We start from the raw sequence: 46,552 nt of genomic DNA, 5'->3' as shown, positions 1-46,552 counted from the left end.
CGATGGCGACCGTCGCCTCGCGTGCCTTCTGCTGTTCCGGCCACTTGCTGAAACCGTTCACCAGATTGGCCACGTCCTGCGGATCAAAATCGGAAAGCCGGTGTTCTCGCCTTACGCGGTGCGTGACCTCAGTGCCGACTGCAGCGACGGCGCGGCGACACTCAGCCTGCTCCGGCCACTTGCTGAAGCCATTCACCAGATTGGCCAGGCCTTGATGCGTAAATCTGTTGAGCTCGCCGGCGCGGGCAACGACGTCGCCGGCGATGGCGACCGTCGCCTCGCGTGCCTTCTGCTGTTCCGGCCACTTGCTGAAACCGTTCACCAGATTGGCCACGTCCTGCGGATCAAAATCGGAAAGCCGGTGGTCTCGCCTTACGCGGTGCGTGACCTCAGTGCCGACTGCAGCGACGGCGCGGCGACACTCAGCCTGCTCCGGCCACTTGCTGAAGCCGTTCACCAGGATCGCCAAGTGTTGATTCGTAAATCTGTTGAGCTTGCTGGCGCGGGCAACGATCTCGCCGGCGATGGCAACCGTCGCCTCGCGCGTCTTCTGCTGCTCCGGCCACTTGCTGAAGCCGTTCACCAGGTTGTTCAAGTCCTGCTGATTGAATTCGAAAAGCCCGTCCATGTCGGCGCGGCGAAGAACTTCACTGGCAACTGCGAACGTGCCCTGGCCACACCCTGGCAGGTTAGGCCACTTGCTAAAGCCGTTCACCAGCAGCGAGACGTTCCGAGAGTCGAGCTCCTGAAGCAGTGCGGGATTGTCGCTGCATAATTCGGCGATCCTGCCCGCGCCTTCCCAGCATTCCCGCTGTCCCGGATATCGACTGAATGACAAGGCAAAAAGCGGCAGCGCTGGGGGATCTACCTCGTTCAGACCCCCGGCAGACTCCGATAGCTTGGCGGCCATGGCCCTGCAGGCCTCCATGCCCACCTGTCTCGCAGGCCCGCGGCTGACGGCGTTGCATACGTGCGCGTATCCAAACGATTGTCCAATATCCTGCTCCCAGTTTGGCAGAAATCGCTGGGTGAATTGGCCAGCGGCTTTGTGAAGGAATTCCGCCTGCCCTTCCTGGTCCTGCAGCCTGCGGCGATGGCGCACCACGGCACAGGAGAATTCAGCGATGTTGGGAGCACGATCAATCTCATCGAGAGCATCGCTGAACAAACCGCCCGAGAAGGGGCCCCCATTGTTACTACCTGATTGCGGCTCCGACCCTTGAGACCGTTGAGAACCGGTGGGGCGGCTATCGCGCGCGCCTACATCGTCGCTGCGTGGTGGCCTGGCGTCCATGCCGGACGTGATTTGCCCAGGCAACGGCGCGGAGGTGTGAGAGCTTTCGGGGGCGCGATCTCTGCGCCACGCTTCACCATCGGAACGTGAAGGGCCCGCTTGCCGCCCTGGCTCATGAGGCCGCTGTCCGTTTGTACGAGGGATGTTGGTTGCCAGGCCATCGTCAGCACGCCATCCTCCTGACCCTGCATCCATGCCCATTCCGCGTAATGCGGCAGTGAGAAAGCGTCCCCGACTAATTGGGGGGCGCGAGGACGGGGCCTCCGGGGTATCATCGGCGTGGCCTGCGAAGCGGCTGGAGGAAGCTTCGCCAGCCTGCGGCTCGCGGTGCATCCGTTCGACAATCGAATTGAACGGCTGGCCGCCTGTTGCCGAGGCGTGACCTGATGCGGCGGGGGAACTGCTGTCCGGAGCGCCATCGGCTGTGGTATCGCCGATACGCGATCCTGCCGGTCGGCGGATGTTCCTCATATTTTGTCTCCCATCCAGGCAAAACGCATTGCCTAAAGTGCGTTAACAAGAGGGCATCGCGTTGCTTCCCACAACACAATGGTCAGGTGATCAGATGGCCCAACCACGCGCCATCGTGCTTGTGCGATCCAATCCCCCAGCGGCGGTGCGGGCACCATGCCTAAATTCGAAGACCTTACCGCTGTCGGTCTGCTCAAATACTGCGGATTGAGCCCTATCGCTCTGTCCTCGTGGTTTACGCCTGACATAAGAGCCGGCTGGGGATTCCCTTTTGTGAGTGCGCATGCGAGTCTGGCGCATGCGCGCAGGAATATTACTCACCGGTTCTTCGATTGACCGTCAGCGTCTGGGCGCGCTGATCAGAGATCGCAATGCGCCGCAGAAGCACGTTTGGCGCGCCGAGATCATTCTGTTGAGCAGCGACGGCGTGGGCACCGTCGAAATCATGCGGCAAACTGGTAAGTCCAAGACCTGCGTGTGGCGCTGGCAGGAGCGCTTCGCCGCGGAAGGCTTCGAGGGACTGTTGCGCGACAAGACGCGCCCCTCGCGCATTGCCCCACTCGGACCTGAAGTCGCCGAGCGCGTGGTGGCACTGACGTTGCAGGACCCGCCTGGCGAGACGACGCACTGGACCGCCGACATGATGGCGGCCGCGGCCGGCATCAGCGCCAGCGCGGTGCGCCGCATCTGGAAGGCGCACGGGCTGCAGCCCAACCGCTGGCGCCAGTTCAAGCTCTCCAACGATCCGCAGGTCGTCGACAAACTGCGCAACGTCGTCGGCCTCTATGTTGATCCGCCGGCTCACGCCATCGTGCTGTCGGTCGACGAGAAGAGCCAGATCCAGGCGCTCGACCGCACTCAGCCCGGCCTGCCCATGAAGAAGGGTAGGCTCGGCACCATGACCCATATGTGGACGGCCACCTCCTCGCAAGGTGTTGAGCGGCGTTTTGATCGGATCGCTTGCGATCATATGTCCGGCCTCTGTTTTGTGCGGTCGCACATGACCGCGGGCCAAGATGGTTTCCGCAACGCGAGTTCCTAACACGACTGCGACCTACAACGGCCAGTGAGTCATCCGGAGTATCTTGCGTCGTGGATCGATCGATCACACCACCTGCTCATTCTCTTGCAAGTTCCGACATCAACAAACACGGTCGCATTTTCGTCTGCTCCCCGTGTTTGGCTGATCTTCTAAGCCCCGCACGCCATACTAGGCGGCACAGCATTGGTTCGATACGCTTCGCCGGTCACCATCATCTTCCAGGCGATGCGCGCGATTTTGTTCGCCAACGCCACGGCGACGAGCTTCGGCGGCTTGCGCTTGAGGAGATCGAGGAGCCAGGGCGAGGAATTCCTGCCCCGTCCGTCGCGGACTCGTCGCAGGAGAGCGGTGGCGCCGACCACCAGCGTACTTCTCAAGGCTTCGTCGCCGGCGCGTGTAATCACGCCGAGCCGGACCTTGCCGGCTGTGGAGTGATCTTTCGGGGTCAGGCCGATCCAGGCGGCAAAGTGCCGGCCTGATCGGAAGCCCTCGGGCGTTGGCGTCTTCATCATCAGAAGCGATGCGCCGATCGGACCGACGCCGGGGATTTGCGCCAGACGGCGGCTGCATTCATCGGCCCGATGCCAGGCCATCAGCTTGGTGTCGACCTCTCCCAGCCGCACTTTCAACTGCGCATATTCCGCGCCGTGCAGCGCGAACAGCTCCCGCGCCAGCTCCGGCAGCCTCTCATCGGCCGCGATGCGCTCGAGCAGCGGCTCGATCTTGCATATTCCCTTCGCGGCAGTCAGCCCGAACTCGGCCGCATAACCGCGGATCGAATTGGCGAGTTGCGTGCGATTACGGATCAGTCGGTCGCGCATGCCGGTCAGCATCAGCGCCGTCTGGCGGTCGGCTGGCTTCACCGGCACGAAGCGCATCGTCGGCCGGCTCATCGCCTCGCACAGCGCTTCGGCATCAGCCGCATCGTTCTTGCCTCGCTTGACGTATGGCTTGACGAACTGCGGCGGAATCAGCTTCACCTCGTGGCCGAACGACTGCAGTAGTCGGGCCCAATGGTGCGATCCGCCGCACGCCTCGATCGCAATCACCGTCGGCGGCGCTTTCTCGAAGAACGCCACCATCTCCTTACGCCGAAGCTTCTTGCGCAGAACCGGGTCTTCAGCCGCGTTCACACCATGGAGCTGGAACACGTGCTTTGACGTATCCATGCCAATTCGAATAATCTGTTCCACGGACGGTCTCCTTTGCTTGAGATCTTCAACGACCTCATTCTGGCACATCGATGCCGTGCTGGGGGCCGTCCACACCAACACGACTACAAGCGCAACGGCACGACCACCCTGTTTGCCGCCCTCAACGTGCTCGAGGCACCGTCATCGGCAGGAACATGCAGCGCCATCGTCACCAGGAGTTCATCCGCTTCCTCAACGCCATCGATGCCGAGGTGCCGGCCAGCAAGGCCATCCACGTCGTCCTCGACAACTACGCCGCTCACAAGCACCCCAAGGTGCGTGCCTGGCTCGGCCGCCATCAGCGCTTCACCTTCCACTTCACACCGACCTCATGCTCGTGGCTCAACGCGGTCGAGGGCTTCTTCGCAAAACTGTCGAAGCGTCGTCTCAGACGCGGCGTCTTCCACTCCGTCGTCGACCTTCAGGCGGCGATCAACCCCTTCGTTGCAGAGCACAACCAGCAACCTAAACCCTTCACTTGGACCGCCGATCCAGACAAGATCATCGCTGCCGTCAAACGCGGGCACCAAGTGTTAGATTGCATCCACTAGCATCAGGACGGCCGCCGTCGAGACTGCGACCGTCTTCGCCAACGTATTTTTATTGGTTAGATGATTTTCCTTATAATAATGGACCCGATGCCTTCTTAAAGAAACGCACGGATCATTTCTAAGCATGTGACTGCACAATATAAGATCTCTATTTCCGTAAAGCACTTTTCACAAGTCCAGGTTTTTGGCATTCATTGCTGCAGCTGTCCAAACAAAAAACGTTTCGCCCGTAGCATTACCCCATTAATCCATTAGACCGTTGACGAAGGAGGAGCACGAAAGGCAGCCAACGCCTGTTTTTGGTTTGTTAGAGGTGTTTTGCCCGCTGCAGCGTGTTTTTCGGGACGCATGATGGCACCGCTTCTAGGTTGTGGTCGAAGGGCGATTTGGCCGCAATACGGTCGTGGGGTGTCGGCCGGCGCTCGTGGCCTGCTCCCTGAATGCGGCGTCATGACCAGCGTCGGGTCGGCCTGAGGCGGGCGAAGAGGGCGAGATTGTAGGGGACCACCGAGGACCAGACGTAGGTCTCGAAGTGGTCGAGCCCGCGCCAGGTGCAGCGGGCCAGGCCGTAGGTCCGCTTCAGGCAGGAGATGCCGGCTTCGATGCCGGCCCTGAAGCTTCTGAGCTTGCGATACACCCAGCGGCTCCTGACCATATCTTCGATCCGGAGGCCGCTCTTCTTATGGAAGGCCATGTCGCGCACACCCCAGGCCTTGGCCTGGCGCAGGTTTTCACGGCTCGCATAGCCGCCGTCGGCGGCCGCCTGCCGCGGCGCCTCGCCATAGAAGGCGATGTGGCGCTCGACGTTATGACCGTGGTCTGAGGAGCGGCCCGTCCTTCCTTTGCTTTGGGGATAGGCTCGGCAACCCGAGCAACCCCCGTTTGCTTAACAGCTGCAAAGTCTAAGGGCGGGCCGCTCCTCAGACCACGGTCATAACGTCTAGTAAGGGCAAAAGCCGCTCGCTGTCGGCCGGATTGCCGGCTTCGAGATCGAGAATCAGTCCGCTCCTGCCGGTGGTCAGATTGATCTTTGTGTCCGTAATCGACGTCGCGGCTGCCCTTGACGATGATGTCGGCATGCGGCTCGAAGAGGCTTACAAGCTTCTCGCCGGCCGGCACCGCTTCGCCGGCCAGCACCCGCCGCTCGGTCTGGGCGATGATCTGCGCGATCAGCGGCTGATAGTGGCGAACCTGGGCCTTCCAGAGCTCGCCGCCGGACCCGCCGCCAGCGGCAACTGTGCCGCCGCCTGCTGCAGAAAACCCAAGGTGTTCCGGGCGATCCTAAGCAGCGCGCGGTAGTGCTGAACCCGTTTGGGGCGACCGCGGGTATACTCGATCGCCCGAGCCCGCTTCTTCGCGCGCGGCAGTGATCGTGCCAGGGAAGGTGCTGCCAAGCGAATCCGCCTGCTGCAGAAGACGAACCATCACCCGCACGCCGTCCCACAAAAGGCTGCTGTCGCTTGGTTCATGGATCAGCGCCGCCGTGACGGTGCTGTCCACACGCACGCTTGCCGCTTTCCAACCACTCTTGTCGGGCGCTGGCCAGCAGCAATTTGTTGACCGCTTCCCAGGTGTCCGCCCGGATCGCGCTGATCGTCTTGTGCAAGACAGACTTTTTCGGGCTCCACCCCCATGGCAGCCGGGCAAAGGCCCGGAACGAGGCGGAAGGAGTTGTCACATAAACCGACTGTCAGTGAGTGGTGCGTGGAGATAGTGGGATGACGAATTCAGCCATCAGCTACAAACGTCACCGCTTCCCGCAACAGATCATCACCCATGCGGTCTGGCTGTACTTTCGGTTCCCGCTGAGCCCACGCCTTGTCGAGGAAATGCTGCTGGAGCGCAGCATCGTCGTTTCATACGATCCGCCGATGGGGTCGGAAATTCGGACCGGCCTACGCGAAGCAAATCCGTCGTCGGCGGCCGTCGCACCGGGACGTCTGGCATCTGGACGAGGTGGTGGTCTCCATCGCTGACCGCAAGCACTGGCTTTGGCGTGTGACCAGGACGGCTATGTTCTCGACTAGATCCGATGCGATACCAAGGCTGCCAAGCGATTGCTGATCAGGCTGCTGAGGAAAGCGAGGCATGGTGCCCAAGCGGATCATCGCCGACAAACTCCGATCATATGGCGCCGCCAAGCGTGACGTTATGGCGACTGTCGAGCACTGGTCCCACAGGAGCCTCAACAATCGAGCGGAAAATTCTCATCTGCCGCTGCGAAAACGAGAACGGACGATGCAGGGCTTCAGATCAGCCGGCAGCCTGCAGCGGTTTATCTCGATCTTCTCGGCAATCTCTTCGTCACCCCGCATCAAAAACGATCCGCCCTGGCCACTCACATTCACAGCATCCGCGCAATAGCAGCGCATTGGAAAGCCGTGACGGGCGCGGTTGCCTGATCTCGCAAAGCCGCGGGGGCAGTTCGATCACCGCTCGATAACGTGACAACCCTCGGCATAAACCCACAACAACAGCCGATTTGGACGCGCCCAGATCCCGTTAGGCAAATCGGTCAAGCCTGAGCGCCTGCAGTCTGCCCCGGTCACAACAAATATGCTTCAACCTGCTGTTAACCTTAATCCACTGGACGCCGGGCGAAGAATCGTGGCCTAGCTAGTTCTGGGTTAAGGACCGATATGTCGCATGTAGACCGACAAGGAGGACAAATCGACAATGGCTGTGCTTGCCGCAACCAGAGTGCAGAACGCGGATCCGGCCGACAAGATCGTTCGGCATGCTGGCATTCTCTTCGAATATCTGCAGGCGCGCCGCCAACAGATGTATCCGCTGAACGCACGGAGAAGCCTTCGGAACTTTATGATTCACGAGGTTTCACGACTGGCCTCCACTCCTGAATCGACACTATATCCAACGATGGGAAGGGCCCGGTCCCTGTCCGCCTTGAAACCAACCCATTGAGCGGGTGAAGAAGCCGCCGCCGCCGTGCCGCAGCGAGAAGGAGATTAAGGGTCCAGCCGAGAAAGTAGTCGGCAAGGCGACATTCTCCAGCGGCGACATCCAGCTCTCTATTGTGACAGGATATGCGCCGGCGTTTGGCGATTCCGTCGAGGAAGAGCTGCAAATGCTAATAGACAGGTTTTCCGCCCGCCAGGGCGAGGGGATAATTTCAGCGCTGGAGGGCGGCTCGGCCGAAAACCATAGGATAGCGCAACAAACATAGAGGTAGCATGCGATAAAAAAAGGCCCTGAGACAACTTCTCAGAAGCCTCTCGCGTTCGCTTGGGTGACATTGAGAATCTCACTTCCGCGATTTCACAGTCAACTTCCGCGATTCAAGTCAGTCAAGACTCTCCATGAGGAGATCTGACACCATTTTGGTGAGCGCTTTCGCTTTGCCAAAAGCTAGAGGGCAGAACCATGACGGGACATATAGTGACGACGCCCTTTGGGCGGCGAACGATGACGCTTGGCCAAATTGCGAGCCAGATGAAGGCAAGAGCGGCACCGAAGGATGCCGCCGTTAACAAGTGGCAGACTTTTCAGCACATCAGAGAGGCCCGAGATCTCCTCGGCGCCACGGACCGCGCTCTGGCGATTCTGAACGCGTTGCTGTCCTTCCACCAGGAGACGGTTCTCACGGGTGATGGCGATCTTATTGTCTGGCCGTCGAACGACCAGTTGATGGCGCGCGCCAATGGCATGCCACCTACAACGCTTCGCCGGCATCTCGTCGTTCTAGTCGAATGCGGTCTGATCATTCGCAGGGACAGTCCTAATGGAAAGCGATATGCAAGGAAAGGTCGGGGAGGCAAGATCGAGCGGGCCTTCGGCTTCGATCTGTCGCCGATCGTGGCGCGGGCAGCCGAGTTCAAGGACATGGCGGATGCCGCCCAGGCCGAGAAGCGCGCATTCCGTCGCGCAAGGGAACGACTGACGCTCTTGCGACGGGATATTGTCAAGCTGATCGATACCTGCACCGAGGAAGGCGTGCCAGGCAATTGGGACCGGGTGCAGCAGAACTACCAGGCCACCATCAGCCGTCTGCCGCGCTCTGCTCCACGTCAACTCGTCGAAAGCATCTGTGAAGAGCTCGAGGTGCTATGGCGTGAGATCCTTGACGTGTTGGAATCGTTTGCGGATTCATGGAATACGGACGCCAATGAGTCCCATTTCGGTCGCCACATACAGAATTCAAACCCAGACTCCAATTCTGAATCTGAAAGCGGCACAGGAGAAAGAGAGGAAGCGGGCTGCAGCGCCGAAGGTACTCACAATCTGCGGAGCCAGCCAAAGCGGGATTTGCCATTGGAGATCGTGCTGTCCGCCTGCCCGAACATGCGGGAACTCGCCCAGAGCGGCGAGCTTGGCCACTGGCGGGATTTCCTGGCCGCGGCCGAGCTCGTCCGGTCCATGTTGGGGATCAGCCCGAGCGCCTGGCGGGAGGCCTGCGAGGTTCTGGGCGAACGGCAGGCGGCGATCACGTTGGCCGCGATTTATCAGCGCGCTGATCAGATCAACAGCGCCGGCGGTTATTTGCGTAGCCTGACGGACCGCGCTCGGGACGGGAAATTTTCGACTAGGCCGATGGTCATGGCGCTCTTGCGCGCCAAACCAGATGCCGAAAAGACGCTCTCGAAAACCTATGGCAGGCCGCCTGACGATGGCGTTCGGAATGAAGGAAACGCTTCTGATAGCCTGCGCAGACCGAAATCATGATGCTGCATTTTTTTGAGCCCGCGTACCGGCCGCCGTTTCCATTGATCCAGCCAGGTGCCCGGGTCCGGCCGGGGGCTTATTCGACGCCGCAAGACCGTTTAACGCCTCAAGCAGCGCATGAATGATCGCCTGCCCGAGCCCCTGTAGTGTCTCACCGATTTGGGCTTCGTTTGCGTTGCGCGCGGCGGTGGCGAGATCCGAATCCTGGTTCGTCAGAATCGCACTGGCCCGATCGATCGCCCACTAGGCAAATCGTTCCGGCTGTCGATGATCCTGCTTTCAGTCAATGCGCGCTCCCGCGTTTACCATTCGTTTGCCGAATTCGGGCCAGGGGGCGCGAGACGGGTACGGCGTTCGCGCCATAACACGTTTCGATCTTCGCCGGTGCGGAAGACCAACAAGACCCATTGTCTGACCGACGGCTTGTGGCGGCCCACCGCCTCTATGCCATATAGTTGGATTGAATCGGCCGGCGACATGATCTTCGTGCGCTACGCGGACGACATCCGTGGTTGGCTTTCAATACGAAGCTGATGCCCGGCGCTTTGGCGCATGATGTGAACGGTTGCAGGAGTTTGCGTTGCAGCTCTATCCGGACAAGGTCGGCGGGCCGGAGGCGGTGCTGGTTGTCGACGACACGGCGTTGCCGGCGTGGCGCCGCTATCGCGCCTGGAAAAACCGCTAACTGCCAATCGCGGGTTCGGTGACGCTGGCCTCGCGCGAAGTGCCGCTGATAGTCGGTCTAAAATTGTTTTCTGCCCTAGTGGAAGTGGCGCCGTGCCGTCGTGCGTTATGGTTCCCTAGCTTTATAGGCAGGCCAGGCTGGGTCCGGTCCAGCGCCTGGATCTGCGATTTTCATCAACCGACAGCACGATGGCCTGGGCCGACGTCGCGCAGTTTGTCGACTAATCTCGGCTCGTTTGAGAGCTTGAACTGCCCCAGCGGTGGGGCTGAAGCCCGTGCGCCTTCCAGATGCGCCGGACAGCGCTGGCGCTGACTGATGACGGCTACGTTTGCCGTCATGTCGGCCGTCCAGTGCGTCGTCTCGGCGGCGGGTCTTCGAGTGTGAGCGCCACCAAGCGTGCGGCGACATCGGGGCCGGCGGAATGCGTGAGGGCCGCGTCTTGTCGCGCAGCAGCCCTTCAAAGCCTCCCTCAGCGAAGCGCTCCTGCCAGCGCCAGACGCAGGTCTTGGACTTGCCGGTCCGCCGCATGATTTTCGACAGTGCCAACGTTATCGGCGCTCAACAGCACGATCTCGGCGCCCAGACATGCTATTGCGGACTGTTGCGGTCGCTGACCAAGGCAGCGAGCTGCCGATGATCAGAAGGCGAGACGGTGAGAGACATTCCTGTGCGCATGCGCCAGATTCCCACCCAGGAATCTTATGTCAGGCGGAAACCACTAGTGGCTCTGCACAGGGATTATGACTCTTTGGCGGTTGGTTTTGGATAGGCTTTTGCCAATTTGAGGCGGGCCTGTTCGGTTGAGAACAGCCAGTTGATGCGGTCGCCGCTGTTATTTCGCTGGTTTTCCCAAGCGGCGGCCTCGCTAACGAGGCGGTCGCGGCTTTCGATGCGGCGGTCGAGGCACTAACTGCGCAGGACACTGATCTCGGTCTCGACCATGGTGAGATCCTATGAGGAGGATGCGTCGGGCTTCTGAGGGCGGCAGGGCCTGGTAGAGGGCGGCCGGCGTATGGGTGGACAGATTGTCCAGCACCACGCGGATGCCGGCGGCCTCGGGATAATGGACATCGGCGAGATCGCGCATGCAGTGGGCATCGGCGGCGGCGCGCCGCTCGGTGACTTTCACCTTGCGCCAGGGTCGGTGAGCGTCGAGGAAGACGAACAGATTGGCGGTGCCGTTGCGCCTGTACTCGTAGTCGTAGCGCTCCAGCCTTCCCGGTGCGGCCGGGATCGGCTGGCGCACATCGCCGACAAGCTGGGTCGGGCTTTCGTCGAAGCACACGACCGGCCGCTTCGAATCGGGCGTCTCGGCATAGAGGTCGAGCACATCCTCCATGCGCGCGACATACTCCGCATCGACCTTGGGGATGCACCACATGTCCTTGCGCCAGGGCTTGAGGTCGTTCTCGGCCAGGCGCCGGCGCACCGTCTCACGCGACAGCTGTTCGTGCTCGGTCAGCTTGACGAACGCGTCGGCCAGCAGCTCCAGTGTCCAACGGGCTCGGCCCGGCGGCGGGCTGGAGCAGGCGGTGGCCACCAGCAAGGCTTCCTCCTTGCCCGTCAGCTTGCGGTCGGCGCCGGGGCGCGGCTCTTCGCCGAGCGCGGCCTCCAGGCCCATCTCGACGAAGCGGCGCTTGGTGCGGTAGACCGTGGAGCCGCCGACCACCACCGTCGTGGCAATGGTCTCGTCGCCTTGGCCGGCATCGGCGGCGAGCAGGATCTGGACCGCTTGAGCTTGCGCGCCGGATGCTTGCCGCTGCGCAGCATCGCTGTGAGTTGGTAACGCTCGGGTTGGTCGAGATCAACGCGATAGCGTACATTCATCCGGATGACCTCCTTCGGTTGTGGAGGTTCTGGAAGAAACGGAAAATGAATCAATTCCTTGACGGCTAGCCGCCAGCCCAACCCCGCTTCACCGAAAACCAGGGCCAGTATCTCGCCTTCATCTGGACCTACGCCCTGCTCAACGGTCGCTGGCGGGCCGAGCGCGACAGGCAGAGCTTCTTCGGCGTCACCGCGCCTTCCGTCCATCAGATGGTGCTCACCCTCGAGCGTGCGGGATTGATCCGCAGGCAACCGGCCCTTGCGCGCACCATTGAACTGCTCATTGAACCCGACAGCCTGCCCAGGTTGCAACCCATCGGACCCGTGAAATCCTCTGTGCAGAGGTACTAGAAGTGGACGAGCGCCTCCCAACCGATGGCGAAGGTCGTGTTCCGAAGGAGCGGCAGCGCGACGGAAACCGCGATAGAAGAGATCGAGCGGCTGATGAGCGCAGGCGTGCAGTTCGGGATGGTGCTCGCCGATTCCTGACACGGGTCGAGCGCGTCTTTCGTCAGGCCTTGAGCGAACGAGGCTTGCGCTGAGCGGTCAGCCTGTCACGACGGCCAGAACGTCTATCCCCGATGTCGTGTTGATGTTCCCTGTCACGAAACAGGAAGGCGCCACAAGTATTACATTCCCTAAACGCCGCCGCTCGCCGCCGATGCGATGTTCGATTCCTTTGAAATCATACTTCCCCTTCTAACTACGAGATAAAACACAAAGCTACAATCGGAACCTGTTTTCCTTAGACGCCTAAGTCGAGCAATGGCATAACTATCGCTGTAGGGCGCGCGCTCGGGGCAGGTGTTTTATTAAGAGCATAAACAGTCGTTATGTATAAAATGTCAGCTCGTGAATTAAGAATGTATTATAGAAGCAATTCCGGTCGAAATGGCCCCATGTCTCAAGCAAACAATCTAGCGGGTAGAAGTACGCTTGTTAAGACAATCGCGGTCTCAACCCCGACCGTCTTCATGATCGGACAGGGCGACCCAGCCGAGGCAGCGGTATTTGAGCAAACCGACAACGGAAAGGTCATCGAAGTGAGGGGTGGCGCCCGCTCCGGCGCTGCGCCGGAGGCAGGGCCGCAGTCGGCACTGTTCAATTTCGGTGCTGAGGCCGAAGCTGTCCCGCCGCCGCGGGCCCAGCATCGGTCCCCATGGCGGGCGAACGCCCGAACCTGAAGCAGAACGGGCCGCTGGTAACGGCTACGGCAACCGTAGATACGACGAATTTTGTAACGGAATTCACAAACGCGCCGGCCGATGACGCAGTCGAGATGGGCTCCCGACGTCCCCCTCATGCCCCCCACGTCATCGGCCGGTGCGACCAAAGCGGCGCAGGAGTTTCTGTTGTGCGTCTTCACTCGCTCTCGCTTCCCAAGGCCGCGCCACATGTCGAAAATTTTAACTAGTGATCAGCAGGATACGTACTGGCTCGCCGCCGATTTTGGACGGCGATTTGCCTCGACGCCAAGCGGACGCAAATCGAGCCTAGGCGAAGCAACGTTTGTCGATGTCTTCACCGCGATGATTCAGCGGGAGAGCAATTTCAAGCCGCGCACGGGTTCCTCGACCGGTGCGATAAGCCTCGGTCAGCTGATGCCTGGCACCGCGCGGGATCTTGGTGTCAACAAACCGTTCTCGGCTCGGCAAAACCTAAAAGGCGCGGCTACATACCTGACCGAAATGCTCAATGAGTTTGGCTCCGTAGAACTCGCCCTTGCTGCCTACAACGCTGGGCCCGGAGCTGTACGCAAATATGGCGGCATTCCGCCCTATCGAGAAACTCGACAGTATGTCTCGGATGTCCTCCACTCAGTCAGTGTCAACCCGCACAATATCTCTTCAAATTGCGAGCGCGGGCGACGATATGCCACCCCACGTGGTGCCGATGACGCCTCCGACGACAATACCGCGCTGGAAGGTATTTTTCGGACTGTCTTGCGGCCATCTGCGCTTGCCGAAGGGACGACGAGGCTTACTAGTCCGGTAAGCGGAAAGAAGGATCTCAAGAAAGAACGCGCGCTCCAAGCAAGAGCACGCTTGGAAAAACCTCCGGCGCAGCCGGGACGCTTCATTAAACCTCTCAGGATCGCGAAAAATAACAGGAATCAACGAACAGCATCTACAGGCGCACGCTAACTTAGTTTCAAGGAAGGCGACAATTAAACCATTGAGAGGTAAATATGAAACAGATCTTTTCTAACATTAATTGGACAAAATTTTTGTCGATTGCCGGTACTGCGGCTTTCCTGGCCCTTATTTTCGCTAGTCCGAGCGCCGCTCAGGATTTCAGCGGCGTGCACACATTCCTTGACGCGATCGTGAAGGGGATCACCGGCCCGATCGGTGTTGCAATCTCGGCTTTGGCTGTCATTGCTGTCGGCTTTTCGTTCATGACCGGTCGGATGGACTGGACCTTCGCAGTCTCCATCATCTTAGGCATTGCGATCGTCTTTGGTGGCGCTACCTTCGTCAAGGGCTTGGCCGCCCACTGAGGGAGCGGACCGCCTCGCAGCTCTATCTAAGGAGTATAGGCTATTCAACGCACAGTGCTCTTCATAGGCTTGACCCGAGAAGTCTCCTTTGCCGGTTTGCCGATCATGTATCTGGTGGTCCTCATATCTGTCGTGATGATTGGCTTCATCATCACTGGGTCGTTCGTTTATCTGGTAATCATGGGGGGTATCGGCTACGGCGCGTTGCGTGCTTTAGCCGCCTATGATCCAAAAATCATCAATGTCTTCATCGCAACCGCGCGAAGCACGCGAATGAGCCCAGCACTGTTGAAGGGCGAAGGACTGGTGTACCATGCTTGATTTTCCTCCCAAAACCGAACAACTCGCCAGCGAGCTGCCGTATCTCAGCATCGTGGACGATGCCACACTGATGTTGCGGGATGGCGATCTAATGGCCTCTTTTGTCGTCGAAGGGGTCAATGCTGACACGATCGACGATCGACAGACGATGGAGCTGAGTAACGCGTTTTCGCGCTTTATTGCGCAGCAGCGCGGTGACGTTGGGTATTACGTTCACCGAATATCAGTTGAAACCCGGCCGACTTTGCGGCCTGTCGAGGGGGATGCGTTCAACGAGGAGATTGACCGGCGCTGGCGCAATTACCTTGAGACCATTGGACTGCGCGACCGCGTTACGATGGTCACCATTTTGATCCGGCCACCGAAAAAGCTGGCCAAACTTATCGATATGTTTGGTAACAAGGATATCCACAGTCGCGAAGAGGTTGCCGCGCGCGCGGTCCGCCTCGATCAGATGATCGACGCCTGCTTGGTCAGCACAAGTGAGGCAAAACCTCGTCGGCTAACCGTCTCGAATGGTGAATGGCTCAGCTTTTTACGTACGCTGATCGACGGATCAAGTGGGCGGCTCATCGCTGGTAAGAAGTTCATCCCTGTCGCCGACCTTCTAGCAAATTCGATGATCACGTTCCGCGGCAAGATCTTCGAATGCGATAATCCGAACCCAGGCCTCAAACGCTACGGCACCATCATAACGGTAAAGGACTATCCGGCCGCAACCTATCCCGGCATCCTCGACAGCCTCAACCTACCGTATGATACCGTGGTCTCGCAGAGCTTTACACCGATCGATAACATCACCGCCCAAGGTAAGATCGCACGTGTGCGGAAGCAGATGAAGGCGGCGGAGGATGCGGCCATCTCTCTGATGGCACAGCTCGAAGAGGCCGAGGACGATGTGGCATCGGGCCGCATCGTCTTTGGCGACCATCACTGCAGCATCGCTCTGTTCTGCGAAACTCGAGAAGAGCTTGAGGGAGCGATGGCCTATGTCACGCGCGCCGTGCAGGACGCTGGTGCTTCAATCGTGCGCGAGAACTTCTCCGCTCGCGCCGTCTATTTCGCTCAGCATCCGGGGAATTACAGATATCGCACACGAGCGGCAATGATCTCTTCTCAGAACTTCGCAGAACTTTGCGCAATGCACGGCCTGCCGAAAGGCAACCCACCGGAGCAATGTCCTTGGGGCGACTGCGTGACAATCTTCCCGACAGCGCGCGGCGAGACTTTCCGCTTCAGCTTCCACTTGCCGGGAAAGCCAGATCAGCGCACGGTCGGCCATACGCTCGTGCTTGGCCAAACCGGGTCGGGCAAGACACTTGGTACCGCGTTTCTGCTTAGCCAGGCCCAACGGCTTGGCACTCGAATTATCATCTTTGACAAGGATAATGGTTTCGAGATGGCGATCCGCGCCATGGGCGGAACATATTCCTCGGTGCGTATGGGGCAGGAAACGGGCTTCAATCCTATGCTTGCAGAGGCAGATAATCGCGGCGTAGCGTGGCTATCCGACTGGCTTGCTGCATTGGCTTGCAATGAGGGCGGACCATTAAATCCGCTGCAGCTTCAGGCACTCCACGATGCCGTTCAGGCCAATGCAACGGCTGACCCTCGCCTACAGAATTTCGCACAATTCCGCAGCCAGTTGCGTGCGACTGACGATGATGGCGACCTTTACAACCGACTTGGCCGGTGGGACGAGACTGGCCAGTTCGGTTGGCTGTTTGGCGGCAAGGGGGTCGATTCGCTTGCTTTCGACAGTCGGATCACGGCTTTTGACCTCACAGAAATTTTCGATAACGACTCCATCCGCACAGCGTGGCTCAGCTATGTCTTTCGACGCGTGGAACGGCTCGTCGAAGACGAGATGCCAACTCTGCTGGTTCTTGATGAAGGCTGGAAGCTGCTTGACGATTCGTACTTCGAACGGCGCCTCAAAGACTGGATGCTAACGATGCGCAAGAAAAACGTTGCGGTCGTTCTCCTGACCCAGCGTGTGTCGCACATCGCCAACAGCGCCGCCGGCGCTGGCATACTGGAGAGCGCCGTTACGCGTCTAGTCTACCCAAGTTCCTACAACACCGAAACCGAACTCGCGCCGCTCAACCTCACGCCCACCGAAAGCGCGTTCCTGCAGACAACTAACGTGGACAACCATCTCGTGCTGTTAAAATCGGGCGGTGACAGCGTCGTTCTTGATTTCGCGCTTGGGGCGATCGGCAAGGGCATCGACATTTTGGGAGGCGGCCGTGGGGAAAAAGCGCCCGCAGGATGGCGTGACAGGCTAAACTTTCAAATGGACATGCTTCAATGAAACGTACCCTGATTTTTCTCGCATTAACACTCGTCCCCCTTCCGGCCTGCCAATCCGTTCCCGCGGTGCGGGAGAACAATTGCGCCTGCACCTGGGAACCCGTTGACTATCAAACCGAAGGAGCCGTCACATGAAAGTCGTTGTCCAGTCTGTCGTTGTGTCCGGCCTTTTGCTTGCGGCCACGGGTCCGCTGGTTTACGCCCGAGAGCCCCAGATCACGCCTTTACCCCTGCCTCCTATTGGAGCGCTCCCCCCGGCGCCGGATGGCGCGCAGGCGACCTCCGACGAGAATGCTCTCGAGGTGCTGACGTCTATGGTTGAAATGTCCCGGTTGATAGGCGGTGGGATCGCACAACTCTTTGCGTCCGCACTCACAGCTGAAAACCTGATGACTCGGATCAACGATGCGGCTCAAGCGCAGCGTGCTGCCATCTCAGGCCCAAAGCCGTTCCCGGTCAACAATGGCGGGGCAGAGGTCGCGGCCCGTGAAGGAGGGCCAGGTTTGTCGGAGATGGCCAACGCTGCGTTGGGCGGCGAGATGGTTGGGCCTCAAGGCGTTCAGGCAGCGCTTACCGGATTTCGCAACCGTTACCACTTGGACGACGCATTTGCGCATGGAAACGACAACGCCAACGCTATTATCGCCCATGTATCAGCACAAGGGGCGGTTACCGCCTCTACCGCAGAGGATTCCTACAAGCGCGCCAATGCTAGCATGGGCAGGATCAACGGCTATATCACTGCACTAGAATCTAGTAACGACTTGAAAACCAGCGTCGACATCAACACACGTGTGATGATCGAAACCGCGCAGCAGCTCAACGAAACACTGCGCACCCAGGCCGCGATCGCATCGCTGGCAGGCTCGTACTTCATGGCATTAGGAGCGGAGTCCGCCGAGCCGGAGAGCATCCGTGGGCTTGAAGACTTCAACAGGTAATAATTATGCGCGTGATCGCAACGAGTGCTCATATTATCGATACCACGCTTGTCGATTATGTTCAGAAAGTTTTTGAATCAACCGCCGGACCAATCAGAACGCTACTTATCGCGATTGCGTTGGTGGCTTTATTATTTATCGCGCTGAATGCTATAATTCAATTCCAGGCTGTTAATTACTCGATATACCTACAATGGGGGCTGCGCTATATACTTGTTTATTCCTTCGCCACTATGTGGGTCAATTTCCAGGGCATTTATACAATGCTCACAGAGGTTCCTGGTGACTACGTGGCGCTTATGGTGAAGAGCGTTGCATTAACGATAGAGGCTAGGAATCCCCGTATTCTCGATCCAGCACTGATAAAGGACGTTTATTCGGCAATGGACGAGTTCTCCCATGCCACGGTTCAAATTGGCTTGGATCATCTCACGCCGAACGTTTCAATTTGGAAGCCCGCAAAGTTACTACGTGAATTTTTTTTTGGTGCGCTCTTCCTGGTTATTGGTCTTTTTTTTACCGCCGGATCAGCTATTGTTGTGCTAGTCGGGAAAATAGGCCTCGCAGTATCGATCAGCCTGGCGCCTTTGGCCATTATCATGCTGATGATGCCTCAAACGAAGCAGCATTTTGAGAGTTGGACGCGTTTCACGGTCGGCTTCGCAGTTATCCCGTTATTAACGGGCGCATTGATGACTGTTGTGCTGTATGTCGCCGGTGAGATCTATGCCGCATCGACGAAATATAACCTCGAGTTCGCTTTGATCATGATCGCGGCTACCGTTCTTCTGTACATGATCCCGACCATGGCGAGCACGCTAGCCTCTGCATCGGTTGCCGCTGTCGGGCCCGGTGCCGCAGCTTCCATAGCGTCCATGGCCATAGCTGCAGGAAAGAAAAGTTACTCCGGCGCTCAACGATTGGAAGACGGCGCGCGTGTAGCAAACGCCGCACGTGCCGCTGGCGCTTCGCCGGGCAAGGCAGCACGGTCGGCGATCAACGCGATGCGCCAAAGCACCCAAATGCGGAAACAGCGTCGGGATGAGCGTCTTGCTCGCGGCATGGTCGGACAGTCATCGCAGAGATCGGAGGGTAACGGAGCTGCTGCTCACCCTTCCGGAAGCTCTTCTCCCTCAAGGAACCAAGCCTCGTCTCCCGAACAGACCAATCTCTACCGCTGATCCGCAATCCATCGAGGCGCAACACAATAGGAGAGACGCGTGGCTGAACAAACATTACAACACGCATTCGAAGACGAAGTCTTTTTCAGCCTTCGCCAGCAGCGCAACAACTGGGCGAAAATCGCGGTTGGCGCCGCCGCCGCGAGCCTTTTGTCGTTGATAGCCCTGATAGTCGTGCTGCCGCTCAAAGAAATCAAGCCCTATGTGGTGCTGGTCGACAAGACCACTGGCGAGGCCGAAAAGATCGTCCAGGTGCCGCCTGCTTCGCTCAAACAGCAGGACGCCGTACGTGAGGCGGAACTCGTTTCGTACGTTGTCGACCGGGAAACCTACGATCCAGCCGATAACAGCACCCGCATTCCTGAGGTCATGGACCGCTCATCCGACAACGCCGCGGAAACTCTCGGTCAAACCTGGCGCTCGAATTCGGCACAGTATCCACCCACAGAATACGGCAACGACGTTCGAGTGCGAGTTGTGGTCAAATCTGTCTCGCTGAATCCCTCGAACCATCCCAATACAGCTGATCTCGCACGTGTGCGCATCACCAAGTATCGTGAAGAAAATGGACGCGACACTGTCCAGCGCAGTTACATCGTGACGGTCGGCTACCAGTTCAAACCACAACGAAACGCCATTTTGGAGTCGGTTTGGAAAAATCCGTTTGGCTTCAATGTCTCGTCATACCGGATCGATGCGGAAACGGCCAACTAAGGTGCTGATGAAACAATGGTAAATGCAGTGTTCCGTATTCTATTACCTTCAGTAATCACTGTCGTAGCACTGATAAATCCAGTGATGGCAGAGCAATCCCCGGTGGGGTTTGCATCAGACGCGCGCATTAAACACTATGTGTACGATGAGAACAACGTCTACAAACTTCACCTCTACCTGAAATCGGTCACAGCCGTCCAGTTCGCCGAAGGGGAGAATGTCGAATCAATTCTCATCGGCGATAGCGCATCTTGGGAAGTGGTCAAGCTCAAAATGGGCAATGTGGTCAGCTTGAAGCCTGTTATCGACCAAGCGCAGACGAATATGACAATCTACACCGACCAGCGCGTTTATACGTTCGAGTTACGGTCAGTGGGCGAGGTAAAGGCAGGGACGAAGACAAGAGCCGACCAAGCCTTCCGGACAGTCTTTACCTATCCTGATAGGTTCAAGACGTTGGACAAGAGCCGCGCCCAAGGCGGTCCCATAAGGCACGACTACATGGTCTCGGGTTATGCGCAGTTCCGTCCGCTCGCGGTGAGAGACAATACGTTGCAGACGACTTTCGTCCTGCCCAAGGGCGCGCCACGGCCGGCAATTTTTAGGGTCGGTCATGACCGGGAGGAGAAACTGACCAATTCGCGCACAGACGGCAACCATATCATCGTCGACGGCACCAGCGACTATTGGGTGATGCGAATCGGCGATGACACTGTCTGCGTGGGCAAGGCAAGCGCCGTGCACACGGCAAAACCAGTGAGGAAAGGATTGAGGCGTGCCGGATAAATCGGGCGAAATTGACCATCGACCCGACCACAATGCCGAACAAAAATCGGTGGAACGGGAAAAACTGATCGAGGAACGCCGCGCCCGGCAGATGGGTAAATTAAAGCGCGGAACTAACCGCAGGGTGGTTGTTGCTGCCATAATGCTGGCCGGTGTCGTCGTCGCGGTCGTGGTGACTTTCGGGCCGACACAAGCTCTGAAAATGCTCGGCTTGGGAGGTGACGATGAGGAAAAAACTTCGCAGATTGACCTGAATGTCGGAAGCGCGCCCACGAACCCTCAGCATCTGGACTTTTTAGTTCCCGAGCCGCCTGCAGTCGCCGAGACTGAGGCCGATCGCAACGCTGGGATAAACAAGCGACTTGATGAACTACGCAAGGAGATCGATGCACTGGGCCGCCGGTCCAACGTGGGCTCGGACTTTTCACTCGCTGACGTCAACAAACTGCTGGAGCGCCACAACAAAGAAATGGCGCAGAAGTTTCACGATGAGCGCGAGAAGGCAAAGGCCGAAGAGGCGCGTCTGGGTGCCAAGGCCGCGCGAATAGAAGTCGAGCGCAAACGCGGTGAGGATGCGGCCAAGCTCGGCGCCGAGAAGCGGCGCCAACAGGAAGAAATCAATACTAAGCAAAGGGAGTCGAAAGGCGTAGTCGTAGATGAATCGGGGGCACATCACGCGGTAGTGGGTGGTATCCCACAAGTTCGGCAACATCTGAGCGTGAACGATCGTTTTCTTGCCTCGGAAGCCGGCTCGGAAACAAAAACCTCAGTATCTCGTGCTCTCCCTAATCCATCGCTTACCGTCGTGCAGGGCACGATAATCTCGGCAGTGCTTGAAACGGCCATTGATACAGAAATGCCGGGAAATATCCGCGCCCTGATCATCGAACCAGTATTCTCCTTCGACGGTTCTCGCATTCTGCTGCCCCCAGGGACAAACCTGATCGGCGCCTTCAACAACGAAACGGATATCGAGCAAAAACGCGTGCTGATTGCATGGAACCGGGCCATCACTCCCGAGGGCAAATCTATCGCGCTGGGCTCCACAGGTACGGATCTCCTTGGTCGCGCCGGTACCGCAGGCAATGTGGACAACCGTTATGCAAAAAAGGTGGGTGCAGCTGTTCTCATCAGCGCCATCACCGCTTTGCCCTCGGCCATTCCTGCCCCGACCGGCAGCAGCAGGTCCTCCAGAGAAGGAGGCGCGACGGTCAATCTTGGAGGTGCGGGAACACGCAACAACAATGCGGATGGCCAAGCGGCATCAGATATCACCGGGGCGCTTAGCGATCAAGGTAAGGGTATACTGGACAAATACCTTTCCCTGCCTCCCGTCCTTCGTGTACCGCAAGGTGAGGAAATCCGAGTGTTCGTCAATCAAGACCTCGTTATTAGATGAATGCTCCTCGGCCCAGTCGCGACATTTCATATGTGGAGCAGTACTTGAGTCCGCTCAAGGAATATCTCGTAAATGACAATATCAATGAGTTGGCGATCAACCCCGACGGGTCCATCTTCGTCGAGGAATCCGGATCGGTACACATGCATCAGATCGATGTGGCCTTGCCGGCACATGCAATCAAGCGGCTTGGAGCGCAGCTGGCCGGAGACACGCGAAACACGTTGGGAGCGTTTCATCCGATCGTCTCAGGCCGCGTCATGGTTTGGGGCAGTCCGCAGCGCGTGCAGGTGGTGGTCGAGCCTGCTATCGAGGAAGGCGTGTCCCTGTCAATCCGCAAACATTTGACGCGAACTTTGGAAAGTGCCGATATTGACTTCGTCGACGGCGGGCAGATCACCGTGGACACCAACCGTCGCGAGCGCCACCGGACAGTTGCCAGGATGGCTAAGGCCGGCAGCCTGCAAGGTCTGTTCCGACAGGCGATTGACGAGAAGTTTAACATTCTGATTTCAGGCGGCACGTCGTCTGGCAAAACCACGGTCGCGCGCGCTTTGCTGGCAATGTCAGATCCCGCTGAGCGGATTATCACCATAGAGGATGCGCAGGAGCTTTGCCCACCCCACAAGAACCAGGTGGGGCTAATCGCTGACCGTAAGGGGAAATCTGCTCGTAGCCCGTCGAAGCTTTTGGAAAGCTGTCTGCGAATGCGCCCCGACAGGATCATTCTCGGCGAAATTCGTGGCATCGAGGCTTTTGATTTTCTTGAGGCGATCAATACCGGCCATCCTGGCGCGATAACAACCGTCCATGCAGACAGTCCTGAACTTGCATTCGACAGGCTGGCACTCATGGTGATGCGCTCTGGTGTGCAGATGTCGCATGGCGATATTGTCGATTATGCGAAAAGGACGATTGACCTGGTTGTTCAGGTCGGCCGGCGCAATGGCAGGCGTGGTGTCCTGGAAGTGTATTTGCCCTCGTAGCCCGGGCAGGACCGCAACGGCGTGCGTAGCGGGCGCGCCTGAAGAGGGCGGAAGGCTTTGTGGGATACTCGGCCTCGCAGCGTGGCGAGCCGCGACGAGCCGTTTTCGTTCCGAGGTCCGCGATGCGTGGCGGTGGAACTGCAGGGCGTGGCGGCTGCTCCTGTCGAAGACTACAGTCAGCGAGACGAGATCGCCAACCTATGCAAGCGCCTCGTCGGCCGTTGAAGGAGCGAAGGCGGGGAGGATCTATGATCTCGCGAGCCGCAGATTTGTCGCGCTTGGCCTTGGGGATCGACGCTGCTCATCGCGGTGGCCATAGGTTGCGCCATGCCTGCGCCTCTCGGCTGTTGCCGAAGGCCTGTCGATGAAGGAGATCAGGACCATTCGGAACACCGCAGCGAAGCAGCGTAAGACGGTATGTCCGCCTCTTTCGGTGAGGTGGCTCGCCCTACACTGCGCGTCCGAGGGCTGCTCGGGCGGTTCGAGCCGGTCCTCATCACAGGAGGACGAGCCGTGTCAGATGTAACCATCCGGTCTGGCTCCGATTACCCACGTCGTCGGCGGGCCTATTGCCCCGTATGAATCTGCCGTTCTGCCCGTGACGCCGAAGCACGGAGGCGTCACGGATGCGAAATAAGACCGGCAACAGCGAAGCCGCTTGGCAGGAGGAGGCTCAGCGGCGCTCGAACCACAAGGCTCATGAACAGGACGGGCTACGAACAATCGAGTATTGCTGGATCGAGTTCCCTCGGTTACTGCTGCAAGCCCCCGGCTGTGCAAACTCTAGGCAGCTTCTGTACTCAACGCGCTCAGGCAGCGAGCTATCGTTGAAAAAAGGAGTTACGATCAGACCAGGAGCGACAAGGTGGGGTTGCGCGTCATGAGCAAGGCCGGCAAGATCAGAAGCGTCCTTATAGTCGACGATGACCCCGCGCTTATTCAAACCATGGAAGAACACCTGCGGGCCAGCAATTTGTCGACCACTGTGGCGGATAAGCACACGGAAGCGTTAGCGATCTACGAGAAGCTGAAGCCGGACGCTATCGTCGTCAATTTGGATTTTGGCCAGGACAATGGCCCCCAAATATTGCGTAATCTCCGCAACCGTGGAAACGTCCCCATCATCTTGATTGGCAACCGCCGGGGCGATAACGATATAGTGGTTCGGCCCCAAGAAAACCATCGAAAAACACAATCGGGAAGATGGCTTTTCGGGGGATGGTCGCTATGCCTGAAGACTCGCCAGCTCCGTGAGCCTTCAGGCGCGATGGTGGCTCTGACAAAAGGAGAATATGCGCTCCTAGTTGCTTTCGTCGAAGCGGCCCAACGGCCGCTGTCGCGAGAATACCTGCAACGGGCCACCCGGATCCACGAGAATATTTTTGATCGCAGCATCGATGTTCAGATCCTCCGCTTGCGCCGGAAGCTCGAAGTAAATGCGCGCGCGTCGCAATTGATAAGAACGGTGCGTGGCGTTGGTTATGAATTCAGTATTCCGGCTGAGCGGGCTTAAGCGCCGGGTTATCGATGCCAGTGATGCTGCCGGTATGACGGTGCTGGCCGTCAAGCCTGCGGCAGGCTGCCTGTGGCTGATCGCGTGTGCGTACTCCTCGACATGACTCCTCTCGGCGAAGCTGTTGAGGCGGCCAACGAGGGCAGCCGCGAGCGCATCAGGATTGCCGATCACCGGCTCGATCGCGCGCTGGCTCAGCTGAAATGATGTGCCCAAACCTACGTCGGCTACATAGTCGAGGTTGCTGGTTGTGCTCTGCAGCGAAGCGGTTGATCGCCGCCTGAAGGTCGACGACGGAGTGGAAGACGCCGCGTCTGAGACGACGCTTCGACAGTGTTGCGAAGAAGCCCTCGACTGCGTTGAGCCACGAGCATGAGGTCGGTGTGAAGTGGAAGGTGAAGCGCTGATGGCGGCCGAGCCAGGCACGCACCTTGGGGTGCTTGTGAGCGGCGTAGTTTTCGTGGACGACGTGGATGGCCTTGCTGGCCGGCACCTCGGCATCGATGGCGTTGAGGAAGCGGATGAACTCCTGGTGACGATGGCGCTGCATGTTCCTGCCGATGACGGTGCCGTCGAGCACGTTGAGGGCGGCAAACAGGGTGGTCGTGCCGTTGCGCTTGTAGTCGTGGTTCATGGTGCCGAGCCTACCCTTCTTCATGGGCAGGCCGGGCTGAGTGCGGTCGAGCGCCTGGATCTGGCTCTTCTCGTCGACCGACAGCACGATAGCGTGAGCCGGCGGATCAACAGTAAGCGCTCATTTCCCCGCACGTCGACGGCCCTTGCAACAGTTGATCGCTTTCAGACGGACGCGTCGGGTCAGGCTGCGGCGGCTTTGAGGAAGTTGAAGGGCAGGAGATCCTCGATAGCCACGTTCTCGGGGCGCTGAGGCAGTTCAGTGAGGACGTGGCGCAACCACGCTAACGGCTCGACGCCACAGGCGCGGCAGGTCAACATCAGGCTGTAGATGACGGCGCTGGCCTTGGCTCCGTCGACAGTATCGCTGAACAACCAACTCTTCCTGCCAGTTGCAAAAATCCTGATGTCGCGCTCGAGAAGATTGTTGTCGATCGGCATGCTGCCGTCCTCGGTGTAACGCGTCAGATATCCCCATTGGTTCAGGGTGTAGGACACGGCGTCGCCGAGCTTGCTGTCCGGCAAGACTTTTGGGGCGATGTCGTCGAGCCATGCCTTAAGAGCATTGAGGATGGGGACACTATGTTGCTGGCGGAAGCGGCGAATGCAGTGATCTCGCGTTTCGCCCTTGTCCGGTTTTTCGTTCCGCGCCTGCCTTTCAACCCGATAGAGCTGTTCGAAGAAGCGGAGCGCCTGTTCCGGCGGGTCGCCGCCTTTCTTCCTCGCCTTTAGGGCATCGACGAAGCGCCGCCTCGAATGGGCCATGCATCCAATATGCGTTGCCCCCTCCAGCGTGCGCCAGGCGGAATAGCCATCGCTCATCACTATGCCGTGGTAATGGCCGAGGAAGGCCTGCGGGTGTATCTGGCCGCGACCCGGTTGATAATCGAGCAGCACGATCGGCTCGTCACTGTCGTGGCCGCTCCGGTAAGCCCACATGTACGAGGTGCTGGCGGCCTCTCTGTCCATTTCCTTCAGCACCTGGACCGTGGTCTCGTCACCATGGATGAGGGGCTGCGATCTGAGCCGCAGCTTCAGGGCTTCATAGATGCGGGCGAGATGCTTTTCGCTCGAGCCGATCACCCAGTGGCCCAGAGCGCCACGGCTGACAGGAACGCCCGCGCGCTCGAAGGCCTGCGCCAGGCGGTAGAGCGGTGTGCCGTCGACGTATTTGTGAACGAGCGCGAAGGCCAGCGTCGAAGCCGTGGCGATGCTGCCCGGCAAGGGTTGCGCGGGCATCGGCGCGGTCACGACCGGCGTGTTGATGCCGGTACGCTCACAATGGCGGCAGATCCCATGGGGAGTGGATCGTGGCCCGCACTCTGGCAGAGTGGGGCCATCGCAACTCGCTCTTTGGAGGCCCTTCATGCATCTTTCGACCGCCGATCAATCCGAGCTACAAGCCGCTGTCCGCGTGGATCTTGGCGCAATCTTCGTCTCGCTGGAGCTGTCCAGATCGACCTGGCTAGTCACCTCGATTGTCCCGGGCAGCGAGAAGATGTCGCGCCACATGGTCGCCGGCGGTGACAGTGCCGGGCTGCTCGTTTGCCTCACCGGGCTGCGCAGCAAGGCCGAGGCGCGCACCGGCACGCTTTATCCGTTGGTGGTGATCCAGGAGGCGGGGCTGGACGGCTTCTGGATCGACCGGGTGCTGAACCGCGAGGACTGGATCGAAAGTCACATCGTCGATGCGGCATCGATCGCGGTGTCGCGCCGCCACCGTCGCGCCAAGACGGATCGGCTCGATGGCGAGGCGCTGATCCGCGCCCTGCTGGCCGTCAAGCGGGGTGAGCCGCGCGTCTGCTCGATGGTCGGGGTGCCGACGCCCGAGAATGAGGATCGCCGCCGGACCAACCGCGAGCGCAAGGTGCTGGTCGCCGAACGGGTGGAGCACGTCAACCGCATCAAAGGCCTGCTCTTCAGCCAGGGCATCCGCGACTACGAGCCTTTGCGCCGCGACCGGCGTGATCGCCTGGAAGAACTGCGGACCGGCGATGGCCGCGCCCTGCCGGCCCGCATGAAGGCCCAGATCGGCCGCGAGCTTGACCGTCTCGAATTGCTGCTCGGCCAGATCAAGGCGGTGGAGGCCGAGCGCGACGCGCTGCTCGCTGCCACGGCGGTGGACGCCTCGACGCCGGCGGCGATGTTGCTCAAGCTGAAGGGTATCGGGCCGGAATTCGCGACGATCCTCCATGCCGAAGGGCTGTTCCGGCATTTCAACAACCGCAGGCAGGTGGCCGCCTACGCGGGACTGGCACCTTCCCCATGGAAGAGCGGCACGATCGATCACGAACAAGGCGTGTCGAAGGCAGGCAATCCGCGGCTGCGAACGACGATGGTCGAGCTTGCCTGGCTGTGGCTGCGCCACCAGTCGGCCTCGGGCCTAGCCCGCTGGTTCAGCGAACGGGTGGCGCGCAACGGCGGCCGCCTCAAGAAGGCGATGATCGTCGCACTCGCCCGTAAGCTGCTGGTGGCTGTGGAAATACGCGACCGCCGGCGTCATCATCGAGGGAGCGCTCATGAAAACCGCATGACCGCTTCCACCACCCTTTTCCTCCATTCCGCAAAGGCCTGATCAGCCTTTCGGATCCAGGTGGGCGAACCGAAAATATGCATGGCCTCAACAGCCGATCGGCAGAATGGTTTCGTCTTCCTGAGCCTGCGCCCGCCGCAAGCGGGATATTGGTGCTGCCGCCCAGAGCGGCGACCGCATGTGAGGTGGATGAGGCCCGGCGACCGGGCCGCGTCACGTGATCGGGCTCAGACCTTGGACCGAAACTGCGAAGGAGGAAAATCACACTTGACCATGTAGTCCCCATGTGAAGCATATTTGAACCGCACATTCTGCAGAACCTTCGCCTTCACCTCGATATAAAGTTGCTCGGTAACGGCCTCGCCCATGCGATGCATCTGGTGACGGCAGCAAGGACAAGCCTTCTGGTCGTCGGGAAGGTCATACTCGACACGCTCGCGCGGCAGGTTTTCTGGCAAGGCCTTGCGGCCGCGCTTCTTTCCGGTCTTGCTTTCGACCACTGGCAATCCAGTATCCGGAAGGTCGGCGACATCGCCATCTTCGCTGTCGGCGGCGTCCTCATCCGCGGCCTGTTCGGCTTCATTGAAGAGGCTTCAATGTGCTTTTCGCTCTTCGGCGCAAAACGATGCAGTCGTGCAAGCGCCAACTCTTCCTCGAGTTTGACGACGCGTTCGGTGAGTTGACGGTTCTGCGCCTGCAGCGCAGCAATACGCGCCATCAACGCTTCAACAGTCGGTTCGCCGGGTCGATTCATCAGATTCTTGAATCGAAAGCATGCTGCCGCGTCAATCGCTCAATTCGAGAGCCCTCAACCCGCAACCTGATATTGCCGCACCGGATGGCGGACCATCGCATCGATGTCGATGCCATCGAGGATCCATATGTGGACGGCCCCTCCTTGCAAGAACTCTTTTGATGATTTTGATCGGATCGCTTGCGTTCATATGTCCGGCCTGTTGGTGCGCTCCCACATGAACGCTGGCCAAGATGGGTTCCGCGACGTGGGTTCCAAACAGTGCATCGACCACGTTGGGCCATTGGATCCTACGGAGTGCCCCGCGTCTCGGATCGATCGATCACACCATCTGCTCGTTTCCTGCAAGTTCACGCATCAGTTCAGCACGGTAGCGTCTATATCCTGCTCACCGTTACCGACTGATTTCGTTATGCCGCGCAGGCCAGAGCCGGTCGCGCAGCATTGCCCTTATAGGCTTCGCCGGTCACCATCATTTTCCAGGCGGTCCTGGCGATCTTGTTGGCCAGTGCCACAGCCGCGAGTTTTGGCGGCTTGCGCTTGAGCAACTCGATGAGCCAGAGCGAAGCGTTCCTGCCTCTTCCCGCTCTCACCTGTCGAAGCAACGAGGTTGCACCCACGACCAATGTTTTGCGCAATGCCTCATCGCCGGCCCTCGTAATGATACCGAGCCTGACTTTGCCAGCAGTCGAATGATCCTTGGGCGTCAGGCCCATCCAGGCGGCAAACTGCCTTCCGGATGTGAACTGTTCCGGTGCGGGCGCTTTCATCACCAGCAAGACCGCGCCGATCGGTCCGACACCAGGGATCTTTGCAAGACGGCGACAACATTCATTGTTGCGATACCAGGCCATCAGCTTTGCCTCCACCTCTTTCAGGCGCTCACCCAACTGCACAAATTCCTCAGCGAGGGACGCAAACAGCTCACGTGCCACAGCCGGAATGCTTTCATCAATCATGATGCGTTCCAGAAGGAGCGGAATATGAGACATGCCTTTGGCCGCGGTCAGTCCGAACTCAGCTGCATAGCCACGAATCGTATTGGCAAGCTGCGTCTGTGCGACGACAGCGCGCTCGCGCATGCCCACTAACATCAGCGCGGCTTGCTGATCCGCACTCTTCACCGGAACGAACCGCATCGTCGGGCGGCTCATCGCCTCGCATAGCGCTTCGGCATCGGCCGCATCATTCTTGCCGCGCTTGACGTAGGGCTTCGCCAGTTGTGGCGCGATCAGTTTTACCTCATGTCCGAGCTCCCTCAGCAACCGCGCCCAGTGATGCGAAGCGCCGCAGGCTTCGATCGCAATCACGGTCGGTGGGCATTTCGCAAAGAAATCCACCATCTCCTTGCGGCGCATCTTCTTGTGCAGGATCGGTTGCTCTGCGGCGTTGACGCCATGCAATTGAAAGACGTGCTTTGACGTATCCATGCCAATACGGATAATCTGATCCACGGGCGGCTCCTTCGTTTGAGACCGTTAACGACTCACTCTGGCACATTTCGGTGCCCCGTTCGGGGCCGTCCACCCCAACAGTGCAATTGCTCGGTCGTAAGCGTGACCACCGCTGCCTCCCGGCGCGGCCACCGGAACTTGTCCTCGGTCAGCCGCTTCAGGACCAGCACAAAGCCCGACCGATCGAAGAACAGGAGCTTCATCCGGTCGCGACGGCGATTGCAGAACGCAAAAACCGCCGGAGCAAACGGATCGAGCGCCATCGTCTTTTGGACCAGAACCGCAAGGCTGTTGATGCCGGCCCGGAAGTCGATCGGCTCGCGGTGCAGGTAGACTTTCAGGTCAGCGCCCAGTCTGAACATGACCCAGTGCTCCGATGGTCGCCGTCAATGCATCCGCATCACCGCATTCCAGCGTCAACTTCACGCCGTTCGGCAGCGACGCGCTCACCTTGGCTGGAGAGGAAAAATGCGCTGTCCTTTTCGATGCCGACCTACGTGCCCCATCGCAAGTCCCCGGCAAATCCACCGCAGCCATGCTGCTCTGTCGCAGCAAGGCCCGATCGGAAGTGCTTTCAATCTGAACCGGGATGAACGCCGATGGTGGGGGCTGTGGGAGGGACTGGGTCTCCGCCCGCTTCTTTATCCACTTCCGAAGAAGGTTCGCATTGACCCCATGTTCGAGCGCAAGCCTCGATACCGACACGCCAGGCTCAAGACAGGCCGAGACAAGACGGTCCTTCGATGCCGGGTCGTATCGGCGTCGCCCGTCCCGACCGACAAGCCTCACCCGCAGTTTCTGCTCATCTTCTTCCATCACTTGGTGTCCACCTATTTCGGTGGACACCTGCATGCATCAGAGCACTCAACAGCAAAAGGTGCGGGGAAATTCGCGCTTACGATCAACATAGAGGCCGACGACGTTGCGCAGTTTGTCGACGACCTGCGGATCGTTGGAGAGCTTGAACTGGCGCCAGCGGTTGGGCTGCAGCCCGTGCGCCTTCCAGATGCGGCGCACCGCGCTGGCGCTGATGCCGGCCGCGGCCGCCATCATGTCGGCGGTCCAGTGCGTCGTCTCGCCAGGCGGGTCCTGCAACGTCAGTGCCACCACGCGCTCGGCGACTTCAGGTCCGAGTGGGGCAATGCGCGAGGGGCGCGTCTTGTCGCGCAACAGTCCCTCGAAGCCTTCCGCGGCGAAGCGCTCCTGCCAGCGCCACACGCAGGTCTTGGACTTACCAGTTTGCCGCATGATCTCGACGGTGCCCACGCCGTCGCTGCTCAACAGAATGATCTCGGCGCGCCAAACGTGCTTCTGCGGCGCATTGCGATCTCTGATCAGCGCGCCCAGATGCTGACGGTCAATCGAAGAACCGGTGAGTAATATTCCTGCGCGCATGCGCCAGACTCGCATGCGCACTCACAAAAGGGAATCCCCAGCCGGACTCTTATGTCAGGCGTAAACCACTAGGGTGACACTAAGGCACTCGCCGACAGTACGCAGCCGCAACACCTGCAGAAGATGGACGAATTCGAAGCAGCCTCATCCCGACAGCTTCTAATTCTCGCTTGGTTCAGCAATCCGGTGCAAGTGGCCCGTGTTGCATTCGATTGTCTCGTTGATGCGCCCAATGGCGCCTGCCTTCTGTAACGCTATTATTGCCCGATTGACCTTTGGCCGACTTGCTCCCAAAAGCTCTGCGATGTCGGACTGAGTGAGCGATAGTTTGAGACTCGCGCTTGGCGGCAATTCATTACCGTGGACCCTCCTGAGCGTTGCGAGAAGAAAACGAGCGACCCGGGAATTCAGGTCATAAAGGGCGATGGTTTCCAACTGCTCGGTAGTGCCCCGCAATAGTGCGCAGAGATAACCGATTGTCGCGCCGGCGGCCCTCGGCGAAAGTGTGATCAGGTCCATAAAAGGCCTCCTAGCAATGACGAAACCTTCGGAGGCCACCTGCGCCGTGGCGTCAGCAAATCGAGGCTGATCGTCTAGCATGGCCATCTCGCCGAACAGTTCCCCAGCTTCGAGTTGCCGTAGCACCAATTGACGGCCCTGTGCTGTGGTCAGAGATAGCTTGATACGTCCAGAGATCACGCCAGCCATATAGTTTCCCCCATCACCTCGAAGGAAGATAACGGTGTTTGGAGGCCATCTGCGATAGCTTGAGATACCGGCGAGCGCGGTGAGGGTTTTGTCATCGAAGTCTCGAAAAATCGGAAAGGAACGCCAGGAGGCAAGGTTTATGCTCATTTAGGTTATATTGATTCCTCAATTGTCCGCGAGTTCATTCGCGCCCACAACGCGCTGCAACTAGAAGCGGCACGCCGGCGACGTGGCGCCAGCGACAATCGCGCCAAGGCGGCCAGAGATACGGTCGCGGCCATACTTCGAGCACTGAAGGCGACGTGGTGATAGGACGCGACGGGGGCGGTCAAGGTCCTTGTGGCGACGAAGATCCGGGGTGGGGGAAAGCCGCACGCCAGATCTATGAGCGAAAGCCGAATGGCTGAGCTACTCGACCACCATTGTAGAGGATTCAGAAGCTAAACACGAAGTTTCGGCGTGTGTACGCTCCTCATTGTACCCCCTGTTCAAAGCCGCTTTTGTCTGCATGTCCGGTGACTGATTTCGCATCGAAGGTTTTGGGGGGCGTCTTTGGTTTTGGCGTCGTGCCGCGCCATGGCTGCAGCGATGGCGTCTCTTCCAGTCAGGCGGTTGGTGGGCTGATTGTATAGCGTCTCATTCACGCCTTGCCTCTGAATTTCCTGTATTATCCAAGGGATGTTGGTTTGAGGCCCATTGCTTGTGGGTCGAACTTGTCATTGGTCCTTTTGGGTCAGTTTTTTTCTGCTGTGACCGGTCCCGAGTCGCGGCTCCCGAGGGGAGGATTCGGCGTTGTGCCCGCCATTCGGATCGGGCTTAGCGCGCCTGCGCCAAGCGCGAGGTAGAACGATATACTACAAAGAAGCTTAGCGTGGTACATCGTGATACCAATCTTCGTTATGAGAGTAAGTATCGTACTCCGCGAGGTGATTGTAAAGAACTGTATAGGAGAGCTAAACTTATATCCGGTTTCCCATGACGTCAACATGTTATCCGTGAGATTGCGTTTTAATAAGCTACATTTGAGATATGGCATAGTATGACGCCTTCTTCTCCTGTCTTTTTCGGGACGAATGTCGCCCCGTGGGTCACTCGCCTAACCGCCGGGTGGGCGGGATCTCATTATGCGGCGACGCCATGATGCGCAAGCTGCTCTACGAGGCCGCGCAGACCCTGCTGACGCGGGTGACGAAATGGTCCTGGCTGAAGGCCTGGGCGATGGGCGTCGCCAGAAGGCGCGGTGAACAGAAGGCCATCGCCGCGCTCGCCCGCCGGCTGGCGATCATCATGCATCGGATGTGGAGCGACGGCACAGTTCCGCTGGACCAGGACGGAAATCATGCCGGTCGCCGGCTGATCGCAGCCCGACCAGCGCAGCACGCCGCCGTGCTCGTGCCCGTCAAGAATTGAAGATCGGCGCACAGGTCCGCGTCTCGGTGCGCCGCATCAAGGTGGCAATGGCTTCGGCCTGTCCCCATGCGGAGGAATTTGCCTTGGCACACGCCCGAATACGCGCCGCGGCCCGATGAGCCGCAGGACCTGAACCCTTCCCGCCAACAACACAGGATACATTGCAGAAACCACGGCCGCCGCACACCGCAGCGCCGGCTGCGCTCGTCTTCGAACGCGGGACCTCGAAGGCGGCGTCCGGACCGGCCAAAACGCGGCTCAATGGCCGGTGCGGTGAGAGAAACGGGCTAGAAGGGCGCTTGAATTCAAACCGCCGAATAGAGAAGCCGACCAGTTCCTTCCTGCCTTCCGGCGTCGCGCCGATGACAACCAGCATTCAGGCAGCATCATCCTCCATACGCGCCTGAAGATAGGCCCCGTCGGCCCAGATGTAGACATAATGGCGGGCCGAGAGGTCGCCGCGCTGCCCGCGATTATAGTCGGCCTGCCACTCCTCCTTCAGCCGTCCGATCACCGACGGCGACAGGTTCGGTGCGTCCTTGCCGAAGCGCCTCCTGGAAATCGCCGGTCGAGATGCCATGCAGGTAAAGGACCGGCAGCAGCGCGTCGAGGCTCTTCGTCCGCCGCGCCACTTCGGCAGGATCGCCGAAGTGAAGGTGATGCGGTCCTCGCCGGAGGCCTCCGCGGCCCGGTCGCGCAGCTTGACACGGCTCACCGCAACCGGGCCGATCCCCGTCTGGATCGTTCTCTCAGGACCACGCCCGTGCCGTACCAAGCGGGCCCGCCCATCGGCCAGGCGCTCGTCGGCCATGGCGGCCAGGAATGCCTCGGCTTCCGCCTCGACGGCCTGCCAGAAGCCGCCGGGCGCCCTCGCGCAGAACCGATGTCAGGGGATCGAGTGTGTCGGGATGCGGAAAGGAAACAACGGTGGTATCTGTCTTCATGGCTGCAACAAAACAGAAAGGTGCGTTCAGCCGCCTTGGCGCTTTAAAACGGCATTCCTGATTTTTCAGACGTAACACAAAATAGGTTGACCATTCAAAATACATGCACAACATCGATAAGAACTCGAGTGGCCCCGACGCGGGTCAAGATGATCTCAACAAACCGCAACCTCCCAGCCGACAAAGTAAATTTGGCAACGATGAGACATTCGTGGACAACGACAACCGACAAAATGCTAGAAACCCAAATGCGTCATCGAGTGAGAGTTCCAGCGACAACCTCACTAGAATTAGGATGGCTGCAGCGCGAGCCCAGGCAGGCGCGGTAAGCCGCAGGCCTCGAATAGCCAATCATCTAATGACAGGCAAATGGCTATGTTTGAAGCAACGAAACGCCGTGATGATGCAGCCAAGAGAGCGGGCCCCGACGCGCGGGCTGTAGCCTGTACGGGACGGGGATAATCGAGCCGTGGACTCACGCCAGAAGAGGGATACCGTTCTGCTCGGTGGGGCGTTCTCGCTGGTCGCGGGACTGTTCCTAGCGAGCGCCTATGCCAATTTCCAACATGGCGTCACGACCCAAGCTATCCAGGGCTTCGACATCCTTGCTTTCTGGTACGAAACGCCCTTCTACAACGGCGATGTGAGGCCAGTCTTCTATCATGGACTAATGATCACCGGCTTCACCGTCGCCGTCACTTTGTTCATTCTGGCTATCATCGTGCTCAAGCCACAGCACCATGGCACAGCCCGCTGGGCCCGCTTCGGCGAGATGAAAAAGGCCGGTTATATCATGCCCTACCAAAGGATTTCTGGACCGATCTTTGGTAAGACAATACGTCCGTGCTTGCCCGGGCAATATCTAAGCAATGGTGATCAACCACATAGCCTGGTGGTGGCGCCGACTCGCGCCGGGAAGGGCGTCGGTGTTGTTATTCCCACACTGCTGACCTTTAACGGCTCGGTGCTGGCGCTCGACGTCAAGGGAGAGTTGTTCGAACTAACCTCTCGCGCGCGACAAGCCCGTGGCGACCGAATCTTCAAGTTCGCTCCGATGGACCGGGCCGGCCGCACACACAGCTACAATCCAGTCCTCGACATCGTCTCGATGCCGCCGGAGCGGCAATTCAGCGAAGCACGGCGTCTTGCTCACAACCTGATCGCGCCCAAGGGCAAGGGGTCGGAAGGCTTTATCGACGGCGCACGCGATCTTTTCGTCGCCGGCATTCTGGCTTGCATCGAGCGCGGCACGCCTTCGATCGGCGCGGTTTATGACCTGTTCACGCTGCCGGGAGAAAAGTACAAGCTTTTCGCTCAACTGGCAGAGGAGTGCCAGAGCCCAGAGGCGCGGCGCATCTTCGACAACATGGCCGGTAACGACACTAAGATTCTTACATCGTACACTTCTGTGCTGAGCGACGGCGGCCTCAACCTTTGGGCGGACCCGCTGATCAAGGCAGCGACCACGACATCCGACTTCTCTATTTATGATCTGCGCCGCGACCCGACGACGATCTATCTTTGCATAAATCCGAATGACCTTGAGGTGATAGCGCCGCTAGTTCGCCTGTTCTTCCAACAGGTCGTGTCGGTAATGCAGCGGACCATGCCAACCAAGGATGAGATATTCGAGGTCCTATTTCTGCTTGACGAGTTCAAGCATCTCGGCAAGCTGGAGACAGTCGAGACGGCCGTCACCACCATTGCCGGCTACAAGGGCCGGTTCATGTTCATCATCCAGAGCCTGTCGGCCTTGACGGGTGCCTATGAACAGTCGGGCAAGGAAAATTTCCTCAGCAACACCGGCGTGCAGGTCTTCATGGCAACGACCGACGACGAGACGCCGACCTACATTTCAAAGTCAATCGGCAACTATACCTTCCGGGCCAAGTCGAAGTCCTTCAGCCAGAGCCGTATGTTCGACGCCAACATCCAGCTCTCGGAACAGGGAGCCAACCTGCTACGACCGGAACAGGTCCGCCTTATCGATGAGGACAGCGAGATCGTTCTCATAAAGGGCCAGCCGCCGCTGCTCATTCGTAAAGTGAAATATTACTCAGACTGCACCCTGAGCCGCATCTTCGAGAGCCAGACCGGCCCTTTGCCGGAGCCGATCGGACACTGCGGAACGCCCGCTAAGTCCCCCCCAACACCCGCGCGGGAGCGGGACTAGGCAGGCGACTGGCGGTGCGGCCGATCATGCTTTCGGAGTGGGCAAAGCGAACCATTTCGCTACGGATGACGTCGATGTCGGTCAGGACGAGAAATACTACGACGTCGCCGACCACTATTCGGAAGAGCACCGGCTCGAACACAAGGCAGACGCAGCAGCCTTGGAAGAGGAGTCCCACATAGGGGTGGTACATGAGGCTATAGGGGGTTGTCACATAAACCAAGTGTCGGGACTTGCGGCATAGACGCGATGGCATGAACACGCCTGCCGTCAGCTACAAGCGCCATCGTTTCCCGCCCCAGATTATCGCGCACGCGGTCTGGCTCTATTTCCGGTTTCCATTGAGCCTGCGCCTGGTCGAAGAATTGCTGCTGGAGCTTGGGATCGTTGTCTCCTACGAGACGATCCGCCGCTGGGCAAAGAAGTTTGGGCCAGACTACGCCCGCCGACTGCGACGCAAGCAGGCGCGCCGCGATGATATCTGGCACCTAGATGAAGTCCTCGTCATCATCGCCGGCCGCAAGCACTGGCTGTGGCGGGCTGTCGATCAGGACGGATATGTGCTCGACGAGATCGTTCAGAACCGCCGCAACACAAAGGCTGCCAAGCGATCGCTGACACGGCTGTTGAAGAAACAGGGGCTGGCGCCAAAACGGATGATCACCGACCAGCTACGTTCTTATGGAGCGGCAAAGCGCCAGATCATGCCGAACTTCGAACACCGTTCCCATAAAGGCTTGAACAACCGGGCCGAGAATTCCCATGTGCCGCTGCGAAAACGAGAGCGGGTGATGCAGGGCTTTCGATCGCCGGGAGGCCTTCAGCGCTTCATCTCGATCTTCTCAACCCTCAGAAATCTCTTTGTTCCGCCCAAATCTAAGCGATCCGCATTTCAGATCCACCTCCACCGCCTCAATGCCATGGCCGAATGGAAGGCCGTGGCTGGTTCGCTCGCCTAAATTCTGCCGCAGCCGCATTCCTCCGACCAGTGTCACACAACGTGACAAGCCCGCCGCGGATGCTCATCTCGACATCGTGCCGCTTCGACTGCAGCAGCTTGCGCGTCGTCAGCAGGGCGCGAACCTCCTGTGCCGGCAGAGACTTGCAGTGCACGGGCCGGAACCAGCCAAGCCGCATGAGTTGGGCAATGCCGCGCGCGTCCTTGCGATCCGTCTTTACCGGCATCGCCTTGAAGGCGTCGTGCACATGGCGCGTCTCGAGAAGCTCCACCGCCAGGCCCGACGCCTGCAACGCAGCAAACAGCCACTGCGACAGCGGGCCCGCCTCCAGCCCAATCCGCGCAAGCGGTACTTCGAGCGCTGCAAACCAGGCGATCAGCGCCTCCGGTTCGCTCGCCACCTTCGCTTCCCTCTCAATCTTGCCCTGCCCATCAACAACGCAAACACTGGAGCATTCCAATGACACATCATGGACGCCGTTCACACCATCATTGTGAGGGACGCCCGCCTCGACCAAAACCCCTCGGTCGCCGGCGCGAGAGCCCGTTACCCCATCTAGACCCGTCGCTAACGATTCCTTAGGACGTGTCTTAGGCCATCAAGGCGCTGTCTGGGAGGCGGTGCCAATCGGGCGGTTACTATCCAGCTCGCTCTGGTCCGTGATCTAGGTCGGCCGTGGCGTACGGGGGGAAGTTCCGCCTGAGGCGGTCGTCTCCCTTGTCGCCGATCAACTGGGTATCGACGCTGCGGTGTTCGCGCTCTATGCCCAGCGGGAGGAAACCCGTCGAGAATATGCGCGGGAGATTGTCGTGCACTGAATGTCCATCCCGTTCGGACGAGCGAGTGTCGCATGCTGATCACCACGGCGCCACGCGAGGCAGCCGCGACCGAACAAGGCGGGCCGATCGCCAAGGCCGTGACCGGAGCCCTGAAGGACAGGGAACTGCTTTTTCCCGTGCCGGGACTGTTGACACGTCTGGCGATGCCGGCCCGGGCGGCGGCGCGACGACAGGCGTATCGCAGCTTGTCCGGGCCGGAGCAACCCGACGAAGCTGTGCGAGGCTGTCTTCTCTCGAGCGTATTTTTTTGCTCGAGCACGTCCAACCAAGCGGACTCCCGAATAAATCTTTGAGCCGGGGTCATAGGCCCAATCCTTGAGACCGGCCACGCGTGCGCTCTGTATACCGTGCTATGTCACGGTCACGCGATCCTTGCAGGTCGCGGTTGTCCCCAAGGCCGCTTTCTTCTGCAGGGCTTGCATCAGGCGGATTGCCTTGCAACAGGTCGGATAGATTCCTGCCGCCATAATACTCTTTCGCCGCTTTTTGGCAGACTTCACGATAGAACGCGTCCGCATCCTCAACCGTATATCCAGCGCCCACAAAACAGCCACGCGCCACCTCGTGGAGTGTATGCCGAATCGAACTCGTGTCGTCGTATACGGCGTTGAGGCAGGCTACGATCACAATGACCTCTTTCTTCGACAACCGCCGCTGACCACTCATCAGACGCGCGTGGTTAATGCAGGCGACGGCGTTTGCGCATGTGAATGAGTCACCAAGTCCAGAACAATCTTCGAATCCGTCTCCTTTCTCATTCAGTTTTACATGAGCGATCGGCAGGTTCTTCATGTCTGCGATTTCCCGGTGGTTCAGATCCTCAACAAACTCGGGATCATCGCCGGATCGCATTTCCTGGAGCCGGATGTCTAGGTTGTGCAGCCACGGCCCCACCAAACTGGAATTGCGCTTCAGCTTATTCTTCTGAGGATCCTCGAACATTAGCGTCGCATCGAGCTTTTCGGTTTCCTCCTTAGAGAGCAAACCATGCTCGATCAGGGTCTTCATCACAACGTTTTCGGCATGTCCCCAGTGCGCCTCAGCAGCATATACCTGTCTGAAGTTTAGGATGGTCTGACCGGCCGCAAACTGCGCCTCTTCGCTAAGGCCGAAGGTCTTATCGGCCAGGAGCGGTTCGAGCATCTCGACGCATCCCTTGAACGATAAGCCCTTCTCGCTTCGGAGAGTATTCCTGAAGTGCTGCAGGCCTTTGTTAACGAAGGGGTGAGTAATCGACCTTGACGTGTAGCCGTAGGCGCCGGTCTGCTCGTTGAAAACTCCCGTCAGCGCATACTTGTTCTTCTCATCATAGATCGGGCTTTTCGTTAGGTCGAAATCTTTCGGGACCTGAGGCGGCCTATACCTTGCCACGCAGTCGTCCTTCACGAGAAGGCCCCTCATGCAATTCAGATTCAGGGCGAGCGACCGGCGCGCCTCAGCGGAGTCCACCCGCCGCGCAATGTGAACACGCGTCGCTGCCCGGTAGTCAATTATGGTGACAAACTGTCTATCGCCGCAGGTACGAATCGGATTTAGCGGCGGCCTGTTTAGACGCTGAGTTTCAGCGGCGGCCGCATGATACCGCGTGTGAAATTCTCGTGCCCTGCCCTGAGCCCTCCTGAGCCGCTCACTCGAGGTGAATCCTTTTTTGCCGTCATGCAGTGATGTGGTGGAGAGGGGAAAGTCATTGACGATCTTATCGTAGGCGTAGCCACCAACCGCTAGGAACAAGGCGTACTTCAACGCACGCGCGGAAAGGCTTGACTCTTGCGTTCTGCTATTCGTTGCACTTTCGCCTCGTTGTTCTGCAAGCCCATTCTTTGATTGCGCAGGCTTCCCGCCACCTGGTATTGCGGTGCTCAGGGAACGACCCGCAGTAGGTGAGTTAACCGCTACATCGCGCGCAGTTTTTGTCCTCAGTGTCTCTCCCAATCTGTCAACGATCCTTGGTGTCGAAAAGCCCTTAAAATGCCTACTTCCAATTCGCATCTTACTGGTCCTCATGTGTGGAGCGTATATGGACCCCGCCCGATTGCAACGGTTTGGCTGAATCAGGATCGACGGTCACAACTGCTGACGTATATCCGGCTTCTTGATGCGGCTTGATATATCGTCGCCGCGAGCCCCGATGGATTTTCGCGCGCTTCCACCTCATCGGCCCCCAGACATTGGCCGAAGCCAAGCCGGTCCACACACCAGGTTCGGAAAGCGACGGAATGACCGTTTCGCCATCTCCTGCCATTCTGCTGCAATTGCCGGGTGAGACCTCCTTCTATTATGCCTTCGTCTGCTGGCCGTCTCAGGCCGCTTTCACGGGCGGCATGGGCTCGTAAACAGTCTCGCCCTTAAGCATGGCCCACACAATCCGAGCATTCTTGTTGGCGAGCGCGACGGCCGCAACGTGGGGATGCCGCCGTGCCCGCAGCTTTCCGAGCCAGAGGCTCCTTGGATCCTGCTTGCCGGCTGCCTTGCCGAACGCAGCTCGAGCGCCATGAATCATCAATGTGCGTAGATAACGATCACCACGTTTGCTAATGCCGAGTAGACGGACTCGCCCGCCGCTGGAACGTTGTTTCGGCACCAGGCCGAGCCAAGCTGCGAACTGACACCGTTCTTGAAGCAAGTTCGATCACCTACAGCGGCGATCAAGGCAGTTGCCGTTAGCGGATCGATACCTTCGATCTTGCCAAGTTGCTGACACTGGTCGTTGGAGCGGAAGATTTCCCGTATCCGCCGGTCATAGGTTGCGATGCGCCGATCGTGTTCGACCAGCTCCGCTTGCAATTCCCTCATGAGCGCCCGAACCATGTCGCTGAGACCGTCATTGTCATTCCCGACGATGACGGCAAGGCCCCGCCGCAATTGCGTGATGTCGCGGGCGATGACTATCCCATGCTCGGATAGGAGACCACGGGCCTGATTGACACGCCTGACCCGATCGGCGACCAGCCGTCGACGAACGCGATGAACGGCCTGGATCGCCAGCTGATCGATCGACTTTGGCGGCACAAAGCGCATTGAGGGCCGGCTAACTGCTTCGCAGATGGCTTCAGCATCGTTGCGGTCATTCTTGTTGGATTTCACGTATGGGGTCACAAACTGCGGGCTGATCAAGCGAACCTCATGGCCGAGATCGGAAAGTACCCTTGCCCAATAGTGCGCCCCGTTCGAAGCCTCCATGCCGACCACGCATTGCGGCAGATTGGCGAAGAAGCGGGCGACCGCATCGCGGCGCAGCGTCTTACGCAGGACAACCTTACCGTGGCAGTCGACACCGTAAACATCGAAGACGTATTTCGCCAGATCCAAACCTATTCGAACAACCTGCATGACATCCTCTCATTGCAGTAGATGCTCGAGATTCCACCTCGCAGGGAGGGCGGGGTCCATACCATTGGCCATTCAGAGGTGGCTCGGTTTGTCTAGACAGGAATTCCCGATTTATAGGTGGAATACTGCCTCTGGTTAGGCCGCCTCGAGAAGCGGCAGCGGGGTGAAGTAGGCCTCATCTGGCGCTCTGCCGTCAAGGCTGGAATGCGGGCGTCCCCGATTGTACAACACGACAACACACCGCCCACAGGACCGAGGAACGCGAGCTTTTTTATCCATGGCATCCCTGGACTGGGCGTTGTGTTCACGTTCATGAGGTGATCGAGAAGGCGGCTTGGGACGTATTCCGCTGAAGCCTCTCCGGCCGGGCTTTCGATCGGTGGCTGGAGCTTCCAGCTTGGATGTTTGATCGGGCGGCAAGGGCGGGCTGGCGCATCGCAGCCGTTCCCCATGTCGAGGTTGCCGCTCTGGCCGACTTGGCGACATTGCTTCGGGACGCTGCGGCGATTCCCGGCACCTCATCGCAATCGCAAGATTCGGGCGCAACATCGGCTTCTCACGACGCGAATCGGGGAGAGGTCCATGCCGCGCCAGTCCACGACACATCAGTTCGATCTGTTCTCCAACCCGCAGCATCCGGAGACCGCACAGATGCCACCATGGCAGGCGCTGCCGGAAGAGACGCGCCTGACGCTGACAAAGCTGATGGTGCGCCTGATCCTCGACCACGTCGACGGCGAGTGCGCCGTGCAACGGGAGGAGGCGGATCATGATGCATGAGAAGATCAGGCCGCACCATCTGGAGCGCAAGGCGATCCTGTATGTGCGGCAGTCCTCGCCCCATCAGGTTCTGCACAATCGCGAAAGCAGTGCCCTGCAATATGCAATGCGCGAGCGCCTGACGGCGCTCGGCTGGTCTCACATCGAGACGGTCGATGATGATCTTGGTCGCTCCGCAGCCGGCGGCGTCGCGCGCGCCGGCTTTGACCGGATGGTGCCGAAGTCTGCCTCGGCAAGGTCGGGGCGGTTGCCGCGCGGGAGGTATCGCGCTTCGCCCGCAACAGCCGTGATTGGCAACAGCTCATCGAGATGTGCCGCGTCGTCGATACCGTGCTGATCGACCAGGAGGCGATCTATGCGCCGCGTCAGGGCAATGACCGGCTGCTGTTGGGATTGAAGGGCAGCCTCAACGAATATGAGCTCGATCTTCTGCGACAGCGTTCTCTCTCGGCCCGCTACGAGAAGGCGCGGCGCGGCGAACTCGTCGTCGCTGCCCCGGTCGGCTTCGTGACGGTCGGCGACAAGCTGGAGAAGGATCCCGACCGGCGCGTGCAGGAGGCCATCACGCTCATCTTCGACAAAGTCGCCGAACTCGGCAGTGCCCGGCAGGCGCTGCTTTGGTTCCTCGAGCATGGGCTGGATTTGCCCGCCAAACGTAACAATGGCGATGTGGTCTGGCGCAGACCAAACTATGCGACCATCCACCGGATGATCGAGAACCCGATCTACGGCGGCGCCTACGCCTATGGTAAGACTCGTGTCGCGCTGGGATTTGGCACGTCCGCCGTTCGGTCAGGCGCTCGCCGCAAGGCGCGCGACGAGTGGCTGGCGCTAATCCCGGGCACACACGAAGGCTACGTCAGCTGGGAAAGGGCGGAAGCGATCCGCAACATGGTGAGCGACAACGTACCCACGAGCCGGCATCATGGCGCGCCCAAACACGGCAGTGCGCTCATCGCCGGGCTGATCCGTTGCCGGCGCTGCGGACGCAAGTTGACGCTCCGCTACTCCGGAACGAAGCATCATATTCCACGCTACAGCTGCAGCCGCGGCTGGATGGACAATGCCGAACCCCGCTGTATCGCATTCGGCGGATTGCGTGTCGATGACGCCACGAGGAAGCTCTTCTGCGGGTTGTCGAGCCCGGTGCCATCGCGGCCGCCGCCGAGGCCGAAGCGCAAGCTGCCAGTCGCCGCGACCAGGTTCGTGATGCTCTCGACCGTGACCTTGAAGCGGCGCGTTACGCTGCCGATCGGGCATTCCGGCAATATGACATGGCCGATCCCGAGAACCGGTTGGTCGCGGCCGAACTGGAGTTGCGATGGAACCGGGCGCTCACTCGCGTCGGCGACATCGAGAGCAGGGTTGCCGCGCATGATGCCGCGACGCCGGAACCATCATCCCTGTCGGCAATGGACCTCACCGCGCTCGTCGCCGATCTCAACGCTGTGTGGGCGGCGCCGACGACAGACGCAAGGCTCAAGAAGCGCATCGTGCGGACCGTCATCCATGAGGTGGTCGCCGATATCGACGATGCAGCATCCGAGATCGTGCTGCTGATCCTTCTCGGTCTATCACCAGGAGTTGGCTCGCGACCCGGCACCGGCGGTTCGTCTTTGTGCGGCGAATCCTCCTGTGTCATCCAGGCCGGATCAACTCGGCCATCAGGCTTCTCACGACCTTATGCATGCGATTCCCACTTTTATTAGCATTCGGCGCGAACCCGCACCCTGCACCAAACCTGCGAAAGAACCCTTGATTGTTGCCGCCTAAAGCTTATCGTCCTCGACTTGAGCGTTCTCTGCTTCTCGTGGAAGACGCTAAATCCGCTCGTGCGTTACTGCCGGCCAGCAAAGGCTGCGGGTCGGCGGTGTGGGTGTCGAGGGGCGGCGGCCGCTCCCCTTCACTCAATGGAGCCGCCGGCGCCTGGATGGTTTCCACGACGCCGCCCCCGCAATCGTAGCCGTTGTGATGATCATCGTGCATGCGCTGCGCTGTTGGGGACATGCTGATGGCGGTGCCGGAAGCACCGGAGACATGTGATATCTCGGCAGCGGGCAGAGCGGCCCCTCTGTCGCTGCACAGGAAAGCGTAGAGTTCCTTCACGCAAGTGCGGGCGTTCTTCTTGTCTTTTTGAAAGGGCGGGACCAGGGGCAACGTGATATCGGCCTTTTGGTAGAACGGACTGCGCTCTTCGTACAGCTGGTCAACCTTCTGCTCGATGTCGGCGCCTTGCAGCAGCGGCCGGCTGGTGTCCCTCTTGAGGCGCCTGCGGAGCTCTTTCAGCTCGGTGTCGAGCCAGATCGACCTCGCCTTATTAAGGATCAGGGCTTGATTGGACTCCTTGCCAAAGCAGCCGCCGCCGGTTGCGATGACGATGGGCCCTCTCTCCAGCTGCTTGGCGAGCTCTTTGGTCTCCAGGTCCCTGAAGTGCGCCTCGCCGCGGCCAGGGTCGGCGAACATCTCCATCAGATTGCCGTGCTCGGCGACGATACGCTTATCGGTGTCGACAAACTCCACCCCCAACTCCTTGGCAAGCTGGGCGCCGATGGTCGACTTGCCGCTCGCCGGCATGCCGACGAGCACGACCGGCCGCGTGCCGAGGGCCGCGAGGATCTCGCCGGCTTGCGGCGAGCGAGCGCCCGCAATCTGTTGTCTTGCGACGGTGGGCGACCTGGAGGTCCCTGCCGCCCTCGACCTGCTTTCTCCTGACAAGCCCCAGTGTAATATCTCCCAGGCACCACCGGGAATGGGGACCAGGTCGCATTCGCTCTGCGCGCGCTGCGCGAGCTCGGCCCGGTAACTGGCCGGCGTATGGAACTCGACCTCGAAGCGATAGTTCTGCGCGGTTCTGAACGCCGTGTGAACGCCGCGTAACCGCGGCGTGTCCATCCTAATGAACCAGTTGGTGGTCTCGACCTCGCTGCAGTCCCGCTCCTCGAAGGCCAGTGCCGCCTTCCTGAAGGCGCGCGTAAAAGCCTCGTCCGGGATCTCGAAGACATGGCGCACGGCATTGGTGACCAGTTGGGCCTCCGGCGCCGCGCTCACGCTCTGGCCGGTCAACTCGTCGGCTATCCAGACCTGCCCGCGCGACCGTTGGTCAAGATGCGGCACCTTCACCTCGATGCCGTCCTGCCGCAAAAGCTCGGCAACCGCGAGCACAGTTTCGGTAATCGCGCTTTCTTGCGCTTCGGCGCGGGCGGCTTCGAGCCTGGCGCGCTCCAGGGCCTGTTCGCTGCTCAGCGTTATCCTGCTGGCGGGGTCGTCGTCGGCCGAGATTGCTAAGGCGCTGGGCAGGATGCGCTTTTCGACGGCGAGTCTGATCGAGGCCTCCATGACCGAGGCCGCCAGCGTGGGGTTGTCCTTCAGATCCGCCAGGCTGCCATCGACGTCGAACCGGCCCTGGTGGAGCTTTGCCGCCTGCGCCTTGACATAGGGCGCCGACTTGAAGCCCGGCCTCTGCTCCAAGAGCCGCTGCAATCCGGTGGTTTTTTGCATGAACATCCGCGCACCGGTATCGGACTTGTAGGCGTCCGTGCCGACCTTGATGCCGACGCTCAACAGATTGATGGCGCTTTCACGCAGATCGTCCGGGTTGTAGCCGTCGGGCCGCGGATCGATGCGCGGCTTGTAGTGGTTGAGCAGGAAGTCGATGCGCTTCCTGGCGTCAGCGGTTGCCGGATAGGATTCGCTGAGTTCCGGGAAGAGCACACCGGCGTCGGCGCTGACGGCAGGCTTCGCGCCGGTTGAGGCCACGGATCGCGCCAACTGCTGCTTGACGTCCGACTGCTCATGAGCCGGCTCGCTATTGAGCTGCAGGTTCCAGTCCTGGAGCTCGGCCACTAGCAACGCGGCCAGTTCGCAGGCCACCGGATGCCTGGCGGCCTTGCTGTCTTCCCCCGCCCTGGCGATGAGCTCATGGAGGGTCTGGCCATCCGGCCGATCTTCCTGCAACAGTGCGCGGATGTCGGCCTTGAGCTCATGATGAATGCCCTCGTAGGTGCCGAAGATGGCACGCTCGGCAAACCAGCGTTGCGCCTCCAGCGGCTGCGCCAGCACGTTGCGCTGCAGGCAGCTGTAGGTCTCCAGCACCAGCCCGGTGGCCGACAGGATCTGCTTGGACCGGCTGAACTGGTAGCCGCCGTTCTCAATGGCCGGCGTGTGCGACTTCGGCGGCTTCATCGAGGCAATGCCGCGCGCCTGCAGCTGCGCGTCGAACTGGCGCACATGCTCGTAAAGGCGA

At 59.5% G+C, this 46,552-nt stretch carries 29 protein-coding genes and 20 pseudogenes; 30 read left to right on the top strand and 19 right to left on the bottom strand.

Features of this window, described 5'->3' with window-relative positions; all coding sequences use genetic code 11:
• Nucleotides 1-910, bottom strand: a pseudogene (locus NKI59_RS30225) (hypothetical protein); the annotation flags it as partial.
• Between the two features lie 60 nt (nucleotides 911-970).
• Here NKI59_RS30225 and NKI59_RS30220 point away from each other — a divergent pair.
• Together NKI59_RS30220 and NKI59_RS30215 are read left to right on the top strand one after the other, a co-directional pair.
• Complete coding sequence (locus NKI59_RS30220) at nucleotides 971-1,204, top strand: hypothetical protein (RefSeq protein WP_352708288.1); 234 nt, start codon at nucleotides 971-973, stop codon at nucleotides 1,202-1,204.
• Between the two features lie 859 nt (nucleotides 1,205-2,063).
• Nucleotides 2,064-2,672, top strand: a pseudogene (locus tag NKI59_RS30215) (IS630 family transposase); the annotation flags it as partial.
• 284 nt (nucleotides 2,673-2,956) lie between these two features.
• Here the strand turns inward: NKI59_RS30215 and NKI59_RS30210 are convergent.
• The gene (locus tag NKI59_RS30210) at nucleotides 2,957-4,000 is read right to left on the bottom strand and encodes an IS110 family RNA-guided transposase (RefSeq protein WP_352708293.1); all 1,044 of its coding nucleotides are present in this window, start codon (nucleotides 3,998-4,000) and stop codon (nucleotides 2,957-2,959) included.
• A 78-nt stretch (nucleotides 4,001-4,078) separates the two neighbouring features.
• On the opposite strand from NKI59_RS30210, the pseudogene NKI59_RS30205 reads away from it, so the two are divergent.
• A pseudogene (locus NKI59_RS30205) lies at nucleotides 4,079-4,551 on the top strand (IS630 family transposase); the annotation flags it as partial.
• A 448-nt stretch (nucleotides 4,552-4,999) separates the two neighbouring features.
• On the opposite strand, the pseudogene NKI59_RS30200 reads toward NKI59_RS30205, so the two are convergent.
• Together NKI59_RS30200 and NKI59_RS30195 are read right to left on the bottom strand one after the other, a co-directional pair.
• Nucleotides 5,000-5,353, bottom strand: a pseudogene (locus NKI59_RS30200) (transposase); the annotation flags it as partial.
• Between the two features lie 139 nt (nucleotides 5,354-5,492).
• Nucleotides 5,493-6,217: pseudogene (locus NKI59_RS30195) on the bottom strand (ISNCY family transposase); the annotation flags it as partial.
• A gap of 52 nt (nucleotides 6,218-6,269) precedes the next feature.
• Between NKI59_RS30195 and NKI59_RS30190 the strand changes: the two are divergent.
• The 4 genes and pseudogenes from NKI59_RS30190 (at nucleotide 6,270) to repC (ending at nucleotide 9,231) form a co-directional block, all read left to right on the top strand.
• Nucleotides 6,270-6,953: pseudogene (locus NKI59_RS30190) on the top strand (IS6 family transposase).
• 274 nt (nucleotides 6,954-7,227) lie between these two features.
• Nucleotides 7,228-7,473 (top strand): hypothetical protein, encoded by a 246-nt coding sequence (locus NKI59_RS30185; protein ID WP_352708286.1) that lies wholly within the window; start codon nucleotides 7,228-7,230, stop codon nucleotides 7,471-7,473.
• 4 nt (nucleotides 7,474-7,477) lie between these two features.
• A complete protein-coding gene (locus NKI59_RS30180) occupies nucleotides 7,478-7,735 on the top strand; it encodes a hypothetical protein (protein ID WP_352708284.1) in 258 nt (85 codons plus the stop codon).
• Nucleotides 7,736-7,932: 197 nt separating this feature from the next.
• Nucleotides 7,933-9,231 carry a plasmid replication protein RepC gene (gene repC / locus NKI59_RS30175; RefSeq protein ID WP_352708282.1) on the top strand — a complete coding sequence of 433 codons (1,299 nt, stop codon included), beginning with the start codon at nucleotides 7,933-7,935 and terminating at the stop codon, nucleotides 9,229-9,231.
• Nucleotides 9,232-9,978: 747 nt separating this feature from the next.
• On the opposite strand, the pseudogene NKI59_RS30170 reads toward repC, so the two are convergent.
• A pseudogene (locus NKI59_RS30170) lies at nucleotides 9,979-10,591 on the bottom strand (helix-turn-helix domain-containing protein); the annotation flags it as partial.
• Nucleotides 10,592-10,654: 63 nt separating this feature from the next.
• Nucleotides 10,655-11,743: pseudogene (locus NKI59_RS30165) on the bottom strand (IS630 family transposase).
• Nucleotides 11,744-13,137: 1,394 nt separating this feature from the next.
• Here NKI59_RS30165 and NKI59_RS30160 point away from each other — a divergent pair.
• The 12 genes and pseudogenes from NKI59_RS30160 to NKI59_RS35210 all read left to right on the top strand — a co-directional run.
• Nucleotides 13,138-13,887 carry a lytic transglycosylase domain-containing protein gene (locus tag NKI59_RS30160; RefSeq protein ID WP_352708281.1) on the top strand — a complete coding sequence of 250 codons (750 nt, stop codon included), beginning with the start codon at nucleotides 13,138-13,140 and terminating at the stop codon, nucleotides 13,885-13,887.
• Between the two features lie 44 nt (nucleotides 13,888-13,931).
• Nucleotides 13,932-14,243: a TrbC/VirB2 family protein gene (locus NKI59_RS30155; RefSeq protein WP_352708280.1), complete on the top strand. Its 312-nt coding sequence runs from the start codon at nucleotides 13,932-13,934 to the stop codon at nucleotides 14,241-14,243.
• Nucleotides 14,244-14,297: 54 nt separating this feature from the next.
• On the top strand, nucleotides 14,298-14,564 hold the full coding sequence (locus NKI59_RS30150) for a VirB3 family type IV secretion system protein (RefSeq protein WP_352708278.1): 267 nt from the start codon (nucleotides 14,298-14,300) through the stop codon (nucleotides 14,562-14,564).
• Complete coding sequence (locus NKI59_RS30145) at nucleotides 14,557-16,878, top strand: VirB4 family type IV secretion/conjugal transfer ATPase (protein ID WP_352708277.1); 2,322 nt, start codon at nucleotides 14,557-14,559, stop codon at nucleotides 16,876-16,878. Before NKI59_RS30150 ends, NKI59_RS30145 begins: the two co-directional genes overlap by 8 nt.
• Before the next feature lie 130 nt (nucleotides 16,879-17,008).
• Nucleotides 17,009-17,818 carry a type IV secretion system protein gene (locus NKI59_RS30140; RefSeq protein WP_352708275.1) on the top strand — a complete coding sequence of 270 codons (810 nt, stop codon included), beginning with the start codon at nucleotides 17,009-17,011 and terminating at the stop codon, nucleotides 17,816-17,818.
• 5 nt (nucleotides 17,819-17,823) lie between these two features.
• The gene (locus NKI59_RS30135) at nucleotides 17,824-18,999 is read left to right on the top strand and encodes a TrbL/VirB6 family protein (protein WP_352708274.1); all 1,176 of its coding nucleotides are present in this window, start codon (nucleotides 17,824-17,826) and stop codon (nucleotides 18,997-18,999) included.
• A 39-nt stretch (nucleotides 19,000-19,038) separates the two neighbouring features.
• A complete protein-coding gene (locus NKI59_RS30130) occupies nucleotides 19,039-19,713 on the top strand; it encodes a VirB8 family type IV secretion system protein (RefSeq protein ID WP_352708273.1) in 675 nt (224 codons plus the stop codon).
• Nucleotides 19,714-19,797: 84 nt separating this feature from the next.
• Nucleotides 19,798-20,499: a TrbG/VirB9 family P-type conjugative transfer protein gene (locus NKI59_RS30125; protein WP_352708271.1), complete on the top strand. Its 702-nt coding sequence runs from the start codon at nucleotides 19,798-19,800 to the stop codon at nucleotides 20,497-20,499.
• Nucleotides 20,489-21,898: a TraB/TrbI/VirB10 family type IV secretion system protein gene (locus NKI59_RS30120; protein ID WP_352708269.1), complete on the top strand. Its 1,410-nt coding sequence runs from the start codon at nucleotides 20,489-20,491 to the stop codon at nucleotides 21,896-21,898. Before NKI59_RS30125 ends, NKI59_RS30120 begins: the two co-directional genes overlap by 11 nt.
• A gap of 44 nt (nucleotides 21,899-21,942) precedes the next feature.
• Complete coding sequence (gene virB11, locus NKI59_RS30115; RefSeq protein ID WP_352708267.1) at nucleotides 21,943-22,884, top strand: P-type DNA transfer ATPase VirB11; 942 nt, start codon at nucleotides 21,943-21,945, stop codon at nucleotides 22,882-22,884.
• 880 nt (nucleotides 22,885-23,764) lie between these two features.
• Nucleotides 23,765-24,397: a winged helix-turn-helix domain-containing protein gene (locus tag NKI59_RS30110; protein WP_352708266.1), complete on the top strand. Its 633-nt coding sequence runs from the start codon at nucleotides 23,765-23,767 to the stop codon at nucleotides 24,395-24,397.
• Nucleotides 24,398-24,457: 60 nt separating this feature from the next.
• A pseudogene (locus tag NKI59_RS35210) lies at nucleotides 24,458-24,604 on the top strand (IS481 family transposase); the annotation flags it as partial.
• A 28-nt stretch (nucleotides 24,605-24,632) separates the two neighbouring features.
• Here NKI59_RS35210 and NKI59_RS30105 read toward each other — a convergent pair.
• Nucleotides 24,633-25,148, bottom strand: a pseudogene (locus NKI59_RS30105) (IS630 family transposase); the annotation flags it as partial.
• 65 nt (nucleotides 25,149-25,213) lie between these two features.
• A pseudogene (gene tnpC / locus NKI59_RS30100) lies at nucleotides 25,214-26,320 on the bottom strand (IS66 family transposase); the annotation flags it as partial.
• Nucleotides 26,321-26,396: 76 nt separating this feature from the next.
• Between tnpC and NKI59_RS30095 the strand changes: the two are divergent.
• Nucleotides 26,397-27,564: pseudogene (locus tag NKI59_RS30095) on the top strand (IS110 family RNA-guided transposase).
• A 289-nt stretch (nucleotides 27,565-27,853) separates the two neighbouring features.
• On the opposite strand, the pseudogene NKI59_RS30090 reads toward NKI59_RS30095, so the two are convergent.
• A pseudogene (locus NKI59_RS30090) lies at nucleotides 27,854-28,281 on the bottom strand (IS66 family transposase); the annotation flags it as partial.
• Here NKI59_RS30090 and NKI59_RS30085 point away from each other — a divergent pair.
• Complete coding sequence (locus NKI59_RS30085; protein ID WP_352708295.1) at nucleotides 28,162-28,479, top strand: hypothetical protein; 318 nt, start codon at nucleotides 28,162-28,164, stop codon at nucleotides 28,477-28,479. The pseudogene NKI59_RS30090 and the gene NKI59_RS30085 sit on opposite strands and share 120 nt — an antisense overlap.
• A gap of 248 nt (nucleotides 28,480-28,727) precedes the next feature.
• Here NKI59_RS30085 and NKI59_RS30080 read toward each other — a convergent pair whose 3' ends face one another.
• The 5 genes and pseudogenes from NKI59_RS30080 to NKI59_RS30060 all read right to left on the bottom strand — a co-directional run bounded on the left by NKI59_RS30080 (nucleotide 28,728) and on the right by NKI59_RS30060 (nucleotide 32,021).
• Complete coding sequence (locus NKI59_RS30080) at nucleotides 28,728-29,771, bottom strand: IS110 family RNA-guided transposase (RefSeq protein WP_352708264.1); 1,044 nt, start codon at nucleotides 29,769-29,771, stop codon at nucleotides 28,728-28,730.
• Nucleotides 29,772-29,803: 32 nt separating this feature from the next.
• Complete coding sequence (gene tnpB, locus NKI59_RS30075) at nucleotides 29,804-30,133, bottom strand: IS66 family insertion sequence element accessory protein TnpB (RefSeq protein WP_352708263.1); 330 nt, start codon at nucleotides 30,131-30,133, stop codon at nucleotides 29,804-29,806.
• On the bottom strand, nucleotides 30,114-30,587 hold the full coding sequence (gene tnpA / locus NKI59_RS30070) for an IS66-like element accessory protein TnpA (protein ID WP_352708262.1): 474 nt from the start codon (nucleotides 30,585-30,587) through the stop codon (nucleotides 30,114-30,116). Before tnpA ends, tnpB begins: the two co-directional genes overlap by 20 nt.
• 84 nt (nucleotides 30,588-30,671) lie before the next feature.
• A pseudogene (locus tag NKI59_RS30065) lies at nucleotides 30,672-31,166 on the bottom strand (helix-turn-helix domain-containing protein); the annotation flags it as partial.
• Between the two features lie 159 nt (nucleotides 31,167-31,325).
• Entirely contained in the window at nucleotides 31,326-32,021 is a 696-nt protein-coding gene (locus NKI59_RS30060) for a Crp/Fnr family transcriptional regulator (protein ID WP_352708260.1), read from the bottom strand.
• Nucleotides 32,022-32,984: 963 nt separating this feature from the next.
• On the opposite strand from NKI59_RS30060, the pseudogene NKI59_RS30055 reads away from it, so the two are divergent.
• Nucleotides 32,985-33,231: pseudogene (locus NKI59_RS30055) on the top strand (IS110 family RNA-guided transposase); the annotation flags it as partial.
• A gap of 369 nt (nucleotides 33,232-33,600) precedes the next feature.
• Here the strand turns inward: NKI59_RS30055 and NKI59_RS30050 are convergent.
• Nucleotides 33,601-34,228, bottom strand: a pseudogene (locus tag NKI59_RS30050) (transposase); the annotation flags it as partial.
• Between the two features lie 469 nt (nucleotides 34,229-34,697).
• Between NKI59_RS30050 and virD4 the strand changes: the two are divergent.
• A complete protein-coding gene (gene virD4 / locus NKI59_RS30045) occupies nucleotides 34,698-36,401 on the top strand; it encodes a type IV secretion system ATPase VirD4 (protein WP_352708259.1) in 1,704 nt (567 codons plus the stop codon).
• 254 nt (nucleotides 36,402-36,655) lie between these two features.
• Entirely contained in the window at nucleotides 36,656-37,360 is a 705-nt protein-coding gene (locus NKI59_RS30040; protein ID WP_352708257.1) for an IS6 family transposase, read from the top strand.
• Nucleotides 37,361-37,412: 52 nt separating this feature from the next.
• Here the strand turns inward: NKI59_RS30040 and NKI59_RS30035 are convergent.
• Nucleotides 37,413-37,844, bottom strand: a pseudogene (locus NKI59_RS30035) (IS110 family transposase); the annotation flags it as partial.
• A gap of 211 nt (nucleotides 37,845-38,055) precedes the next feature.
• Between NKI59_RS30035 and NKI59_RS30030 the strand changes: the two are divergent.
• Together NKI59_RS30030 and NKI59_RS30025 are read left to right on the top strand one after the other, a co-directional pair.
• Nucleotides 38,056-38,178, top strand: a pseudogene (locus tag NKI59_RS30030) (DUF4158 domain-containing protein); the annotation flags it as partial.
• Between the two features lie 32 nt (nucleotides 38,179-38,210).
• Complete coding sequence (locus tag NKI59_RS30025) at nucleotides 38,211-38,492, top strand: hypothetical protein (protein ID WP_352708256.1); 282 nt, start codon at nucleotides 38,211-38,213, stop codon at nucleotides 38,490-38,492.
• 7 nt (nucleotides 38,493-38,499) lie between these two features.
• Here the strand turns inward: NKI59_RS30025 and xopAG are convergent, their stop codons facing one another.
• On the bottom strand, nucleotides 38,500-40,188 hold the full coding sequence (gene xopAG, locus NKI59_RS30020; protein WP_352708254.1) for a XopAG/AvrGf1 family type III secretion system effector: 1,689 nt from the start codon (nucleotides 40,186-40,188) through the stop codon (nucleotides 38,500-38,502).
• Nucleotides 40,189-40,498: 310 nt separating this feature from the next.
• Nucleotides 40,499-41,529, bottom strand: a pseudogene (locus tag NKI59_RS30015) (IS110 family RNA-guided transposase).
• Between the two features lie 582 nt (nucleotides 41,530-42,111).
• Here NKI59_RS30015 and NKI59_RS30010 point away from each other — a divergent pair.
• The 4 genes and pseudogenes from NKI59_RS30010 (at nucleotide 42,112) to NKI59_RS29995 (ending at nucleotide 43,869) form a co-directional block, all read left to right on the top strand.
• The gene (locus NKI59_RS30010; RefSeq protein ID WP_352708253.1) at nucleotides 42,112-42,309 is read left to right on the top strand and encodes a hypothetical protein; all 198 of its coding nucleotides are present in this window, start codon (nucleotides 42,112-42,114) and stop codon (nucleotides 42,307-42,309) included.
• Nucleotides 42,299-42,646 (top strand): hypothetical protein, encoded by a 348-nt coding sequence (locus NKI59_RS30005; protein ID WP_352708251.1) that lies wholly within the window; start codon nucleotides 42,299-42,301, stop codon nucleotides 42,644-42,646. The genes NKI59_RS30010 and NKI59_RS30005 overlap by 11 nt, the downstream gene beginning before the upstream one ends.
• Nucleotides 42,604-43,155 (top strand): annotated as a pseudogene (locus tag NKI59_RS30000) (recombinase family protein); the annotation flags it as partial. The gene NKI59_RS30005 and the pseudogene NKI59_RS30000, both read left to right, overlap by 43 nt.
• A gap of 45 nt (nucleotides 43,156-43,200) precedes the next feature.
• On the top strand, nucleotides 43,201-43,869 hold the full coding sequence (locus NKI59_RS29995) for a recombinase zinc ribbon domain-containing protein (RefSeq protein WP_352708290.1): 669 nt from the start codon (nucleotides 43,201-43,203) through the stop codon (nucleotides 43,867-43,869).
• A gap of 216 nt (nucleotides 43,870-44,085) precedes the next feature.
• Here the strand turns inward: NKI59_RS29995 and NKI59_RS29990 are convergent, their stop codons facing one another.
• Nucleotides 44,086-46,536 (bottom strand): shikimate kinase, encoded by a 2,451-nt coding sequence (locus NKI59_RS29990; protein WP_352708249.1) that lies wholly within the window; start codon nucleotides 46,534-46,536, stop codon nucleotides 44,086-44,088.
• Nucleotides 46,537-46,552 lie beyond the last annotated feature (16 nt).

Source organism: Mesorhizobium sp. M0598 (assembly GCF_040320865.1).
In the GTDB taxonomy this organism is placed as follows: domain Bacteria; phylum Pseudomonadota; class Alphaproteobacteria; order Rhizobiales; family Rhizobiaceae; genus Mesorhizobium.
The sequence above is the reverse complement of the archived record's forward strand: the minus strand, read 5'-3'. Positions and strand labels throughout refer to the sequence as shown.

Bases quoted from the DNA above. Each gene is read 5' to 3' on its own strand.
- repC (WP_352708282.1), top strand. From the start codon at position 7,933: ATGACGGGACATATAGTGACGACGCCCTTTGGGCGGCGAACGATGACG.
- NKI59_RS30155 (WP_352708280.1), top strand. From the start codon at position 13,932: ATGAAACAGATCTTTTCTAACATTAATTGGACAAAATTTTTGTCGATT.
- NKI59_RS30145 (WP_352708277.1), top strand. From the start codon at position 14,557: ATGCTTGATTTTCCTCCCAAAACCGAACAACTCGCCAGCGAGCTGCCG.
- NKI59_RS30160 (WP_352708281.1), top strand. From the start codon at position 13,138: ATGTCGAAAATTTTAACTAGTGATCAGCAGGATACGTACTGGCTCGCC.
- NKI59_RS30010 (WP_352708253.1), top strand. From the start codon at position 42,112: ATGCCGCGCCAGTCCACGACACATCAGTTCGATCTGTTCTCCAACCCG.
- NKI59_RS30135 (WP_352708274.1), top strand. From the start codon at position 17,824: ATGCGCGTGATCGCAACGAGTGCTCATATTATCGATACCACGCTTGTC.
- NKI59_RS30140 (WP_352708275.1), top strand. From the start codon at position 17,009: ATGAAAGTCGTTGTCCAGTCTGTCGTTGTGTCCGGCCTTTTGCTTGCG.
- xopAG (WP_352708254.1), bottom strand. From the start codon at position 40,188: ATGCGAATTGGAAGTAGGCATTTTAAGGGCTTTTCGACACCAAGGATC.
- NKI59_RS30005 (WP_352708251.1), top strand. From the start codon at position 42,299: ATGATGCATGAGAAGATCAGGCCGCACCATCTGGAGCGCAAGGCGATC.
- NKI59_RS30025 (WP_352708256.1), top strand. From the start codon at position 38,211: ATGCTGATCACCACGGCGCCACGCGAGGCAGCCGCGACCGAACAAGGC.
- NKI59_RS30040 (WP_352708257.1), top strand. From the start codon at position 36,656: ATGAACACGCCTGCCGTCAGCTACAAGCGCCATCGTTTCCCGCCCCAG.
- tnpA (WP_352708262.1), bottom strand. From the start codon at position 30,587: ATGGAAGAAGATGAGCAGAAACTGCGGGTGAGGCTTGTCGGTCGGGAC.
- NKI59_RS30125 (WP_352708271.1), top strand. From the start codon at position 19,798: ATGGCAGAGCAATCCCCGGTGGGGTTTGCATCAGACGCGCGCATTAAA.
- NKI59_RS30185 (WP_352708286.1), top strand. From the start codon at position 7,228: ATGGCTGTGCTTGCCGCAACCAGAGTGCAGAACGCGGATCCGGCCGAC.
- NKI59_RS30110 (WP_352708266.1), top strand. From the start codon at position 23,765: ATGAGCAAGGCCGGCAAGATCAGAAGCGTCCTTATAGTCGACGATGAC.
- NKI59_RS30060 (WP_352708260.1), bottom strand. From the start codon at position 32,021: ATGAGCATAAACCTTGCCTCCTGGCGTTCCTTTCCGATTTTTCGAGAC.
- NKI59_RS29995 (WP_352708290.1), top strand. From the start codon at position 43,201: ATGGTGAGCGACAACGTACCCACGAGCCGGCATCATGGCGCGCCCAAA.
- tnpB (WP_352708263.1), bottom strand. From the start codon at position 30,133: ATGTTCAGACTGGGCGCTGACCTGAAAGTCTACCTGCACCGCGAGCCG.